General features: G+C 32.9%; 59 protein-coding genes, 4 pseudogenes and 1 riboswitch (1 of these 64 running past the window's edge). Of the genes and pseudogenes, 36 read left to right on the top strand and 27 right to left on the bottom strand.

Going from position 1 to position 57,671, the window contains the following annotated elements; genetic code table 11:
• The 3 genes from ACMX9J_RS22710 to ACMX9J_RS22700 all read right to left on the bottom strand — a co-directional run.
• A protein-coding gene (locus ACMX9J_RS22710; protein ID WP_325076010.1) for a malate synthase crosses the window boundary here: on the bottom strand, positions 1-610 show its 5' portion. Its footprint begins 245 nt before the window's first position; 610 of the gene's 855 nt are visible here — the first part of the coding sequence; the start codon lies at positions 608-610; the stop codon falls past the left edge of the window.
• Between the two features lie 432 nt (positions 611-1,042).
• Positions 1,043-1,888, bottom strand: a complete 846-nt coding sequence (locus ACMX9J_RS22705) for an isocitrate lyase/PEP mutase family protein (protein ID WP_416226212.1) — start codon at positions 1,886-1,888, stop codon at positions 1,043-1,045.
• Positions 1,889-1,984: 96 nt separating this feature from the next.
• On the bottom strand, positions 1,985-2,461 hold the full coding sequence (locus tag ACMX9J_RS22700; RefSeq protein ID WP_033578639.1) for a DinB family protein: 477 nt from the start codon (positions 2,459-2,461) through the stop codon (positions 1,985-1,987).
• A gap of 159 nt (positions 2,462-2,620) precedes the next feature.
• On the opposite strand from ACMX9J_RS22700, the gene ACMX9J_RS22695 reads away from it, so the two are divergent.
• The 3 genes from ACMX9J_RS22695 (at position 2,621) to ACMX9J_RS22685 (ending at position 6,227) form a co-directional block, all read left to right on the top strand.
• Positions 2,621-3,532, top strand: a complete 912-nt coding sequence (locus ACMX9J_RS22695; protein ID WP_028413800.1) for a DNA-3-methyladenine glycosylase family protein — start codon at positions 2,621-2,623, stop codon at positions 3,530-3,532.
• Positions 3,533-3,864: 332 nt separating this feature from the next.
• Complete coding sequence (locus ACMX9J_RS22690; RefSeq protein ID WP_416226211.1) at positions 3,865-4,971, top strand: HesA/MoeB/ThiF family protein; 1,107 nt, start codon at positions 3,865-3,867, stop codon at positions 4,969-4,971.
• 20 nt (positions 4,972-4,991) lie between these two features.
• Complete coding sequence (locus tag ACMX9J_RS22685) at positions 4,992-6,227, top strand: MFS transporter (protein WP_416226210.1); 1,236 nt, start codon at positions 4,992-4,994, stop codon at positions 6,225-6,227.
• A 267-nt stretch (positions 6,228-6,494) separates the two neighbouring features.
• Here the strand turns inward: ACMX9J_RS22685 and ACMX9J_RS22680 are convergent, their stop codons facing one another.
• Positions 6,495-6,929 carry a DUF2269 family protein gene (locus ACMX9J_RS22680; RefSeq protein WP_028413797.1) on the bottom strand — a complete coding sequence of 145 codons (435 nt, stop codon included), beginning with the start codon at positions 6,927-6,929 and terminating at the stop codon, positions 6,495-6,497.
• Positions 6,930-6,947: 18 nt separating this feature from the next.
• Entirely contained in the window at positions 6,948-7,298 is a 351-nt protein-coding gene (locus ACMX9J_RS22675) for an ASCH domain-containing protein (protein WP_033579502.1), read from the bottom strand.
• Positions 7,299-7,810: 512 nt separating this feature from the next.
• On the opposite strand from ACMX9J_RS22675, the gene recA reads away from it, so the two are divergent.
• Positions 7,811-8,842, top strand: coding sequence for a recombinase RecA (recA, locus tag ACMX9J_RS22670; protein ID WP_416226209.1), 1,032 nt, complete (start codon positions 7,811-7,813; stop codon positions 8,840-8,842).
• Positions 8,843-8,970: 128 nt separating this feature from the next.
• On the opposite strand, the gene ACMX9J_RS22665 is transcribed toward recA, so the two are convergent.
• A complete protein-coding gene (locus tag ACMX9J_RS22665; RefSeq protein WP_328141958.1) occupies positions 8,971-9,381 on the bottom strand; it encodes a hypothetical protein in 411 nt (136 codons plus the stop codon).
• Between the two features lie 106 nt (positions 9,382-9,487).
• Here ACMX9J_RS22665 and ACMX9J_RS22660 point away from each other — a divergent pair, with 106 nt between their 5' ends.
• The 3 genes from ACMX9J_RS22660 (at position 9,488) to ACMX9J_RS22650 (ending at position 11,654) form a co-directional block, all read left to right on the top strand.
• Positions 9,488-9,757 (top strand): hypothetical protein, encoded by a 270-nt coding sequence (locus ACMX9J_RS22660; protein WP_033578645.1) that lies wholly within the window; start codon positions 9,488-9,490, stop codon positions 9,755-9,757.
• A 565-nt stretch (positions 9,758-10,322) separates the two neighbouring features.
• Positions 10,323-10,985 carry a DUF2711 family protein gene (locus ACMX9J_RS22655; protein ID WP_416226208.1) on the top strand — a complete coding sequence of 221 codons (663 nt, stop codon included), beginning with the start codon at positions 10,323-10,325 and terminating at the stop codon, positions 10,983-10,985.
• Positions 10,986-11,204: 219 nt separating this feature from the next.
• Positions 11,205-11,654, top strand: coding sequence for a DUF6843 domain-containing protein (locus ACMX9J_RS22650; protein ID WP_176344251.1), 450 nt, complete (start codon positions 11,205-11,207; stop codon positions 11,652-11,654).
• A 164-nt stretch (positions 11,655-11,818) separates the two neighbouring features.
• On the opposite strand, the gene ACMX9J_RS22645 is transcribed toward ACMX9J_RS22650, so the two are convergent.
• A complete protein-coding gene (locus ACMX9J_RS22645) occupies positions 11,819-12,013 on the bottom strand; it encodes a VanZ family protein (protein ID WP_416226260.1) in 195 nt (64 codons plus the stop codon).
• A 316-nt stretch (positions 12,014-12,329) separates the two neighbouring features.
• Between ACMX9J_RS22645 and ACMX9J_RS22640 the strand changes: the two genes are divergently transcribed.
• On the top strand, positions 12,330-12,479 hold the full coding sequence (locus ACMX9J_RS22640) for a hypothetical protein (protein WP_155017187.1): 150 nt from the start codon (positions 12,330-12,332) through the stop codon (positions 12,477-12,479).
• A gap of 341 nt (positions 12,480-12,820) precedes the next feature.
• Here ACMX9J_RS22640 and ACMX9J_RS22635 read toward each other — a convergent pair.
• Together ACMX9J_RS22635 and ACMX9J_RS22630 are read right to left on the bottom strand one after the other, a co-directional pair.
• Positions 12,821-13,692 (bottom strand): annotated as a pseudogene (locus tag ACMX9J_RS22635) (cation diffusion facilitator family transporter).
• 529 nt (positions 13,693-14,221) lie between these two features.
• A complete protein-coding gene (locus ACMX9J_RS22630) occupies positions 14,222-14,947 on the bottom strand; it encodes a ZIP family metal transporter (RefSeq protein ID WP_416226207.1) in 726 nt (241 codons plus the stop codon).
• A 185-nt stretch (positions 14,948-15,132) separates the two neighbouring features.
• Here ACMX9J_RS22630 and ACMX9J_RS22625 point away from each other — a divergent pair, with 185 nt between their 5' ends.
• Positions 15,133-15,576, top strand: coding sequence for a hypothetical protein (locus ACMX9J_RS22625; protein WP_176344249.1), 444 nt, complete (start codon positions 15,133-15,135; stop codon positions 15,574-15,576).
• A gap of 232 nt (positions 15,577-15,808) precedes the next feature.
• Here ACMX9J_RS22625 and ACMX9J_RS22620 read toward each other — a convergent pair.
• Positions 15,809-16,673: pseudogene (locus ACMX9J_RS22620) on the bottom strand (APC family permease); the annotation flags it as partial.
• A gap of 790 nt (positions 16,674-17,463) precedes the next feature.
• Between ACMX9J_RS22620 and ACMX9J_RS22615 the strand changes: the two are divergent.
• On the top strand, positions 17,464-17,748 hold the full coding sequence (locus tag ACMX9J_RS22615; RefSeq protein WP_047751215.1) for an AbrB/MazE/SpoVT family DNA-binding domain-containing protein: 285 nt from the start codon (positions 17,464-17,466) through the stop codon (positions 17,746-17,748).
• Between the two features lie 421 nt (positions 17,749-18,169).
• Here the strand turns inward: ACMX9J_RS22615 and ACMX9J_RS22610 are convergent, their stop codons facing one another.
• The gene (locus ACMX9J_RS22610; protein WP_047751214.1) at positions 18,170-18,760 is read right to left on the bottom strand and encodes a TetR/AcrR family transcriptional regulator; all 591 of its coding nucleotides are present in this window, start codon (positions 18,758-18,760) and stop codon (positions 18,170-18,172) included.
• 193 nt (positions 18,761-18,953) lie between these two features.
• On the opposite strand from ACMX9J_RS22610, the gene ACMX9J_RS22605 reads away from it, so the two are divergent.
• The 6 genes from ACMX9J_RS22605 to ACMX9J_RS22580 all read left to right on the top strand — a co-directional run bounded on the left by ACMX9J_RS22605 (position 18,954) and on the right by ACMX9J_RS22580 (position 22,722).
• Positions 18,954-19,778 carry an alpha/beta fold hydrolase gene (locus tag ACMX9J_RS22605; RefSeq protein WP_047751213.1) on the top strand — a complete coding sequence of 275 codons (825 nt, stop codon included), beginning with the start codon at positions 18,954-18,956 and terminating at the stop codon, positions 19,776-19,778.
• A 46-nt stretch (positions 19,779-19,824) separates the two neighbouring features.
• Positions 19,825-20,610: a tyrosine-protein phosphatase gene (locus tag ACMX9J_RS22600; RefSeq protein ID WP_416226206.1), complete on the top strand. Its 786-nt coding sequence runs from the start codon at positions 19,825-19,827 to the stop codon at positions 20,608-20,610.
• 429 nt (positions 20,611-21,039) lie between these two features.
• Positions 21,040-21,300, top strand: coding sequence for a hypothetical protein (locus ACMX9J_RS22595; protein ID WP_416226205.1), 261 nt, complete (start codon positions 21,040-21,042; stop codon positions 21,298-21,300).
• Between the two features lie 148 nt (positions 21,301-21,448).
• The gene (locus tag ACMX9J_RS22590; protein WP_416226204.1) at positions 21,449-21,847 is read left to right on the top strand and encodes a cyclase family protein; all 399 of its coding nucleotides are present in this window, start codon (positions 21,449-21,451) and stop codon (positions 21,845-21,847) included.
• Complete coding sequence (locus ACMX9J_RS22585; protein WP_416226203.1) at positions 21,768-22,019, top strand: cyclase family protein; 252 nt, start codon at positions 21,768-21,770, stop codon at positions 22,017-22,019. The genes ACMX9J_RS22590 and ACMX9J_RS22585 overlap by 80 nt, the downstream gene beginning before the upstream one ends.
• A 352-nt stretch (positions 22,020-22,371) precedes the next feature.
• Entirely contained in the window at positions 22,372-22,722 is a 351-nt protein-coding gene (locus ACMX9J_RS22580) for a DoxX family protein (protein ID WP_047751209.1), read from the top strand.
• Positions 22,723-23,090: 368 nt separating this feature from the next.
• On the opposite strand, the gene ACMX9J_RS22575 is transcribed toward ACMX9J_RS22580, so the two are convergent.
• Positions 23,091-23,726 (bottom strand): class I SAM-dependent methyltransferase, encoded by a 636-nt coding sequence (locus tag ACMX9J_RS22575; RefSeq protein ID WP_416226202.1) that lies wholly within the window; start codon positions 23,724-23,726, stop codon positions 23,091-23,093.
• Positions 23,727-23,835: 109 nt separating this feature from the next.
• On the opposite strand from ACMX9J_RS22575, the gene yeiL reads away from it, so the two are divergent.
• Entirely contained in the window at positions 23,836-24,498 is a 663-nt protein-coding gene (gene yeiL, locus ACMX9J_RS22570) for a transcriptional regulator YeiL (RefSeq protein ID WP_416226201.1), read from the top strand.
• A 155-nt stretch (positions 24,499-24,653) separates the two neighbouring features.
• Here yeiL and ACMX9J_RS22565 read toward each other — a convergent pair whose 3' ends face one another.
• The 4 genes from ACMX9J_RS22565 to ACMX9J_RS22550 all read right to left on the bottom strand — a co-directional run bounded on the left by ACMX9J_RS22565 (position 24,654) and on the right by ACMX9J_RS22550 (position 28,801).
• Positions 24,654-25,820, bottom strand: coding sequence for a phosphoribosylaminoimidazolecarboxamide formyltransferase (locus ACMX9J_RS22565; protein ID WP_416226200.1), 1,167 nt, complete (start codon positions 25,818-25,820; stop codon positions 24,654-24,656).
• Positions 25,821-25,869: 49 nt separating this feature from the next.
• Positions 25,870-25,948, bottom strand: a riboswitch (ZMP/ZTP riboswitch).
• A gap of 235 nt (positions 25,949-26,183) precedes the next feature.
• On the bottom strand, positions 26,184-26,768 hold the full coding sequence (locus ACMX9J_RS22560) for a YitT family protein (protein ID WP_047751206.1): 585 nt from the start codon (positions 26,766-26,768) through the stop codon (positions 26,184-26,186).
• 701 nt (positions 26,769-27,469) lie between these two features.
• A complete protein-coding gene (locus ACMX9J_RS22555) occupies positions 27,470-28,381 on the bottom strand; it encodes an HD domain-containing protein (protein ID WP_416226259.1) in 912 nt (303 codons plus the stop codon).
• A gap of 99 nt (positions 28,382-28,480) precedes the next feature.
• Positions 28,481-28,801 carry a MazG nucleotide pyrophosphohydrolase domain-containing protein gene (locus ACMX9J_RS22550; protein WP_047751205.1) on the bottom strand — a complete coding sequence of 107 codons (321 nt, stop codon included), beginning with the start codon at positions 28,799-28,801 and terminating at the stop codon, positions 28,481-28,483.
• A gap of 99 nt (positions 28,802-28,900) precedes the next feature.
• On the opposite strand from ACMX9J_RS22550, the gene ACMX9J_RS22545 reads away from it, so the two are divergent.
• Entirely contained in the window at positions 28,901-29,482 is a 582-nt protein-coding gene (locus ACMX9J_RS22545) for a TIGR00730 family Rossman fold protein (RefSeq protein ID WP_047751204.1), read from the top strand.
• Positions 29,483-29,663: 181 nt separating this feature from the next.
• Positions 29,664-30,269, top strand: a complete 606-nt coding sequence (locus ACMX9J_RS22540; RefSeq protein WP_416226199.1) for a GNAT family N-acetyltransferase — start codon at positions 29,664-29,666, stop codon at positions 30,267-30,269.
• 177 nt (positions 30,270-30,446) lie between these two features.
• Here the strand turns inward: ACMX9J_RS22540 and ACMX9J_RS22535 are convergent, their stop codons facing one another.
• The 4 genes from ACMX9J_RS22535 to ACMX9J_RS22520 all read right to left on the bottom strand — a co-directional run bounded on the left by ACMX9J_RS22535 (position 30,447) and on the right by ACMX9J_RS22520 (position 34,619).
• Positions 30,447-31,298, bottom strand: a complete 852-nt coding sequence (locus tag ACMX9J_RS22535; protein ID WP_047751202.1) for a TIGR03943 family putative permease subunit — start codon at positions 31,296-31,298, stop codon at positions 30,447-30,449.
• A gap of 15 nt (positions 31,299-31,313) precedes the next feature.
• Positions 31,314-32,183, bottom strand: coding sequence for a permease (locus tag ACMX9J_RS22530; RefSeq protein ID WP_249887284.1), 870 nt, complete (start codon positions 32,181-32,183; stop codon positions 31,314-31,316).
• 473 nt (positions 32,184-32,656) lie between these two features.
• The gene (locus tag ACMX9J_RS22525; protein WP_047751200.1) at positions 32,657-33,622 is read right to left on the bottom strand and encodes a TIGR03943 family putative permease subunit; all 966 of its coding nucleotides are present in this window, start codon (positions 33,620-33,622) and stop codon (positions 32,657-32,659) included.
• Between the two features lie 10 nt (positions 33,623-33,632).
• Positions 33,633-34,619 (bottom strand): permease, encoded by a 987-nt coding sequence (locus ACMX9J_RS22520; protein WP_047751199.1) that lies wholly within the window; start codon positions 34,617-34,619, stop codon positions 33,633-33,635.
• A gap of 277 nt (positions 34,620-34,896) precedes the next feature.
• On the opposite strand from ACMX9J_RS22520, the gene ACMX9J_RS22515 reads away from it, so the two are divergent.
• The 6 genes from ACMX9J_RS22515 to ACMX9J_RS22490 all read left to right on the top strand — a co-directional run bounded on the left by ACMX9J_RS22515 (position 34,897) and on the right by ACMX9J_RS22490 (position 39,268).
• Entirely contained in the window at positions 34,897-35,184 is a 288-nt protein-coding gene (locus ACMX9J_RS22515) for a hypothetical protein (RefSeq protein WP_047751198.1), read from the top strand.
• A gap of 257 nt (positions 35,185-35,441) precedes the next feature.
• A complete protein-coding gene (locus ACMX9J_RS22510) occupies positions 35,442-35,750 on the top strand; it encodes an HMA2 domain-containing protein (protein ID WP_237758357.1) in 309 nt (102 codons plus the stop codon).
• An 18-nt stretch (positions 35,751-35,768) separates the two neighbouring features.
• Complete coding sequence (locus ACMX9J_RS22505) at positions 35,769-36,302, top strand: HMA2 domain-containing protein (RefSeq protein WP_047751197.1); 534 nt, start codon at positions 35,769-35,771, stop codon at positions 36,300-36,302.
• On the top strand, positions 36,302-38,416 hold the full coding sequence (locus ACMX9J_RS22500) for a heavy metal translocating P-type ATPase (protein ID WP_416226258.1): 2,115 nt from the start codon (positions 36,302-36,304) through the stop codon (positions 38,414-38,416). The genes ACMX9J_RS22505 and ACMX9J_RS22500 overlap by 1 nt, the downstream gene beginning before the upstream one ends.
• Complete coding sequence (locus ACMX9J_RS22495; protein WP_011106164.1) at positions 38,388-38,978, top strand: HMA2 domain-containing protein; 591 nt, start codon at positions 38,388-38,390, stop codon at positions 38,976-38,978. Before ACMX9J_RS22500 ends, ACMX9J_RS22495 begins: the two co-directional genes overlap by 29 nt.
• 65 nt (positions 38,979-39,043) lie before the next feature.
• A complete protein-coding gene (locus ACMX9J_RS22490; RefSeq protein ID WP_047751195.1) occupies positions 39,044-39,268 on the top strand; it encodes a hypothetical protein in 225 nt (74 codons plus the stop codon).
• Between the two features lie 338 nt (positions 39,269-39,606).
• Here the strand turns inward: ACMX9J_RS22490 and ACMX9J_RS22485 are convergent, their stop codons facing one another.
• On the bottom strand, positions 39,607-40,059 hold the full coding sequence (locus tag ACMX9J_RS22485) for a CBO0543 family protein (RefSeq protein WP_047751194.1): 453 nt from the start codon (positions 40,057-40,059) through the stop codon (positions 39,607-39,609).
• A 747-nt stretch (positions 40,060-40,806) separates the two neighbouring features.
• On the opposite strand from ACMX9J_RS22485, the pseudogene ACMX9J_RS22480 reads away from it, so the two are divergent.
• Positions 40,807-41,918, top strand: a pseudogene (locus ACMX9J_RS22480) (type II asparaginase).
• 228 nt (positions 41,919-42,146) lie between these two features.
• Here ACMX9J_RS22480 and ACMX9J_RS22475 read toward each other — a convergent pair.
• The 3 genes from ACMX9J_RS22475 to ACMX9J_RS22465 are packed head-to-tail and all read right to left on the bottom strand — an operon-like array spanning position 42,147 to position 45,842.
• Positions 42,147-43,247: a Ger(x)C family spore germination protein gene (locus ACMX9J_RS22475; RefSeq protein WP_416226256.1), complete on the bottom strand. Its 1,101-nt coding sequence runs from the start codon at positions 43,245-43,247 to the stop codon at positions 42,147-42,149.
• A gap of 23 nt (positions 43,248-43,270) precedes the next feature.
• Positions 43,271-44,371, bottom strand: a complete 1,101-nt coding sequence (locus tag ACMX9J_RS22470; protein WP_416226198.1) for a GerAB/ArcD/ProY family transporter — start codon at positions 44,369-44,371, stop codon at positions 43,271-43,273.
• A gap of 4 nt (positions 44,372-44,375) precedes the next feature.
• Positions 44,376-45,842, bottom strand: coding sequence for a spore germination protein (locus ACMX9J_RS22465; protein ID WP_416226197.1), 1,467 nt, complete (start codon positions 45,840-45,842; stop codon positions 44,376-44,378).
• A 147-nt stretch (positions 45,843-45,989) separates the two neighbouring features.
• Here ACMX9J_RS22465 and ACMX9J_RS22460 point away from each other — a divergent pair.
• Positions 45,990-46,408: pseudogene (locus ACMX9J_RS22460) on the top strand (IS6 family transposase); the annotation flags it as partial.
• A 353-nt stretch (positions 46,409-46,761) separates the two neighbouring features.
• Here ACMX9J_RS22460 and ACMX9J_RS22455 read toward each other — a convergent pair.
• On the bottom strand, positions 46,762-47,547 hold the full coding sequence (locus ACMX9J_RS22455) for a YibE/F family protein (protein WP_047751190.1): 786 nt from the start codon (positions 47,545-47,547) through the stop codon (positions 46,762-46,764).
• Positions 47,544-48,680, bottom strand: coding sequence for a YibE/F family protein (locus tag ACMX9J_RS22450; protein ID WP_416226255.1), 1,137 nt, complete (start codon positions 48,678-48,680; stop codon positions 47,544-47,546). Before ACMX9J_RS22450 ends, ACMX9J_RS22455 begins: the two co-directional genes overlap by 4 nt.
• Positions 48,681-48,842: 162 nt before the next feature.
• On the opposite strand from ACMX9J_RS22450, the gene ACMX9J_RS22445 reads away from it, so the two are divergent.
• The 9 genes from ACMX9J_RS22445 (at position 48,843) to ACMX9J_RS22405 (ending at position 57,275) form a co-directional block, all read left to right on the top strand.
• The gene (locus ACMX9J_RS22445; RefSeq protein ID WP_416226196.1) at positions 48,843-49,040 is read left to right on the top strand and encodes a hypothetical protein; all 198 of its coding nucleotides are present in this window, start codon (positions 48,843-48,845) and stop codon (positions 49,038-49,040) included.
• 1,017 nt (positions 49,041-50,057) lie between these two features.
• Positions 50,058-51,329 (top strand): cation:dicarboxylate symporter family transporter, encoded by a 1,272-nt coding sequence (locus ACMX9J_RS22440; protein WP_047751186.1) that lies wholly within the window; start codon positions 50,058-50,060, stop codon positions 51,327-51,329.
• A gap of 37 nt (positions 51,330-51,366) precedes the next feature.
• Positions 51,367-52,809, top strand: a complete 1,443-nt coding sequence (aspA, locus tag ACMX9J_RS22435) for an aspartate ammonia-lyase (RefSeq protein ID WP_063247028.1) — start codon at positions 51,367-51,369, stop codon at positions 52,807-52,809.
• 62 nt (positions 52,810-52,871) lie between these two features.
• Positions 52,872-53,204, top strand: coding sequence for a hypothetical protein (locus ACMX9J_RS22430; RefSeq protein WP_255256910.1), 333 nt, complete (start codon positions 52,872-52,874; stop codon positions 53,202-53,204).
• A 111-nt stretch (positions 53,205-53,315) separates the two neighbouring features.
• Complete coding sequence (locus ACMX9J_RS22425) at positions 53,316-53,639, top strand: L,D-transpeptidase (RefSeq protein ID WP_416226254.1); 324 nt, start codon at positions 53,316-53,318, stop codon at positions 53,637-53,639.
• Positions 53,640-53,908: 269 nt separating this feature from the next.
• Positions 53,909-54,244, top strand: coding sequence for a darcynin family protein (locus ACMX9J_RS22420; protein ID WP_047751184.1), 336 nt, complete (start codon positions 53,909-53,911; stop codon positions 54,242-54,244).
• A gap of 646 nt (positions 54,245-54,890) precedes the next feature.
• A complete protein-coding gene (locus tag ACMX9J_RS22415; protein WP_053001491.1) occupies positions 54,891-55,628 on the top strand; it encodes a hypothetical protein in 738 nt (245 codons plus the stop codon).
• A gap of 585 nt (positions 55,629-56,213) precedes the next feature.
• Positions 56,214-56,606 carry a UPF0715 family protein gene (locus tag ACMX9J_RS22410; RefSeq protein WP_064504592.1) on the top strand — a complete coding sequence of 131 codons (393 nt, stop codon included), beginning with the start codon at positions 56,214-56,216 and terminating at the stop codon, positions 56,604-56,606.
• A gap of 111 nt (positions 56,607-56,717) precedes the next feature.
• Entirely contained in the window at positions 56,718-57,275 is a 558-nt protein-coding gene (locus ACMX9J_RS22405) for a hypothetical protein (RefSeq protein ID WP_416226195.1), read from the top strand.
• Positions 57,276-57,350: 75 nt separating this feature from the next.
• On the opposite strand, the gene ACMX9J_RS22400 is transcribed toward ACMX9J_RS22405, so the two are convergent.
• Positions 57,351-57,671 (bottom strand): VanZ family protein (locus ACMX9J_RS22400; protein WP_416226193.1); only part of this gene is annotated, 321 nt, incomplete at its 5' end.

Raw genomic sequence — 57,671 nt, 5'->3', positions numbered from 1 at the left:
TGGATTCTTGTTCTGTAAGTTGGAGTCTGTACGTTGAATGAGCAGGAATATATCCATCTTCGCAAAGCTTACCGATAAAATTTTCATTGACCATATAGACACCTAAGATGCGTCTATCTTTTTCAGGCATACTGGAATCTATTGCTGTTAACAAGACAGCGCTATTTTGATGTAGGCGGGTGGGTTTGGTTGGCTTCCCCTTGTAATTACCACTTTTTATTACGCCTGAAAAAACCGTCCACTCTGAAAAAGAACTATTCTGTTCTTCTGTGTCGCACCAAAAAACCATTTGTGATTCGGGATGAAGTTTATGGTTTTTCATAAGTTTTTCATGTCCCCAGCGAAGTTCCTGATTTTTTCGCTGTAATTTTTTTTCTTCTTCCTTCTTCCATTCTTCCTCTTTTCGTTCCGTTTCCTTTTCTTCTAAAATTTTTTCCAGGGAATGAGCAACACTTTTATCATGCAGTTTTAGGTGCTTTCCAAATACATCGGGGAAAACAAATTTTTTGTTTTCTGATGCGAAATTTATTTCAATGCTAGAATCATTATATTTAACTATAGTACCTGTTCCAAAATGCTTGTGTGTAACTTTCTTATCGATTAGATTCATCATTCTAGGCCTCCTTGTAGAATAAAAACGCGGTTACTACTTAGATAGTAAATTAATAATTTTATTCAACTAACTTACCTTTTGAGTTAACACAATTATTTTAATTTTATTTAAAAAAGAAAAAGCAACCTCAATCTTTAATGGCATTCGAGTGAGGTTGCTTTTTGAGATAACTCTATAACTTTAGATAAATGATAACATATTTATACGATAACGACTATCTTTTCCATGACGAGCACATGTATAAAAGGGGAGCTTTTTATACATCATATCTTCAATCACCTGAAAGAAAATAGTTGTTATATCAACAATCTATAAAACGTTTTATGGTAACTGTTTAAATAAATATAGTTCAAACAGCAAAAGAACTACTGTATATTTCAGTAGTCCTATCAGTTCTATAAAGGAAAGCTAAATATAATTTGATAAATTCTATTCAGGAGTCCCAATTAGTTCTGTTATCGCATCATAACTCATATTATCATTCATTAATCGTTGAAAATTATTATCACAAAGGATATCTTCAGTAATTCTTTGTAATAATGTAGCAGTTGCTCTAAAAGGGGCGGATCCAGTACTTAATCTTTCAATACCAACTTGCGATAATGTATTAATAGAAGGCAAGTTTGGCCCAGACAAAAGATTAATGGGACACGATAGTTCTTGTCGAACTTTTTTAATGGATTCCATGTCATATAGCCCAGGAATAAAAATACAATCTGCTCCAGCCTTTTGATATGCTTTTCCCCTATTGATGGCTTCTTGAAGTCTTAGATCCGAATCTCCTGTATTTAACCAATACAAATCAGTACGCGCATTAATAAATAATGGGGCTTTTAGCGATTTGGATAGTAATCTAATTTCAGATATTTTTTCTACTTGCAACGAAACATCTAAAATAGGACTATCTAAATCTCCCGTCCCATCTTCTAGGTTTATACCAATTCCTCCTGCTAAAATAATTTGTCTTGTATTATCTACCACTTCATTAGTAGACCTTCCATAGCCAGACTCTAGGTCTACACTGACAGGAATATTGACGGAATTAATAATTCTCTTAACAGCTCCTAACATTTGTTCAAAAGGGATTTTTTCACCATCATTATATCCTAAAGACATTGCTATGCCAGCACTGGTTGTTGCAATAGCTGGAAACCCATTTTTCTCAAAAATTTTAGCACTGATAACATCCCAAGCATTAGGCAATACAAAAGTATAGGGTCTTTTGTGAAGTTGTTGAAACGTCTGAAATTTAAGTAACTGCTTTTCATTATTCACAATGGTTCTTCCCCCTTTAAGTAAACAACTTTATGGCTTTGTATGAGCGTTCTTTAGAGCAGAGAAAAATAAAACAACGGGAGATTAATCAGAAACTTAATCCCATATTATAGGACGTTTAACTTTTGCAGTTCTTAAATAATCTAAAAGTTGTCCTGTATGTACTGATTCATGGTAAGCCACTCGTAACAACATATCTCCTAACTCTCGAATATATCCCATCTCCGATCGGTCTATCTTTATCTCTGTTAGCTGCTTTTCATTAAGGAGGCCTAAAAACTCTATAAATTTTTCCCTATATGGTTGAGCAAACTTTAATGCTTCTTCAACAGAACTAAATGTTACTGCCTTATAAGGATTATGCTCCTCTGTTAGAGAAAGGTTAAGGGGTTTTTCTAACATTTGATGATAGAGGTATTCTCCTTCAAGAACATGATGTATCATTTCCCTACATGACATTGCTTCTGGATCAGGGCGCCAGTCTAACCTATCTTGAGGTATTGACATCCATACTTTTATACTTCGACGTCTCACTTCTTCAAAGTTTAGTAAAATAAAACTCATCGCATCCATTTTCGCTCACTCCTTTAATTTTACTATAAATATAACATATCCAAAGTCTTACAATGAAAAATATGGATGGTTTTATAAATATTATCTGTTATTTAGATTAATCATTAATTTTTCAAGAAAGCCTGTTAATATAGATTTATTAAAAATTAGGAGGAAGTTATGAGACAAAAAATAATTAGAATTAATAAACCAAGCATATATAATTTTGATTTAATTTTAAGGTACATAAAAAACTCGCCCTCTTTTGTAATCGAGAAGGTTATTGAAAACACATATTGTAGAGCTTTTATAATAGGGGGAAGAACGTACCTAGTACTAGTTAGGGACGAAGGAATCGATAGTAAGTACTTGGAAGTTAAAGTTATTGGTGAAGAAGTTAAGAATAATCAGGTTCAACTAGTAAAGGAGAAAATTATCACAATATTTTGTCTGGAACAAGATATAAACAAAGCTCAAAAGTCTATAGCTAATGAATCTAAGATAGGAAAATTAATAAAAATGTACGAAGGGTTTAGACCTGTTTTATTAGGAAGTGTCTACGAATCCATCATATGGGCAATCATCGGTCAACAAATTAGTGCAAAAGTTGCTCATAGGATTAAAAAGAGTTTGTTAGAAAAAACAGGAGCTAAAATAATAATTAATAACTGTGAATATTATACAGATTTATGCCCCCACAAGGTGATGAAGTTAAATATAAACCAACTTCGTGACTTAAAGCTAAGTCAAAGGAAAGCTGAATATATTCATGAAATAACTAAAGCCATTATAGATGAGGAGCTAGACTTAAGTTGCTTATATTTATTAGATCGTGAAGGGGGTTGTAGCTATTTAATGAAACATAGAGGTATAGGAAAATGGACGGCAGAGTCAATACTAATGAGAGGTATAGGACGTCAAGACATTCTACCCGCAGGAGATTTAATTATACGTAAAGTAGTAGGAGAGATTTATGAGTATAACGAATTATTAACAGAATCACAAGTTAGAAAAATATCTACTCAATGGAAAACTGCGGAAACCTGGATTACTCATCTATGCTGGTTTTACATGCAAGAAAAAATATTATAAATGGAATATTTGTCGGTTTAAAATAAACGAAAAAAAGTATAATTTACCTGTTTTTGTTTGAATATTATAAAAATTGGATTTAATTGTTGAAAATGCCTTTTTAATGCAATATTATAAATATATCTTTTAAGAAATGGAGGTGTTAGTTATGAAGGTAAAAGTTAAGAAAACAACTAATAAAGCTGCGGTATTAAACGGTATTCCAGGCTAAAACGTTATCATTATGTGAACTACTTACTTATTGTTTAAACTTCAAGTCTGTAAATATAGGGAACTATCATATGATAGTTCCCTATTTCAATAATTAAGAGAAATGGAGTGAAATGTAGAAAATGAAACCTAAGTTCAAAGAGACAATTCCTGTATTTTTTATAAATGATGAAATCCATATTGGTGAAGAAGATGGAGTAGCAGGAGTTATTGAAGATCCCAGTGGAAGTATTAAGTATTTAATTTCTCTTATTAACGGAAAAAATTCTATAGAAGAAATAATACATTTAGTCCAAGAAAAGTATCCAAACATAAAAGAAAATGAGGTATTGGAAGGGATAAAGGCATTAGATACAGAGAAATATTTAGAAGATAATTCTTTAAATCCTCAATCTATAGGAGATTATGAACTCGAAAGATACAAAGCAAACCTTAATTATTTTTCGCTTTTTACGTCTTTAGAGGACAATAAGTACAATGTGCAAGAAACTATCATAAATACAAAGGTTGCTTTGCTCGGAATCGGAGGTTTAGGTAGTCAAATACTATATCATCTATCTGCATTAGGTTTTCATAACATTAATGCATTGGATTTTGATACTTTGGAATTAAGCAATTTTAATAGACAGTTGTTATATTCTGAAAAAGATATTAATAAGTTAAAAACGGAATTAGCAAAGAAAAGAATATCGCGTTTTAATCCTAATGTTAAGTTAAACGTTACTAATAAGCGTATAGAATGTGCTGAAGATGTAATGGCACATATTGAAGGTAGTGATTATGTAATTTGTGTAGCCGATAAACCAACCCTTCATATACAGGACTGGGTAAATGAAGCAGTAGTGAAGTTAGGAAAGCCGTTAGTTTCAGGTGGAGTCCTAAACACAAGGGGCAGATTTTATTCTATGTTACCAGGAAAAACTGGGTGTGTAGAGTGTCATAAACAAACAATAATTGAAAGTGATATTATAGTTAATAAGCAACTTGACAGTATGCATCAGATAAATTTTCAACGAAATAATGCTGCGATTAGTCCTAATGTAGCTATGTTGGCTGGTGCTATTGTAAATGAATTTTTAGGGTTGGTAACAGGTATTCAAACTCCAACATCATTAGGGAAAATGATGGAATTAAATTTCCTTACATATCAAACTTACCCTATTTCAGAGTGGAATAAGAAAGAGGATTGTCCAGTTTGCCATTCCGCACCTGTAACAGCAGGTAAATAATTATGATGGGGGGGTAAATGTTGAAATCTTATGAAGTACTAAAGAACAGAGATTTTTTATGCTTATTTTTAAGTGCCACAACAAGTAAGTTGGGCACGTCTTTTTTTCAAATCGCACTGCCTTTATTAGTATATGATTTGACTAAATCACCAAGTTTAATGGCATTAACATTTGTTTTAGAAATTACGCCTCAAGTATTGTTTAGTTTGTTAGGCGGAGCCTTAGCTGATCGTATAAGTAAGAAATACATTTTATTAATAGGTGATATTTTATCAGCCATTTTAATTATTATCATACCTCTTGCAGCTTTAATAAACGTGTTAGATATATGGATTGTATATGTGGTAGCTTTTTTAATATCAGCTGTGAGTGCATTTTATCATCCAAGTTTTGAATCAGTCATACCAGAAATTTTAGAAGGTGAAAATTTAATACAGGGTAACTCTTTATTCAAGTTATCAGAGACAATTACAACCTTTGCAGGCCCTTCAATAGCAGGCATTTTAATTGCTTTGGTTGGAACTCATAACTTATTATATTTTAATTTTTTTACGTATTTTCTTTCTGGAATATTCATTGGCTTAATAACTAAGAAATATAAAAGCCAGAATCCAGTTAATAGTTCTATAATGAATTCAATAGCTGAAGGAGTTAAATACGTTATAAATACTAAAAAGATTTTGATAGGGACTATTCTCATATTCTTAATCAATGTGGGTTATGGTGCTATGGAAGCTTTATTTATGTTTCATCTAAAGGATAATTTACATTTATCGGCACAGTATATTGGTTTAATATTTTCCCTACAAACCTTAGGGTCATTTGTAGCAATTTATGCTGCAAATAAACTAAATAAATTACCACGGGGAAATATAATTATCTATTGTGGTGTAATAATAGGTTTAGGTCAAACTATCCTTACTTTTTCAAACACTGCAGTTATTTTGTTAATAGTCTGTAGAATTGTAATTGTCGGTTCGGTAACATTATTAGCAATTAATTGGTTTACCCTTAGGCAAGAGATTGTGCCATCAGCCTTATTGGGAAGAGTAATTAGCTCAACTCGTATGTTAGCTTTTTTGGCTTTACCGATTAGTGGAATGCTAGCAGGTGTTGCAGCTGAATATATTAGCGTCTCTTTAATTTTTATTTCAGCAGGCATCCTAACGATTGTGGCGTCTTTAATCAGCATTAAGACCTCTCTATTTGAGACCCAACAGTCTATAGATCAACCTATTAATAGTAGCAACAAGTAGATAATTACTTGGGTTGACTTGAAACATATTGATATTTAGTGTATTGTTCTATAAGAACTTCATACTTGGAGTTTAAACAATAAGTAAGAACCCCTTTAACATATGGTTAATAGGGGTTTTTTATTTTTAATCCAAATGTGCATCTGATATACAAGCAAAAATCTTTTTTCATACCTAAAATACGAGTTATGTTAAGTAAAACGTAAAGTATTTGATGAAAATAATCAGTTTAACTATTTACTCTTAGTGATGACAAATGGATGGGTGTCACCAAAAAGTTGGCTTACCGACCATAAACCAAAGCATAGTCATTAATAGAATGATATAAATCCAAATAGATCGCTCTAGTTTAGTTGCCAGTTCTTTTTTATTTTGTCCTTCCTCCTTGTACTTTCGAAGTGTTGGTGAAAAAGCACGGGCCAGAAAGAACAAGGAGCAAAAAAGGAAAATCAGTGTCATTATAATCCACGGCGTAGTCCACGTCCATGGGCCACACATAACGAGGAGTATCCCTGTGATAACAAGAACATGGCCCGTATGTTTTGCGAGCCTAACAACAGATTGAAATGTGATCAAATAGGCATTCATTTCTTGTTCTCTTGAACTATGTAGTTTTTTAACAATTGGCAAGAGAATAAAAAAAGGACCAATCGATAAAATGACACTAGAAACATGAATATATACTAATATACGGTACAACAAATCCATTTCTTTTACCTATCAATCGTTAACTAATCTGAACTCATGCACCCATACCCTCATTTGCGGAAGCCAAGGCATCCCAGGATGATAAGACAAAATAGATTGTTTATATTCCTCTACTGTAGCATAGCCTTCCTGGCGAGCATTTTCATCTGTTAATTCACCTAGTGATTGAGAATAAACTCGTTCCACTACAAATTTTTGATCTTCTAAAACCATTATCTCTCCTACATCAGCATATCTTCCATTTCGGCGAGTTGCTGTTTTGCTGCCTTTGATTACTTTATTTACATCATCCGGCATTGTTACAAGTCGATCGATTGTACATGTTTTTGGTGGCAATTCATTTTGTGCTTCATGGTTACTCATTAAAAAAACTCCTTTCATTTCTTGTCTCTTATTTAATGTATCACATTTTTAATAACGAATTTCATTTGAATTTATTAGGTTGAAAATTTCTCTAATAAATCTATTATAATTTATCCCTTTTGTTAGTCGATAGTCTAAGCACATGACATAATGTATATAAGAGGATGAATTATTTTTTGAGCGTATAATAAGGGTTATTTTATAGATTGAAGTTTCAATAACTGTAAGTATTAAAGGTATAAACCTACTTTTTACAAAAAAGATATTTCTTTGGCTGGTTTGTACAAAACTTTCTCCTTTACAACTAGATGCGTTTATTGTATGATTACACAATAGGAACATTTGTTCGATATTAAGGGTTTAGAGATAAATAAAGGAACAACAGAATAAACCAAGACAGTTAAACACAAAATTTTCTCGCACGGAGCAAAAACATTTGAGCCAATCCTTATTATTTATCCATATACATTGTCGTTTACTGTAAACGTACTAACAATCGGAGGTTTTAAATTATGAATGATAAACAAGCAGCACTAGATATGGCTCTAAAACAAATTGAAAAACAATTCGGTACAGGATCAATTATTAAGATGGGGGAAGGCACACATACAAAAGTTGAGGCATCTAGCTCAGGCTCATTAGCTTTAGATATCGCTCTTGGAATTAATGGTTATCCAAAAGGAAGAATCATGGAAGTGTACGGACCCGAAAGCTCAGGTAAAACAACAGTTTCCTTACATGCGATTGCAGAAGTACAAAAAAATGGAGGTCGAGCTGCCTTTATTGATGCTGAACACGCACTTGATCCAGTTTACGCAAGAAAACTAGGTGTAGATATTGATGAGTTACTGTTATCTCAACCAGATACTGGTGAGCAGGCACTTGAAATTGCTGAAGCATTAGTTAGAAGTGGTGCTGTAGATATTATTGTTGTTGACTCGGTAGCAGCATTAGTTCCGCAAAAAGAAATTGAGGGAGAAATGGGAGATTCTCATGTAGGTCTACAAGCTCGTTTGATGTCTCAAGCCCTTCGTAAACTATCTGGAGCAATTAATAAGTCTAAAACCATTGCTATCTTCATCAACCAAATCCGGGAGAAGGTAGGCGTTATGTTTGGAAATCCTGAAACAACGCCAGGTGGAAGAGCGCTAAAATTCTATTCTTCCGTTCGCCTTGAGGTTCGCCGCGCTGAACAACTTAAACTGGGAAATGACATAGTTGGTAACAAAACAAGAATTAAAGTAGTCAAAAATAAGATGGCACCTCCTTTCCGCATTGCTGAAGTAGATATTATGTATGGAGAAGGTATCTCAAGAGAAGGAGAAATCTTAGATATTGGTTCTGAAGTAGATATTGTTCAAAAGTCTGGATCTTGGTTTTCATATAATGGAGAACGTTTAGGACAGGGAAGAGAAAACGCTAAGGTTTTCTTAAAAGAAAACCCTGAAATTAGAGAAGAAATTAGAAAAAACATTATTGATTTTAAATATGGTAATACTGACAATGATAATGATATTGATAACGATAGTGAAAACGAAAGCTAATAAAAGCTTAAAATGCCTTTCCCGGCAGCTTCAAGTCCATTCATTTCATTGGAAGCATAAAAAGTTAACGCTAATAAAAACAAATGGATAAATACAGCGCGTATAAAAGCCCTTTAGAAGGGCTTTTTTTATCGCTTTAAAATGTAACGTGGTGGAGGACCATAAACTTGTTCAGCTTCAAAATAGGCAAGTTTGTTTGGAATACATACAATAAGAGAAGGGAAGCCATAGCCTACTGCATGCTCTAAAGCAGTAAGTAAAGGTAGTTCTTTTCCATCGATATCTTCATTAAAAGAAAGGGCATAGCACTGCTTCCCTGCACCATGTTTTTTAAGTAGATTAGCTAATTCACTAACACATGAATTAGGCGTCGGAATTTCAATCATATATTGTTCACATAGATTTCTTTTATAATCGTGGTTAAGGCGATGCAGTGCTTTATCCCGTTTTTTAGGAGAAAAAAGCTCAAACATGACTCTTTCTTGAATTCTCTTCGCAAAAAAGGATTTCACAACAATTTCTTCTATATCTTTATTCATTTAATTCCCTCCTTCATACATCCTTATTATACAAATTTTCCATTCGTGACTGAAATCATGCCAACCTTTTGATAAAATGTAACAATAAGGAAGGAGAAAGAAGTAAATGGACACTAATCAACTACCGACAAGAAGTGAAAGACATAAAACGGAAGAGAACTCATCTCAGCTTAGTGCTGCATTTGTATTAGGGACGTGCTGGATACTCTTTACACTGACTCCTGAATTATGGAGGTCTCCAGGAACTTACATTGTTATCGGCATAATTGCTATTTATCTATCAAGTAAATTAGATAAATTTAAATGCTCCCGAACAGTAAAATGGACGATTGCTCTTTTAGTTTATGTTATTGGATTCATTTTGTATGTTCTATAAAGGAAACGAGTACTATATATATAGCGTTTCTTTATTTTCACGAAGCTTGTTTAGAGTAAAAGCATTTCTTCGTAAATAGACGATGAGTTTAAAAGCTGGAAGAGGGGAGAAATTGAGACAAAATACCGTAACATCTATCATATGTACACTATGTGTACTAAGTACAATTATTATATCTTTTATTGTTTATATGGATATTGATAATTCATTTTCGTTTGGATTTATATTAAGTTATGTATTCTTCATTATTCAAGCATCTTTATATTTGATCATTACGTTTATCATTAACATCAAAAGCATAAAATGGTGTGAACTAAGAAAGAAACTATTTAAATTTATTGGATTGTTCATTTGCTTTAGCGCTGCTATATATTTTTTCAACTATATTTTTCGGCCATCTGAAATAGATAGTTATGATTTTAGCACGCCTTTAGCGATGGCTATTAGTTTAACTTTTTTTGATCTAATGTTCTTTAAAGATAAAGAACGCTAAGGAAATAGAAGTGAGTATTCTACACATATAAAATATACGTAACTACCTACATTGAAGGGAGATGTTCATGTATTGTTGGATTATATAAGGTTAGACCGGGATTTACCTATTTTACCTCAATTACCTCACGGCTTTAAATCTGCTGCTATCCTACTTCATCCTTTCGTTCAGATGCCATTTGGTTGGGAAAAATCAAAGAGAGAAAACCCTTATCAGCATATATATCCTAGTGATGAGGAAATAATTAACCTTGGCGAACCGATATCATGGAAAGAAGTAATGTCCAAGAGTAATCTAGGATCCTACAAAGAATTATCCATAGCGTTGCAAACCCTTACTGATACTAGCGATGAATATAAAAAGTTAGCTTCCTATGCTAAGTTTAATTCTGATTTCTATTACCCTGAAGAAGATCGTACATCATTATTTATACTAAATAGTTTATTAAGAATCCTCTGTTCAAAAGGGGAAAATACTTTATATTTTTCTGAACCTATTCATGACACAAATGGTTCATTTAAAGTCAATGATATGTCATTTTTAGAAATAGCTAACTTATCTCCTAATGAGTCAATTATTACAGATGAAAATATGGATTTTGCATTTATGGGAATCTATGATTCTTTTATAACATTGCTTGTAGCTAAAGATAAAAATATCGAGGATATAATTAAACCCCTTAATCTTGAAGCTTTAATATGTGACAAAGAAATATCTCTTAATTGGTTCTTTTAGTAAGTGCTTAAAATCATGATTATATTAACTAATAATGAACGGAGTATACAATTAAATGTAATTTATGTCGGGTTATAACTAAGTCATCAATTATATAAAAGTGAGGACTTATAATGATAAATGAACCTTTTTTATTAGCGATAACGTTTGTCATATGAACGAACGTTGTATTTTTCATAAATTTATCAAATATTTGTACTGAAGTTGAAGGAGTAAAGAATGAAAAAAATAGGATACATATTTGTGGGACTATTGTTGTTGGTTGGTACAATCTATTTTTTGTTTTTTCACGAACGAAGAGGAATAGATACCGTATATTTAATACCAAATGGCTATAAAGGCTGTGTTGGTGTCTTTTATAACGTAAAAGGAAAGCCGCCTTTAAAAGCCCAAAATGATAAAGTTATTCATAAAATTTCTAAAGATGGAAAGTTAGAAACATCTTCGCCAGAATCTTTTGGTTGGTATTCTACGGAAGATTCAGGTTGGCACAACTCAGAATATTATTATGTAAATGATCAGGGAAAAAGAGTGAAGGAATTGAATTGGGAGAGGGACATTAATTGGGAAATGACGGCTAAAGATGACTACAACGGAAACTATTTTACCTTTTTTGTAGGTGGGAAAGACGATGCTAGCACACCTCAACCCGAATGTTTTAGTCAGTGAGTATATTTTTAAAAACAGAGTCATCACAATGTTTATTTTTAAAGTTATATGTATATGAATCTACAAATCTGGTCAGACTAATAACGTATTCCCAACAGAACAACCTACTGTACAGGAGCAGTAGGTTGTTCTGTTTTATAAATTATATACCTAGTTACCATCAACTAGATTATTGGAACAAAAAGGCAGATATCTATATAGTCACCCTTTTTTATTTTACCGGCTTGCTTATTTATTAAAAGAACCACATAACCTATAACTGTTCCAAACATATTAAGTAGAACATCGTCTATATCTAAGCTACGGCCCATGAAATATTGAATAAATTTAATTAAACATGTAACAGATAAATCTAAGATTGTTACTTTTTTTACTTAACGAAACTTTCTTGATAGGGGTTTATTTTTATAGAATCCTTCAAAAAGGTTGCTATAGACCCACTTGAACTTGCTTTGTTAGGATAAAAGGGAGGAAACATTATGGAGTCCTGTAGTAGATATCTCCATTCTCGCAAATTCCATCTTGGGAGTAGACGCTGCTCATGATATAACAGCTAAAGTAGAGAATACATTAGCATAAGAACACAGTATAGAGGGTGCTAACTTACATGTGGAAACAAGCCAAATAGTAAACATGCCAATTAAAACGAATACATAAAAGGAAGGAATTAATCATATGGAATTAGGATATAAGAAAAACATACAGCTTAAAGATAGAGATTTAAAGTATAAAATAAAAGATAGTGAGGAAACAATTGAATTGATTGTTTTTATTGCACTTTTAAGTGTGATTTTTATTATTAATACTTTCTTTAAATTCTTATAGTCTTATAGTCTTTTTCACATGTGATTGTATGAAAAGATATAGTATGTATGTCTGGACGTGCATATTATAGTAAAAAGCCACCTTTCCTGCAAATACTAGATGGCTTTTTATTTTATTAACGATAATAATTTCTTTAACACTCTGCAATAGATTTGAATATTTTGTTCGTGAAAATATATCTTTTTAGAAACACAAAAACTCATTCATAATGTAAGAAAGAGCTGGGAAATAATAATTCGTAAAAGTGAGTCATGATTTTTTTGTCTGTTGACCTATACATTTAGTTTATTATCGACAGCAATATTCTTCAGGGTTTACACATATAAAAACACCAAGTTGTATTAGTGATGACCTTCACGTTTGGTGGTGGAGCAAATAGCTGACTCATCATGAGAGTGCTCTTCGTTTTCTAACTGGATAGTTGCATGCTCAATTTCTTGATGTTGAAGTTTGGATTCAATTTCTCTTAATATGACCTGACTTTCCAGGAAACTTATTTGATTATTTAACACCACATGACAGGATAATGCATTTTTCCCACTAGTTATACTCCAAACATGTAAATCGTGGACATTTAGTACACCTTTAACTGCATGAATTGTTTCCATTACTTTTTCTAAAGAGATTCCTTTCGGTGTACCTTCCATTAAAATTCCTATTGTCTGCTTTACAATTTTCCATGCGCCCAAAGCAATTAAGAATGCAATAAGAACGCTTAGGATTGGATCTACGATATTCCAGCCAGTGAATAGGATAATAAGTCCTCCGATAATAACTCCTGCCGAAGCCGTTGCGTCCCCAATCATATGAAGTACGGCGCTTTTTACATTGATGTTATCTTCCTTCCTTAAGCCAAGACCTAAGTAAAGGTTCATGACTAAACCAACAGATGCACTAATAAACATCCATGTACTTCCCACTGGTTGGGGACCCTTAAAGCGATCAATGGCTTCGTATAGTATGACAACAGCAATAACAATTAACGTCATGGCATTAATAAAAGCAGCTAGTATCCTGAACGGTGATACCCGTAAGTGAAATTTTCCGAAGCTGGCTTTTGGGCTTGGTGTATAGCAAACCACGATAGCCCTATGGCTGCAATATCTGTAAGTACATGTCCAGCATCAGAAAGTAGGGCTAAGCTGTGTAAAATGAATCCTCCAATTAACTCGACTACCAGGATAATTAAAGTAAGAAAAAATGCTAATTTCATTTTCCCAATTGGAGCATGGGAATGAAATACATCTCCGTGGTCGTGATTGTGGTTGTTTCCCATAAAAATCTCTCCTTTCTGCAAAAACCTGATCATTGTTTGAAAAAACGTTATTTCTCTTGTTCTGGATTTCACTAAAAGTAGTTTATTCAAAAAACTCAATGGGTGGATCTTTAAATCCCCGAAAGTCTTATATACTAAAGATTCCTTTTAAGACAGTAGATATAGAATGTTAATTCTTTTATGATGGGATGGTGCTTTTAAGTTCTGGGAAACCTTAACAGAAGCTTCATCATTTAAAGATTTAATTTGACTATTTGTTTTAGTATTTTCAACTTCATCAAAAATCATTTATGAACCTTCATTTGTGTCACTCAAAAGCTGTTTTCAAATCAATCTCATACTTCTTCTTAACAAATCAGAAAAATTTCGGATCACGATTTTTGAATTTCTTATGTAATATGCTTAATCTTATAAGGATAAAAAAGAGACCTTATAAATTAAGATCTCTAAAATTTTCTATATAAATTTAATGACTATGAAATAGTGAAAGGGAATATTGATAAATATAAATAATTAGTACTCCTAGCAATATTAATAGCCATACATGTAGGTTTCTGAACTGACTAATAGCCTTTCCTATTATTTCATGAAAAATAACAAAAGATAGGGTACCAATTGCTCCTCCAGTCGATAAGGCTTGTATTTTAAGGGAGGAAGCTTGTACACTTTCTCCAATTAATAAACTCCCGCCCAAAGATAGTGATAGAAGGACTATAATGAATAAAAAGAAGACGTTAGGTATTTTTGCTATGGAGAGAACGGTCATTAGGGCCATACCCTCTGGAATTTGGTGTAAGAGGGTAGCTACGAATACGGAAGTTGACTGATGTAGATCTGTTATCCCAAAGGTAATTCCTGTAATAATATTATGAAAAAAGATTGCAGCCGTTAATAAAATAAGTGACTGAAAAGGTGAAATTGCACTATTTGTTTTATGCAAAAAGAGGTCAATGCATAGCATAACGATATATCCTGCTACGATGCCTAATAGAACGCCTTTTAAATCATACAGATGCGATGTGGAAGGAAGGATATCAAAAAATAACAACCCTAATAAGATTCCTCCACATATCGCATACATAAACTGAATTCTACCTCGTGACAGGTGACTAACTAATTTAAGAAGTCTTCCACCTACTAATAAACCCATTAAAGAACCTAAAGTAAATAAGGTATTTATTTCTATATGCATAATTGCTACTTCCTTTCGGCTATATGTTTTTTTACAACTAACCTATTCAAAGGAAGGGCAATCATACCTATGTTTTATAAATGGTTAAAAAAATAAAAGTACATGATATTAACTTTGGAGTGATTTTTAGGTGAATCACTAATAAAAACGGACATACTAACGTTATCTAAAGAAGAGGTGTTACTATGGAATCTCCTTTTGAAATGATAACAGATGTGGATAAGGTGGAAAATGCTTATTATATAGAAGTGAAGCCAGGTGAGTACAATGCAAAGTATTGGAATAAAGAATCGGTCTATTTTGCTGATGAAGCTTTTGCTTATTTCTACACCACGATTTGCAAGTATGTGCCACAGTATGAACCTACCCAAGTGACAGAAATCAAAGCAGAAACATGGCTGAGGATCAGTAATCAGCTGCAAGAACTCGCGTACTTTTTGAGCACCAACCCGCCTATGATTAAACTAAAGAAATGGATTGATTTTAGTAAAGTAGAGGAAACGTACAAACAGTTTGATCATCACAAAAACAAGTACATTCGTGAGTTGATTAACATGATCAAAGAATTTACAGTGTGGATAACAAAGGTATGTCAAACACAATCGTACATCACTATTTTGGGCACTTAATGGGAATCGATGTTGCTTATTGTAATCTATAAGCTATGCAGAAAGTGAAAGAATTGCTCAAAACGAATATGGCATATTGGATGGAAACCTGAAAAAGAAAACGTGTTAGGTTTCTAGGGACTGGATATTGTCAAATTAATTGGAACTTTTTTATCGACAGCAAGACACTTTATAATATCTCCAAGTGGTGTATAGTGAAAATTTCACTATATGTCTCAGAGTTGAGATTCTATAGAAATAAGAAAATAAATGATACGGCTAAATTGAAAAACATTGCTTGACGTGGCACACCATAAATAGGGTGCAATTTCCCTAAAACACCAGGTAAATATTTATTCTTTTCCATACCGTATATCATACGAGATGTGGTAGTAGTATAGGTTATTCCCGTTCCAGAAGGAGAAACAAATGCATCAGTGTACAATACAATAACAAGCCAGTTAATACTTAAAGCAATAGCCAAATCAGCAAATGGAGATTTGAAAACCATTAAATGCAAACACAATGCCGGACGTTGCTACCGCCGTCAGTACACTTGCCCACCCATTTGGTGCGATGCCTTCTCAAGATGTAAAATTTTCACTATGAAAACCGGAAAATAAAAGTGTTCCAATTGTTAAGCCAGGAATCACTATTTTAAAGATTGTGATGAGTGAATTTGCTTTGGAAAAGAGACTTACTGTCCAATAATTTAGTAAGAAATAAATAAGTAATAAAACAGAAGCAATGCCTAATCCAGGTAAAGTAAGCGTGCCATTTTTCACTAAACTACTTGTCCACTTTGCCCACTCCCAGGGCCAAAAACTCATGTATTGTACAGAGGCAACAGCTTCAACTGGGATAACAGATACAATAGCAATCCAGTTTGCCCAAGCAGTAATAAATCCAAGAAACGATCCATGAGAATATTGTGTATATTTAACCATACCTCCTGCTTCCGGAAACATAGATCCAAGCTCGGTGTAAGAAAGCCCAATAAATAAAATAACAATCATACCGATAATCCAAGAAATAATAGCAGCAGGTCCAGCAATTTGAGCTGCTCTCCATGCCCCGAATAACCAACCTGAACCAATGATTGAACCTAGTCCAACCATTGTTAAAGAAAAAGTTCACATCCTACGATGTAAATGATTCATTTTTTTAACCTCTCTCATATAAGTTGTAGTAATTATAGAAAGACTATTACATCCTCGAAAGTCCCTTTCTTTGTAAGGGAAGGATTATAGTAGATATCGTAGTCTGCTTAGCTTCAAAAGGAGTTGATACATCAGCGTAACTTGAAGAGATAGTGATACTCTTTTAAGTCATTAATAAGGATACAATTAGAACAACTTTTTTTCTGTAGTTAGTTTATAAATATCTTCACTCCATTGAAGTGGAATTAAGAAAAGATAAACTATTATTAAACGCTTTCATTTTTCTTCAGCGAAATCGTATCTTTAATTTATAATAGGAACTATATAATCATACAGAAAACGACAAAAATTATAAATTTTCTAAATTATTTTTTTGTGAATGATTCGATAAGAAAGAAGTGCGTATTCTCCATTATTTAGATATAGAAGCATTTAATGTTATCATATATGGATTTAAATACTTTTTTACATATAAATAATTTAATGGATATTATTGGATGATTTTATGTAGAATTTTGTTTAATTGTGTAGTTTGTATCATAAAATGAGGTTTAATAAATCTTTGTTATTAGTTTAAATTCATATATTACTTTTATTAAAAGAAAAAGATAATAAGGTAATATAATACATTTTTGTGATAGGAATTACTCCAGTAAAAAATTCTCTTATGGAGATAATTTGTCACCAAAATACAATTAATTAATAACAATTATTAAATGGAAAGATAATTTAAATTGGGAGTGAGAAAATGAAAAAAATAGGGCTGATTAAGGGTTTAGGCAAATTTGGACGTGTCACATTCCCTAGTGAACTACGACGAACCTTAGGGATAAAAGGCAGTGAGAGTTATGTGGAGATGTCTATAGAAAATGACTTAATAATTATCGAAAAATGTGGTGAAAGTAAACCCTGTGCTATCACTGGTAAGGTAAGTGATAAAAATAAAGTGTATATAGGTAATATCGTGCTAAGCCCAGAAGGAGAAAAGATTTTATTACAACAATTAATTGATATAGAAAAACAGATTGAATGACCATTCTTTCATTTTCACCTTCTAGGAGCTACATTCCTTTCAAAATATATTGGATTGGCTCTTACGTTGCAATGCCACTTGCTGCTGTGATGCGTCCCGTATCTTGCTCGGAGTGAAGAACCTACCTAACCTTGTCGTATCTATTTGGAGCGTCGGCATACGTTTTACTTACCGATATGGTGTGTGATGAAGGTACGATATCAAACGGATCTGCAATGGGAGGCTTGAGCTGTACGAGTCGAAATGCCCACGTAAGGTTCTTAGGAGAGTTAGGGGCAGTGATGCCCCTCGCTTCCCCGACATAATTAAGAACAAATACTCTAGACAGTCTAAAAATAAAAGTAAAAATTTCCCTCTTAGTCTGAAGTAAATTCAAATGATTTCCTTTTTGACGAGTTTCCTTTCTATATGATTGAAATTCTTATTTAGTCAAGCCTATAGCTACATAATCAATTAGTTTATCCATTACTTTTGGAAAAAGGTCGGTGCCAATTTCCTCTTTGTGTAATCGTAGCATCATAATGGCCTGGATGACTCCCACAATTACTTCTGGATTCTCTTGAGGTAAGACACCACGCTCCATCAAAATTTGGATTGCATCGATACCTCTTTGAGTTTGCCATTTGTTAAATTTCATCATCTGTTGTGGAAGCTTTCGTGTGAGTCTTTCGTGTTCGTCGTTTTGAAAAACACGCTGAAGAAAGGGGTTGTCTTCAACAAATTTAAAAGACGTATGAAAAAAGGAAGTTAGTAACTCTTTAGGGGGAAGATTTTCACGAAAGAGTTCATTGAGTACAGTTTCTCTTACTTCTTCTTCGTTTTTTAAGATTTCAAAATAGAGCTCTTCCTTAGATTGAAAAAATTTATAGAAAGAACCTTTTGCAATTCCACATACTTGTATAATATCATCAATACTTGTTTTAGCTAGCCCATATTGGATGAATAGTTCTCTTCCTTTTTCCATAAGGGATTGGTGAATATGTTCTTTTTCTTGTTCTGTAAATTTAGGCATAGAAAAACTCCTTTTGAGATTTTTGTGACTTTTTATGGACATTTAGTCATATACTGTTTATACTTATCTTAACCGTTATGTAAATAAAAGTAAACATTCTTAAATAATCATAATATTTTTTTAGGTTTTATATGACTATATATACTTTTTTGGTCATATAATTAAAAATAATTCTTTATAAGAGGGTGAAAAAATGTTAGAAAAAGTTTTTGATTCAGGAAAGATTCGTTTAAATTATATTGAAACAAATCCTAATTCGTCTGATATATCTCTCTTGCTACTTCATGGCGGGACTGCTAGGTGGCAAACTTTTAGTACTATTCTGCCTAATTTAGAAAAGCTAACCCATGTATATGCAGTAGATTTAAGAGGACATGGTAAATCTGGTAGAGGAGATAAAAATTACAGATTAAAAGATTATGTGGAAGATATCTTTCTTTTTCTTAAAAAACATGTTAACAAACCGACACTTATATTTGGTCATTCACTTGGTGGAATGATTAGTCTTATGATGGCAGTTAACCACCCTACACTTGTTACAGGGGTAATTATTGGTGATTCCCCCTTGTCTATGACAGTTTTAAAAGAAGGGTCCATGGAGTTAATGAAATGGAGAGATATATTACACTCCAATCAAATAGCATTGACAAATCCTAAAGCATTAATTAAAAATACTTCTAAACTCCCACATACAAGGACTCACTTGGTTGATGAAATGATAACAAACTTAACATACATGGATCCAGCTGTATTAACAGCTATGATAGATCGGTTTGAGGAAACATACGCTGGATATCAAGTAGATAAGTTACTTCGTAGAATTCGATGTCCCGTGTTGCTCTTACAAGGCAATCCTGAATTAGGGGGGGTAGTAAGGGATAAAGATGTGCAAAAAGCATTAGAGATTTCCCCTAATTTACAACATAAAAAGATAAAGAATGTAGGTCATACTCTGCATTTAGAAAATAAAGAAGAAGTATTAGCCGTAATTGAACCTTTTATAAAAGCTTTCAAGTAAAACAAGATAAAAGGTAATCTGACTAAATAAAAATGGAGAAACGAAAATGAAAATTGCAGAAAACATATACCAATTTGAAAATTTATATAATTTCCGTGACATTGGAGGCTTTAAAACCAAAGATGGTTGTCACGTGAAGACCGGTATCCTATTCCGTTCAGATGAACTGTCTCGATTGTCTCAAAAAGATGTAGAAAATTTTCATCAAATAAATATAAAGTCAATTTGTGATTTAAGGACGCTTCAGGAACAACAATCAAAAGTCAGTCGTATCCAAACTGGAAAGGAAATTCAACTACTAAACGTATCAATTCATGATAAGAGCAGAGAGTTTACACATCTGGAATTCTTTAAGTTTCTAGTTAGTAAATCCAATACCATTGATTTTGAAAAAATAATGAAAGAAATGTATGACCATATGGCATTTGGTTGTTATAAGGAAATCAATGAAGTTATCACGTTTCTTTCAAATCAAAAAAATTTACCTGCTCTCATTCACTGTACCGGAGGGAAGGATCGTACTGGGTTTATATCAGCCCTTATCCAATTACTTGTGGGGGTGCCATATGAAACAGTGATAAATGAATACCTTTTATCTAATCAATTAATTGCGAAACGTATGAAAAAGGTAGAAATGTTTATTCGATGGATGAGTTTGTTCCAAATGTCTTCAGAGCGTATAAAACCAATCTTAGAAGTTAGACGTGATTACTTAGAAGATGTTTATAACAAAATTATAGAGCAATACGGTGACATTGAAAATTACCTTCGTCTGGCTTGTGAAGTTCCCCAAATCAATTTAGAGATGCTTAAGCAATTATTGATTGAATAATAGAATCAACTATATCTTATGAATATAGAACGTACGGAGGCGTTATGATGGATATGAGTAATTATCAGATTAGTGAAGAAGAAATAAAGAAGGCACAAGATATTGGGTAGTAGACCCCTAAATAAAAAATGTATCCATACAAAGGTAACTATAGATACGTAACAAATAACCAAAATTCACTATGCTAAAACCTGTTTAACTTGAAATAAAGTAAGATAGCATGTTAATCAACGGTTTTCATGTTCCTTTTAAATCAATGAGAAAATCCTTTATTGAGGAGCTTTCTAGATAAAATAATTATTTAATAATAAATAACATGTCAACTAATTATATAGATGAAATACTATTAAAAACCTTAAAAATGAGGTGAATCATTTGATTCTTAAGAAAAATGCAACGTCCACATTATGTTTTTTCGGATTGCTTTTTGTGTTAATTTCAAATTACTTATTATATCATTCCTTTTTTCAAATCAATTCATCATCTCCTAATTTAAATGGAGTGGTAGTAGGTTCTATTTTAAATTTAGGTCTTGTTGTTCCTTTATTATTTTTAGGCTGGCAACGTAAATTCAGCTTGAAGTATTTTATTATGTTAATGCCAGCAGGTCTCATTCTCGCACGTTTTATCATCCCAATAGAATATTTTTCCTCTTTTGAGGCAGTTATATATGCTTGGTTGTTAAAGTAGAGGACATATTATTTGTACTTGAAATTTTATTTGATTGACAATATGTTAATTAGGATTGTAGGAAGTATACACCTTTAGAAAAAGAAAAAATAATGAAATCCCCATATACAAGTTGTTTTTATTAATGTGAACAGAGGGGGGATTTGGTATGAAGAGTCAAAAATATATTGATTTGAGTCATAATACCATTCGAGATGGCATTATAACTTTTAAAGGGCTTCCTGCCCCAATCATTTGTGATGATTTAAGTCGGGAAGAATCTCGAAAACATTACGAAGAAGGTATAGAATTTCAAATTGAAAAAATAGAAATGGTGTCTAATACAGGAACTTATATTGATGTTCCTTTTCATAGGTATGTTAATGGAAAAGATCTATCGGAAACATTAATTGATAAGATGGCTGGTCTAGAAGGAATCATTGTTCATATTGATGAAAACAAAAAAGAGATTGATGAGGATGTCTTTTATGACCTTGCTATGGAAGGAAAAGCTGTTCTTATTCAACACAGGTTGGGATCAATATTGGAATACGAATCAATACTTTGAAAATCACCCGTATTTAATTGAGAAAGCAGCACAATATTTAGGGGATCAAAGAGCTTTTTTAGTTGGAATTGATTCTGTAAATATAGATAATACGTCAGGTAAAGATTGTCCTGTACATACAACTTTATTGGCGCGAGAAATTCTAATCATTAAACATTTATGCAACTTATAAGAAATTTCAACTGAAAACTTTTTATTTATGCTGTTGCTCCAACAATCAAAGGCTTTGGAACTTTTCCAGTTAGAACCTTTGAAGAAGTCTCAAACTAACTATAGTTATTCGACATAGTGGCATTTATATTATTGTTATATTCACAGGGAAGATTCATAAAATCCTTAATCGGTGCGTCTTGTTTTTGTTTTTTATAATTCCTGTTATGGTAACTAACTTTGTATACAACATATATAATCTTCACTTCATGGCTTTTTATTAAATTAATGATAGAACACCATGCGGGATATATACCCAACTTATTATCCATGAGGATGTTACCCAAAAGGATTTTTAAAAGGAGTAAGTTTAGATGATGATTATTATGCAAGCGATTTTAGCCGTTTTTATTTTAGTAGGAGGTTTTATAAAACTTTTTCGTATACCATTTCAGGTTGAACATTGGCAGTACTATCAATATCCATTATGGTTAATGTCTGTAATTGGAATTGTGGAACTTATTGGAGCAATAGGAATGATTGGCGGTATTTGGAATCCATACTTGGTTTTTGTATCTGGCGTATTGTTTGTAATTCTCATGATAGGTGCCATACATGCCCATATTTTTCGAGCTCATCAACCTATTAAGATGATTATTCCTGCAACAATCTGCTTGATATTATCTATGATGGTGATTATGTGGAATTTCAAGGTGTTTTTCTAAGCTAATAACTTTAGTCTGGTTAGGAATTTTAGGGACACCTTTATCGACTTTTGCTAGGTATATTCCTAACAAAGTTGTGTCCTTGGGAATCCTTGCCGTTGCAATTATAATTACATTTGGAGCAGCCCTTATAGGACTCTCTTCACTTAGAAAAAACAGAAAATAAAAGAATTTATAGAAGAAACTCGTCAAAAAGAGGCCTTCACTCAATAAGAGTGAAGGTCTCTTCTGAAAAGTTTTTTCTATCCTCTAGATAAACATCTCCAATTCAGAATGCACTTTCTCCTTTTTATGGCGTAAATTGATTAAGACGCTGTAAGACATCTATCCAATACAATTTCTCCTTTATACTTTTATCTCTAATAAATTCAATTTAATTTTCCCATATACACTAAACCATTTGAACGATTTCCATTCATAGTTGTATATTCTAATTTCTTGTATTCTAAGGTTTCAAATTGATCTACCCATTCTTTCACACGTTCTTCGCTATGATGACGTAAAATGGCCCCATCTGGTAATTCAAAAACCCCATATGTATGATACTTAGTGACTCCCTTTTCATAACGTAATTTATTTCTTTCATCACTATTCAGTAAAAAGTCATTGATGTAGATAATACCTCCTGGTTTTAGTACTCGTTTAATCTCATTTAAAATAGCATTCTGTTCCTCATCTTTATACACACATGTTAAAACTGCAAAAAGTAAAACAGCATCCAAAGAATTCTTAGAAAAAGGAAGGTTCCCACTTTGAATTACTTGAAAATCGATTTCTGAGTCATGAGACTTAGCTCTTTTAATCATTTCTTCCGAAAAGTCTACACCATGTAAATGGTTATAATCGTAACTTCTTAATTCCAATAAAGTCCGTCCATACCCACAACCATAATCCAATATGGCAGCATTGTTACTAACATGTGTTAGGAATAATTCAGGTTGAAAAGGCGTAGTAAATTCTTTTTTATTAGCTACTTCATTCCAATATCCATCTTGTTTGATCATCTTTATGAAACAACTCCCTATTGATCTATCAACTTTTATTGCATCATAGCATGTAAAAACATAAAATAATGTGAGATATCTCATATTTTTTATAATAGTAGGAGAAAAAATGAAATTCTTAAACAACCCTATGCAAAATCACTATATCGAGAAATACTCTATTCAATCACTTTTTTCCTTTCCAATTGCTCCATTTATTCAGGTCTGCGAATTTGAACGTGGTGAATTTATTTATAAGGAAGGCTCTTATCCTCAATATATTTATTATCTTGTTGAAGGTAAGGCAAAACTCTATGTTACACACGAGAATGGGAAAGTGTCCTTAATTAATTTTTTACAAGCTCCAACATTTATGGGGGAAGTGGAACTATTAAATTCACAACGATATTCTAAAGCCATACAAACTGTCACAAAAACCATCTGTTTGGCTATTCCTATTGATACCTGTAAAAATAAGCTCTTAACAGATGTTATATTTCTCAGATATTTATGCAGTTTTTTAAGCGAGAAAGCAACTAGAATTTCAGCAAAGTATACACAAAATCAGGCCTATCCACTTGAGAATCGCCTTGCTGCCTTTATAATATTGTCGGCTGATGATAACTTTTATAAAGAAAAACATACTGAAGTATGCGAATACTTGGGTGTATCATATCGCCATCTACTCCATGTACTAGCCCAACTATGTAAATCAAATATTATTGAAAAGCAATCGCGAGGCTACATTATTAGAGACAAAGAACGTTTGAGAAAATTAGCTGAATTAAATTAAAGACACCCATAATAACCTCGTTTCATAAGAAAGATAATTATATGTATATGATATAAAAGGTAGTTACCATAATCACATGTATCGAAAACAGTTCAAAAGAGCCAGTCCCTTTATAAGTCTTGGCTCTTTTGGGCTAATTATATTTAATTCATAGCTCAATGATGGAATACACGTATACCTGAATGTGCCATGATCATTCCATATTCATTTGCTGCCTGTGTAACTTGTTCATCTCGTAAAGAATTTCCTGTTTGAATCACATATTTAACGCCACTTTGAGCTGCACGATCTATATTATCACGGAAAGGTAGAAAAGCATCGGATGCATAGGAAACGCCTTTTAATCCTTTTAGCCATTCTTGTTTTTCACTCTTACTTAGCCTAGCAGGGACCTCTTCAAAACACCGTTTCCATTGTTCATTTTCTACCTCAGTAATATCATCATTCAGCCATCCATCAATGGCATTATTCACTTCTACACGAGAAATGCCTTCTTTGAACTTCATGTTAAGGGCCCTTGGATGCTGTCTTAACCACCAGTTATCAGCTTTTTCAGCTGCCAACCTTGTACAATGAATACGAGACTGTTGTCCAGCACCAATTCCAATTGTTTGGCCATCTAATGTGAAGCAAACAGAGTTTGATTGTGTATATTTTAATGTAATAAGAGCAACAAGAAGGTCTCTCTTTGCATGATCAGGGATATCACATTGAGTCGTAACAATATGATTAAAAACTTCTTTCTCAATCTGTACATCATTTCTTTGTTGTTCTAGAGTAATGCCAAATACCGTTCTTTTTTCAATTGGATCAGGCACATAGTTTGGATCAATTTCTAAAATTAGATATTTTCCTTTCTTTTTCTGTTTCAAAATCTCTAATGCTTCTTGAGTGTAGCGTGGTGCAACAATCATATCAGAAACCTCTTTTTTGAGGAGAGTAGCTACAGTTATATCCACTTCATCACTAAAAGCAGCACAATCTCCAAATGAAGACATCCTATCTGTCCCACGCGCTCTTGCATAAGCAGTCGCTAAAGGAGACAGGTCTAAGCCTTTAACAAAATAGGATTCAGTAAGTGTCTCATTTAGTGGAGAGTACACAGCTGCACCTGCTGGACTCACATGTTTAAAAGAAGCTGCTGCAGGTTGACCAGTCGCCTGTCGAAGCTCCCGGACCAGTTGAAAAGCGTTTAATACATCTAGAAAGTTAATATAACTCGCTTCTCCATTTAAGATTTTAATAGGCTTGTTCTTAGCATTCTGAACTTTAGCTTCACTTTGATTTGGATTCATCCCATATCGTAAACAAATTTCTTTCACTTAAAAATCTCCTTTCTAAATAAAAAAAAGTATTTGAACTCATGTTCAAATACTTTGCCCAGGCGTACGGCCGTTATCTATGTGCTTCCTCATGGTCCTCCATGTTTACGCCAGTAACACATAGTCTGTTTTATAAGAAAATTTTACATAATAAAAGTAATTTTAACAATACCTTTATCAAAATTTTTCTTTTTAAATTATATATCATATACAAATCTAATTTACATAACAGGTACTCTAGGAACCAACCATAAAAGAGAACCCTTTAGTCAATCTCAGAGTTGTTATAAGAGACCTTTAAATTTATAAAAATCAAGAAGAGGAAAAAATAGAGGATAGAAGATGCTCATTTTATAATCTAAATTATTCTTTTTTAGTAATTAACGAAGTTGTCATTCCACCTATAAAAATTGTGGAACATGAAAAAAGAAACGTTTTAGGTCCTAATAAAGGAAGACCGGCTGTTATGATAAAACCATCGATAATTAAAATAACCATTCCTATGTTTAGAGAAAAGGCCTTTGATATAAGTTGGGCTAGTAAATCTGTTCCTCCAGTGCTTGTCTCATATCGAAGCATAAGACCAACTCCCGTTCCAATACATATTCCTCCAAAAATCACACTAGGAAAAACAGAAAGCTGAAACTGGTCTTTAATAGGTTCTAACCAATCAATTAATAAAGAAGAAATAACTAACCCATAAAAACTATTATAAAAATAAGTTCTTTCATAAACCCAAGCAAACCAGCATAATGGAAAACCCAAAATAATAATCATCACACCTGTAGGAAATTCAAAATAATAGTGAAGGATGAGAGCAATCCCAATTGTTCCTCCATCTAACAAATAATGAGGAACTAAAAATCCATTAATTCCTATACTTAACAATAAGCTTCCGACTAGAACAACCGGTATTTTCCGAATAATAATAATCACCTTTTTAGTCAATTTGTCTTTTACTATATGTATAAGCTTTAGCTAGCTGTCATGAATGTTTTTTATCGGAAAAGAGCTTAGAATAATTTATTCTAAGCTCTTTTTAATTTTATAGATCAGGGAGTCTTTAAAAAATATGGATTCAGAGCCGGAAGCATTCTAACTACACTATATGTTTTCATTCTTTATCAGGCAACTTGCCTAAATTGAATACTTTTTTATCATTTGAGCAAACTACTCAAGACGCCGTGAGGCATCTGCGAAAATCCTTACTACAATAGAGCAGAAAAACCTACTGTCGAGTAGGTTTTTCACTTTTTAAGTTGTATAAGATATACACCCGTAGTTAACATAGAGCCTCTTTAAGGAACCAAGCAAACGAAAAAACCTTTATAAATAAGGGTTTTTTTATTAGGTATGCGGTTTCTTATACATATGCAATACCCCATTATATATGGCTTTTTTTAGAAATAAATGTTAATATATAAAAGATAAATTCCATAATGATGATGTTCAAAAAGCCACCTCTATCGACGACCAGAGGTGGCTTTTTATTTTGCTTACCTTTTGACTGGACAAATTATCACCTAATACTATATTTTAGATATGTACATGTATATATTTCACTTTTATCAACTATTAAAAGCAGCTATGATCAACCACACATGTAAGAAAAGCACCTTATTTAACTAAATAAGGTGCTTTTCTCTTTACTAAGTATTAAGAACTCTAACGAATGTTCCTTTTAAGGACTTTTCTAGAGCATACTCATTTAATTCTCTTACTTTGGTGGAGAGCTCTGTAGCTTTCTTTATTCGGCCATTCCCTACCAACACAAAAGGATCAATAATCCGAACTTTTTTCTTTTGGTGTATGTCATAATCTCCCTCATCATTTGTCATCTTTTTACCTATGCCTTTCATTTTTTGTAGCAATTCATGGTCTTTACTGTCAATTACCTTTTTCCAAACTGTTTCATCATCCGATAATAAGTCATCCATATGAATAATCTGCTTGGCCATTGCTATCTTTAATATATCCGTTAGTATGGCATACCCATATACATTTAATGGATGAAGAAAGAAGTCAATTACCTCTGTATAATAAGCTTTAACACACCATTCTGCTGCCTTTACTGTTTTTAAACAAATCTTACTATCAATCACTTTTAGTTCATCTACAAATTTACAAGCTTCGTCTAAAGAAATCATATTATAGGTAGATAAATCACGAAGCGTGTAATCAATCCGGTCTGCACACAGAGAAGGAAGAGGTTGCTCTAATAAGGACCATTTCTCAATAGGCAATATAGACAAGAGATTAAATCCATGCTTTTGTAAAACAGAAGGTATTTCTGACGATTGAATTACTTTTTCAAATATTTGGTCGTGAAAGTCCTGTTCTGGATTATCTAAAACGAAATCTATCACATGAGAAAAAGCTGTATGGGAAATATCATGCAGCAAGCCAGCTATTTGTTCTTCTATAGAACCACCTAATTTTTTAATCAATAGCATGACACCTACAGAATGTTCAAATCGTGTTACATTCCACTTTGGATTCACTAAATAACTTGCGCCACCTTGATGGATCTTTTTCAGCCTCTGAAGGGGCCGAGTATGTATTAATTCTGCTAGGACTGGTTATAAGTGAAAAGGTCCATAAATGAAATCATGAATTTTCATAAAACGACTTCACTTTCCCTTCTTTTATCACATTTATATTCATCTAGTAGAATAACGCTCTGCAAGCTTTTCTTTATGCGAACTGAATATTTCTTCTAAAGAAATATCATATTTGTTAGCAATAACAATCAAGTTACCTAACACATCTCCTAGTTCTTCTGTTAGTTCTTTCTTATTCTCTTCTAAAGTTCCAGTTACTTCATCTGGTCGATCCCTTCCGATTTCTAAAGCTCTAATAGCTCTTGCTACTTCACCTGTTTCCTCGGCAAGAAAACCAATTCGAATAAAGATATCTAAATCTGACCAACCTCTCATTTTGTAGTAGTCCTTTACCCATTGTTGAAATTCTGTTACGTTCATTAAATGGTTCCACCTTCCTTTTTTAATTTCAACTAAGTTTACCAAATCATCCATTATTATGTATAATCAATAACGGTGATTACATAGGAGGGGATCTTTATGAAAAGAATAGCTGTATTTTGTGGATCAAGTAATGGAGCATCTGACCTTTATATTCAAGGTGCAAAGGATCTGGGAAAAGAACTTGCTAAACGTAATATTTCGCTTGTATATGGTGGAGCAAGTGTTGGAGTAATGGGTGCTGTGGCTGATGCTGTGTTAGAAGCTGGCGGACATGTCCTTGGCGTCATGCCTACTTTCCTTGAAGAAAGAGAAATTTCTCATAAAAACTTGTCAGAGCTTATTGTTGTTGGATCTATGCATGAGAGAAAAGCCAAGATGGCTGAACTTGTAGATGGATTCATTACGTTACCAGGCGGTCCAGGGACATTTGAGGAATTCTTTGAGATTTTTACATGGGCTCAGTTAGGGTTACATCAGAAGCCTTGCGGATTATTGAATATTAATGATTATTACACACCACTTATTTCTTTATTTAATCACATGACAGAAGAGCAATTTCTACAGGAAAAATATCGTTCTATGGCTCTTGTAGATACAGAACCACAAGGTTTATTAGATCAATTCAATACATATCAACCTCCTTCAGTTAAAACATATATCACAAAAGCTCAAAGCTAATAAAAGAACAGGATTAGTTACTATCTAATCCTGTTCTTTTTTGTTTATTTGCAATGTAACTTACCATAATCAACATTATAGGAAATGAAAAGTATCATTCTACTAAAATTTAATGATACTTTTTATTTTATACAAATTACATATATAATGTTAATAAATAACAATTGTGGAGGCGTTTTTTATGAAGATTGAAGAAATATTTGGCGATTTACCCGAACTTGAAACAGAACGTCTGATACTAAGAAAAATAACGTTAGACGATGTTGAAGATATGTATTCTTATTGCTCTAATGAAGAAGTATCTAAATACGTTACGTGGGAAACTCATCAGGCACTTAACAATACGATTAACTTCGTTAAATTCGTGTTAAATCAATATGAGAATAAAAAAATTGCTCCCTGGGCGATAGAGTATAAAGAAAATGGCAAACTTATAGGTACTATTGATTTTATCTCTTGGCATACAGAACACAATATAGCTGAAATCGGATATATCATTTCTAAAGATTATTGGGGAAACGGTATAGCAACAGAAGCCGCAAACGAAGTGATTAAATTTGGTTTTAACCATATGGACCTTATTCGTGTCCAAGCAAGATGCTTTGTAGAAAACGAAGGATCAGCATGTGTAATGAAAAAATTGGGCATGTCCTTTGAAGGAACCCTTAGAAACGCCATGTTTATAAAGGAAAAACATCAAAATTTAAAAATGTATTCAATATTAAAAGAAGAGTTCTCATACAGTCATGAGTCATCACCAGAAAATGTATACCATATACAGAGCTAGTTTACATAAACACTCTTAAAGGAACCAAGAAAGTGAAAGAACCCTTATTTGAGTAAGGTTCGTTGTTAGATCTACATTAATAAATAAGATATTTCTCTAATAGAAGAAACTCGTCAAAGAGGGGAAGTTAAATACCATAAAAAAATCAGGTTAACAAATGTTAACCTGATTTTTCACCTATTGATTATTACGATAAACATAAGGATCGGATGGTTTTTCTTCACGTTTTACTTCTGTTACTTTTACAATAGGAATTGTCTTTTTAAATGGTTGATAATACATCGTACTTACTTCACCAGTTACCGTTACCCAATCATCATTTTTAAATGATACATCATCCGGAAATTGAACTAACATACCAAACACGCCTGAATCAGCTATACAATGAATGATTCCAAAACGAAATAAAAAGTACTGATTGTCTTTTAATTCTTTGGTGTGGTACATAAATCCCATAAACTTAATTTGTTTTCCAGTAAACTCACCAGGATATCGATAAATGGTTTCCATCGCATTTAAAAACTCTTCATCTTCTAAATTAATGGTTTTCCCTTTTGAAAACTTTTTTAAATCTTTATGAATCATTTTGTCGTATGCATCTTCTCCATAAAAAGAACTCGTATCTGGTTGTAGAAACTGATGGGAGGAGTAAGGATCTTTTTTATCATAAATAGGAAAATGAAACCCTTTTGCTTCAACAATATTTGAATCAAGTGTAGCTACAGGCAGAAAGAAGACGGTTAAAACAGGTAAGAAGTAAAGAGGGTACCATGCCCGTCTTTTCCACTTGTTCGGTGACTCATGACTATGACCGCATCCGCAGTCACAATTATGGTCATGACCTTGCTCTTTCTCATCAGATCCTGTCATATAAAAAACTAGTTCTGCAATAGTTAAAAACCACAGTAAAAAAATCGTTCCATATGAAATCCATGAATATTTCATGTTAATATATTTCGAAATATCTCCAGTTGCATGAAGGTGCATAAAGATCATAGTAAAGCCTAACAAAATCAAAACTCTAAACATTAATATCCCTCCTTTTTAGTGAACGATTAGTAGAGATAGGACTAACACTAGAATAAACACGTATACAAATAGTGAGAAAACAAATTTTGTCTTAAATTGGCTCAACATCATTAATGTATTTTTTATATCGAACATAGGGCCAAATACTAGAAAGGCTATAATTGCACTATCATTAAATGTACTTCGAAACGATGAAGCAATAAAAGCATCAGCTGAAGAACATAGCGATAAAATATAAGATAGGCCCATCATTACTACATTTGAAGATACTACTCCGTGCCCGAGAGCCATGAGGGTAGAGGTCTTCACATAAGTTTGCATGGCAGCCGCGATTAACCCACCGATAATGACGAATTTTCCAACGGAAAAGAATTCATCAATAGTATGTTTAAGAGCATCTCCTATTTTTTCACTCATCTTCTTGGAAGCAGTGTGTACATGTATTTCATTTTTAACTTGTGGGGTTTTAAATTGAAAGGCTAAAATGAAACCTACTATTAAAGATACAAGAAAGGCAACCACACCACGTTCAATCATGATTTTCCAATCGTTACCGAAAGCCACAAATGTCGCGAATAGGACGACAGGATTAATAATAGGACCTGTTAACATGAATGGAATAGCAGCATATAAGGGAACGCCTTTTGCCATTAAACGTCTTGTAATTGGGACAATCCCACATTCACAGGCTGGAAATAAAGCCCCAATTACACTTGCTAGAACAATTGCGCCAAATTTATTTTTAGGAATAGCTTTTGCCATCATTTCGTCCGTTACAAAAATTTGAATAATACCGGAAATAATTACACCTAATAATATAAAAGGTAGAGCTTCAATTAGGATACTAATAAAAATGGTGTTCATTTGTAAAAGAGATGAACTCATTATACTCACTCCAACTACGAAATAATCATGTTGCTTTGTATTCGAATTTTCTGTTTGTTTTTAAACATAGAAAAAGCCCCTTTAGATAAATAGTGTAATATCACTTACAAACAGTGATATTACACTATTTATCTAAAGGGGACAATCTCAAAAAAAAATAAATACATACAATAGCCGTAATAAAAAAATATCTTTATAACATAAACAACTAGCAGTCTCTAGGAAAGTGAGCTTAATCAAACCCCTAAAGACCATATTATTTAAAAATATCTTTTAATATTTACATCAACATTTCTTTTTACATTTGTACTTTACCATAGAAAAATGAAAGAATGGTGAAAAATAATTTAACAATTTTTTGCTTTTGGTTCTAATCATAAATTTTGCAGCACTTTAACACTATAATCTGAGTATATAACTGGTTTAATGGTGTATAGCTTATCCTTAACAGTAAATCTATTATAGAATGCTTTCTATTCACCAGGACCTATCAGCTGTTCATCTTGATAAAGTTCATATACGTAGGGGTTATCAGGTTGACGTATGGACTCAATCTGTTGAATTTGAATATATGGAACATCCTCTTGATTGTACGTAGCTTTTTTAACTATTCCTTTTATATGAACCCAATTGTCTGTTTTAAATGTAGAAGCATTCTCTATATTTGATAGCATTCCATAAACAGATGCATCTGCCACACAACATGATATGCCAAAACGAGCTACCACAAATTGATTATCTTTAAATCCATTTTCACGGTATACAAATCCATCGACCTCAATTTCTTTGCCTATAAACTGATCTACATTATTTTCGATGATACTCATTACAGGAATATAATCTGTATTATTTACATTAATGCTCTTTTGTTTTAGTAGCTTTTTTTCAAGTAATTTATAAAATCCTTTGGGTGGGATTTTAGGCGGAGAAATATTACTTTGATGCTCTAAGGGAACATTTTTTGGTACTTCTTCTGAATCACCAGCTAATACCTTATTCGTGTATTCTTCTACTTTGGAATTAATAGATTTAACTTTATTGCTTCCTTGTTGAGCTGGTTGCTCGCCAGGGACATTAGCTGAAAACTTTACTCCTCTTTTTACTGCAACTGAGCTATCAAGTGTATGATTTGAAAATAAAAAGCCCGTCATAATAGGTAATAGAAATAAAGAGTAAATAAACGTTGTTCGAATTTTTCCTTTTTCCGTATGATCATGACCACATTCACAAGATACATCCTTATTTACACTACTTCGCCAAATTTGTATAATTCCCAACAAAAAAAAGGTACCAGAAGAAAACAATATAAAAGGCATCATTTTAGGTGCAATAAATTGAATGATTTTACCTGTTAATATGAGTTTAAACATAAGGAGGGAAAAACCAATTAGTAATATTCCTCTTATATAAATGATAAATTGCTGATCAATTTTTTTCATACCATTTCTCCTATCTACTAACTATTCCATAAGTCATGACGATAAGATACACAATCACAGTAATGATAAGAATAAGGCTAAATGCAAAACGTTTTTTAAAAAAGGACAATAGCATAATGGTGTTTTTAAAATCCATCATTGGTCCATATAGTAGAAAGGCAAGAAGAGCTGTAGGTGAAAATGTATGAGAAAAAGATGAAGCAACAAAAGCATCTGCTTCTGAACAAAGTGAAAGTACATAAGCAAATCCCATCATAACGGCAGAAGACATATAGTCATTGCTTGCAAGGTTCGTTAATAGTTGTCTATCTAAAAAGGTTTGAAATAGGCTTGCTACGAGTGCACCAAATAATAAGTATTTGCCCATGTCGAAAAATTCATCACCGGCATGATATAACGTTTGTTTTAATTTGTTGCCTACGTTTGCTTCTTCGTGTTCATGAATGTGTACATGTCGTAGCTGGTTTGAATTTTTAAAAAAGAAATAAACGGATAAACCAATTAACAGACAAGCCACAGCAGCCAGGCTCATACGACTGTAGACGATGGACGTATTTGACTGGAATGCATAAAAAGTAGCAGCAAAGACAACAGGATTTAAAATGGGTGCCCCAACTAAAATGACAATGCCGATATGAAGAGGCATTCCTTTTTTTAACAAACGCCTTATAACTGGAATAATGGCACATTCACAAACCGGTAAAAGAGCACTTACTAGAACAGCTGGTAAAAGGGCTATATACGGATTTTTTGGAATCAGACGTTGAATGAATTCTTCTGAGACAAATACGTGAATAAGGGCAGATGCAAATACTCCCAGCAAGATAAAGGGGATAGCTTCAAGTACAATGCTTAAAAAAATGGAGTTTACATTTAATAAAGATGCTGGAATGGCTAAATCATTTGTATTTATATCAACAAAGAAAAAACAGTAACCAAAAAGCATTAGTAACAGCACACCAATTAGGTCTTTACTTAACTGTGATAGAGTTGTCATAATCTATCGTTTCACCTCCAATTACTAGAACTATATGATAGAGTTTGAACAAGTTATACACCTAATAAAAAAGAGTTAATATAAAAAATTTATTTAAAAGATAAAAACCTCGAAAATAGTGATTATGTCCCCTCGTCAAAACGTAATGATTACGATTTTTTATATATTATGTGAAAATTATAAGATATATAACTGAGAAAAATTAATACATTTAGTTTTTCCATTTCTTATCTTAGCATCATTGAATTTAGCACTAGAATATAGTGAGAGTGGATATATGAATTATTTGTATGGTGGAATCTTCTTGTTTGTTGGCCTATTTCTAAGCAATGTTTTGTTTTCGTATCAAAACAAGCATATTGATTCAGATTTTGGGAATGCATTGAAATACCAAATTTATACTTTCTCGTTATTTTTAATCGCTAATATGTTAATTGAATATGGAATCAAATTTGGGTTTAAAGCTGTTCATAACTTAACATTTGTTTTACTGACGTCGAAAGAGATAGAAGTAATAATTGCCGTATTAATGGGTTACCTTTTCTTTAAAGAAGTTCCTACGTGAAAAACCTTACTAGGAATTTTTATTATGGTTATAGGGGTAGTTATTTCTAAAATGAAGTAGAAAGGGGGACAATTCAGTATAAAGTAATTAAAAAGAAAGAGATATTATAAAAAATATATCTATCATTATCCTAAAACAGAGATAATTTTATTGCTTACTTTCGCGTAATAAAATTTACACTATTTTAATACTTGTATTGTTATAAAATATATAAGTTGGTAAAATAAAGAAAAATGATTGGTGGTATCTAGATATTAATGAGTATTAAAGAAAAGATACTAATGAAACATGCAGAAAGAAAACTACATAAATTACAAATTGAGCTTGTGCATTTTATTCCAGGAAGAATTAGACTTCGATCAACCGTTTGGAAAGAGAATAAAAAACTAGTTGAATTAATTATTTTAAATTTGAAGTCTCAAGTTCTTGTCTATGATGCAGTCTTTACATTAGATACCGGAAGTTTACTTATTACATATAAAGCTTCCCATATGACAAACAACAAAGAACTTGAAGAGTGGTTTCAACTTATTGAACAAATATATCAAGAAGAATATAGAGCTTAAGGAAAGGGAGGGATGAGCATGCTTCCTACTGTAATTGGTTTAGGTGCCTCTTTTATTGCTCCAAAAATTATGTCTCAATTCCGTGATCAAAAAATAAAAGTAGTGCATGCGATGCCGGGGCGACTGCGTATACAATGTGACAGTTGGAAGCACCGTATCATTGCACATGCTCTAACGGAAGAAGTAAAAAAACATCCTCTTATTTTAACATCGGAAGCTTCAGAACTAACCGGAAGTTTGCTGCTTCAGTTTGTTGTACCTCATATTAACCAGGAAGAGCTAGATGAACTGATGAGTTATATCGTACAAATAGCAGCTAACGCCATTTTAAACAAAGATGCTACATTGATGAATGGCATGACTAACACACTCGGATTTATAGATAAAGGGATTAAAAAGCAAACTAATGGCTTTGCTGACTTTGATAGTTTATTTGTTCTATTTTTATTAGGAAAAGGAATTCAGACGTTTGGAAGTGCGCCTGCTTTCTCTGCAAGCTTACTTTATTGGTCATACAACATCATTAAGGATAAGGGGGGCAAGAATAGGTGATGATGTTCGGGGTAAAGATAGCTCATTCTCTCCCTGGAAGAACCCGATTTTATATACCTAAACAGCTAGAGACAAACCATATTGAAACTTGGTTACGCTCTTTTCCAGGGGTATATTCTGCAAGCTATAATCAAGTAACTGGAAGTCTACTCATTTATCATCATATTACTCTCTCTTTATACAGTCTAAAATCGTTCATCCATAAATATAAACATACACTCAAGCAAGCAGCGTGTTCATGGAAAAAGGCTATACCTATTATAGCTTGTGGAACTATTTTTTTAGTTAACTGGTACCTTCAACGTTCTTCGTATCCTGCTATAGTAAAAGCACTTTCCTATTGGGTCAGCACCTTTACTGCTATTGGTACTTCCTATGAGGTAATTAAAGATGGTGTTATTCATGTCCTAAAAGAACGAAAAGGTAATGCTAATACATTAACAGCTGCTTCTATATTCGCTTCTTTGTATATGAAGAATCCAGGATCGGCTTTAATTATCACTTTGATGTCTACTATTAGTGAGCTGCTAACAGACTATACGTCTGAACAAACCAAGCATTATATTCACTCCGTCCTAAAATTAGATGTCTCATATGCTTGGAGAGTAAAGGAAAAGGGCGTTGAAGAAAAGGTTTTAGTCGAGGATATTGAAGTTGGTGATAAGGTTGTAGTTTTCACTGGAGAAAAAATTCCCGTGGATGGAATCATAATAGAGGGGAATGGTACAGCAGATGAAGCTTCAATTACTGGGGAGTATATGCCACGAGAGGTAAGTGGTGGAGATAATGTGTACGCTGGAAGTGTTTTGCAGAGTGGACACGTTACTGTAACGGTTGAAAAAGTAGGAGAAGATACATCCCTCTCTAAAATTGTGAAACTATTGGATGAAGCACAAGATAAGCGCGCTCCTATTCAAAATATAGCCGATACAGTAGCTGAAAAAATGGTTCCTGTTTCTTTTGGTTTGACACTGCTTACATTTTTCTTCACTCGAAACCTTAACAGAGCGATGAGTATGTTAGTTATTGATTTTATTTGCGGAATTAAATTATCAACGGCCACAGCTTTATACGCATCCATTGGACGTGCTGCAAAAGAAGGGGCTATTGTTAAAGGCAGTGATCATATTGAAAAGATGTCTAAACTAAATACAGTTATTCTTGATAAGACTGGAACTATTACAGAAGGAACGCCTGTGGTTCAGCAAGTAATTGCTGCTGAAGGCTTTAATCAAGAAGATGTCATTCGTTTAGCTGCAGCAGCTGAGAAAAATTCTACCCATCCTATTGCTGATGCAATTATGAAGCAAGCGAAAGATTGGAACATTTTAATTCCTATTAGAGACAATAATGCTCAGGTAGAAACAACGGTAGGAAAAGGAATTTCCACTTGGTTAAATGGTAAAAGAGTTATTGTTGGAAGTTTACGTTTTATGAATGAATTAAAAGTTAAAACAACCAACTTACTTCAACACATGCAAAACGACGAAAATGTGATTTATGTAGCTTATGATCAAACACTTGTAGGAGTAGTTAGCATTTTTGACAAAATACGTTCTGGTATGCACCGCGCAGTGAACAATCTTCGACATCAAGGTATTAACGACATCATTATGCTTACTGGAGACAAGAGAACGGTTGCAAGAGAGATGGCGCGTCGCTTAAAACTGAACTGGTATCATGCAGAGGCTTTGCCAGATGATAAAGCCTTTTATGTGAAGAAGTATGGAAGAACGGGAGCTGTCATGATGGTAGGTGATGGCATTAACGATGCACCAGCTTTAGCTCATGCTCATGTAGGTGTAACGATGGGTGCTAAACGAACAGACATTGCTTCAGAAGCCAGTGACGTTATTATTACGTCTGATAACCCAGAAATGCTTTCTGAGTTAGTTGGACTATCTAAAAAGACCATGAACATTATTAAACAAAACTTTATTGCCACGTTTGCTATTAATGGTATTGCAATTTTATTCGGTGCTTTAGGTATCTTCTCTCCAATTGTGGGAGCAGCTATTCATAATGCGGCCACTGTTGGTGTAGTAATAAATAGTGCAAGAATTTTATGGTTAGGGAGGGAAACCAATGAATCCCAAATTCTACGTTCTGCATGATATACCAGGTCGTATTCGATTTCATATCCCAGCATTGAGAGATAAGAAAAATCATGTGGAGATTGAGCATATGTTTTCTGCTTTAAAAGGTATAACAAGTGTGAGAATAGAACCCACCATTCAAACCATGCTTATTCACTATGATGTTTCACAACTTTCTCGCAATACCATTTTTCGTTATATATCTATCTTTTTTCAGCAAACGCGTTTAGATCCACTAGATGATATTATGATTCAAATGGATCCTGCCACACGAAATGATTGGCTGCGTACATTGTTTTCTGGGGGCTTACTTCTACTAGCAGGTATTCGAAAATCATCTTTTTATAAACCAGATGCACTCGTATATGGAGCAGTAGTGGCAACAGGCTATACGGTTTTATCCCATGGTACGAGCAATAAAATGAGGCACCCAGATATTTTAACTGGAATTGTTACGATGTTATCTCTAGGGCCATCAAATATGCTATATGTAGCGATGATTACATGGATTGTAAATGTGCTGGAATTGTTACATGAAAAGCAGAAAGTGCAATCACAAAAGTTATCTACAATTACGTAAGATATTCATTCATACCTTTTGTATGAATTGATATAAAAAACTTAAGATTATGGGGGAGTTTTATAATGATTAATCGCGATTTTCTAATGGGATTTGTATCAGGAACAGTGGTAGGCGCAGTAGGCTATCGTTTATATGAACAGAGTGGTGGGCAATTACAACGTTTGGTTCAACCTAAACAGGCATATGGTGGACAACAAACTATTTCATCTTATCAACCTTCTATGGAAGAGCTTCAAGCACAGAAAGAGCGTTTAGAAGATATGATTGCTGAATTACAAGTAAAATAATGATAAAAAGAGTGAGAGATAGTTCCAGGCTATCTCTCACTCTTTTTATTCATAATGAGGGAATCATTTTTAAATGATGAAACGCTTATTTACCGTATGCTAAAAAGTTTCCTGTGGTAAACTATTTCTTTTATTATATTCTGGGATTTTAAAATTATCAATACTTATACAGAAAAATATTCCAATTTTAAAAGTGATCAGAGTGAGGTATAGCTGTATACCTTATAAGCATTTAGTTACCATAAAACACGTTATAAGAACAAAAACAGGCTTCAGATTCTCTTAAAGCCTGTTTACTTACCTTTTTCCCTTATGGAGGTTTTCAAGGAGGACAATTATCATTTACTAGCCATTATCTTTCTCACCAATTTCAAATTACCTACAAGAATAAGAAAAATGATTGGATATACTAGAGCCGAATATAGTAATTTCCAGCCATTATAATAAAAAAAGTCCGTATTAACTACAAACCATTCAAAAATAACAGAGAAAAGTGTCCAACCTAAAATGTAAAGTACTTTTCTTCCGAAACCTTTATTAAATGGGTAAGAATTTAAAAATAAAAAACTAATAGAGGGAAAATACATAATAACTGCTAAAAGCGATAACCACTGAAATCCTTTTTGAAAATAACCATACAAATTGTAATGCATATCTAACACTAAATCTGTTGTTACCCCATAGGCGTAGGCAAAAACACATGTAGCATATATTTCAATAGGAACTAATCTTTTAGGTACGAAAAATGCTAGTAAATTAAAAACTAAAAAGAACAGAAAGACATAGATCATTATTAGACTTCCACCTTTGATTACTAAATAAATTGGATGAAATTAGTATGTCTATTTATAAAGTTTAAATGTAAATTAGCCAACAACGAATAAGTTTTCACATCTAGATCAAACTACCCAAGACACCGTGAGGCATCTATCCTTAAAATGAGAGCGTACACCTCAAAACAGAAAAACTCCCTTACTTGCATAAGAGAGTTTTTCTGTTTTCGGGCTGTATACCATATACAAAATTAGCTTACATAATGTAGTTATCAGAAGTAACAACCTTAGCTTAAAGCAAAATTGATCCTATTTTTTAATAAACAATGTTTCAACAATGCTACAAGATGTTTCATTTTCTATACATAAATGTATCAATCCTTATAGAACCTAATTGTCATGGTATACTATCGAACAATGACAAAACATTGTATATGCAATATGTTTTGTTCATTTTCTGCATTGAACGAACAAAAAACCACTGTTTAGGTCCAGTGGTTTTTTTGCTTTCAAAATTGAATATGTTTTTATCAATAGAGAATTCAATTGGATGCAGAGTATCTTGAGGAATTTGCTCAATTAAGATATAAATCATTCAGGTAAATGTTTCACTAGCTATGAAACATTTATATAGCAAAAGCAGGTTTAAACCAGCTACTACTTTGGCGAGTTGCTTTATTTATCACAAAAAATTTTAGGATATTTTACACGTAACTTGTCAAAAATACCAGAGAATATCTTTTGCATAAAAGGAGATAGATACATATGAAACTAAAGAAGGAATTAGGAATAATCTTTTTATCAGGCGTTATATTATTTTTCGGGAATTTATTTTCTGATAATAAATAGGTAATAGTTCCACTATGACAATGAACCATTCAGTAAAAAAAGATTTACCAAATATAAAGATTTTGGCTACTGGCGGTACCATTGCAGGTTCTTCTGAGATTAGCACGGATACAACTGGATACGAATCAGGAGCTCTTGATATTGAAACCATAATTAAGGCTGTTCCTCAGCTGAAAAAAGTAGCGAATGTGAGTGGAGAACAAACCGTAAATATCGATAGTCAAAATATGAGTAACTCAATTTTGCTAAAGTTAGCCAAACGAATTAATACTTTATTAGTATCTAAAGAAGTTGACGGGATTGTAGTGACACACGGGTCAGATACTTTGGAGGAGACAGCTTATTTTCTAGATTTAGTAGTAAAGAGTGAAAAACCTGTGGTTGTGGTGGGATCAATGAGACCAGCTACAGCTATAAGTGCAGATGGACCACTAAACTTATACAATGCAGTGAAAGTTGCATTTACCAAAGAAGCAAGAAATAAAGGAGTTTTAGTAACGCTTAACGATCGAATTGGTACAGCTCGTTATATTACGAAAACCCATACAACGGCAGCAGATACGTTTAAATCTCTGGAACAAGGATACGTAGGAGAAATTGCCGGGGGTAAGGTCTTGTTTTATAATGAACCAACTCGTAAGCATACAACACAGTCAATATTTGAAGTGTCAAAATTTGATAAACTTCCTCAAGTAGACATAATTTATGGTTATCAAAATGATTCTAGATACTTTTATGATACAGCTGTAAAAGCAGGAGCAAAAGGAATAGTAGTTGCAGGAGCTGGAAATGGATTACTATCTGACGCTGCTTTGGCAGGTGCTAGAGATGCAGTTAAAAAAGGAGTAGTTATTACTAGATCTAGCCGCGTAGGAAGTGGAGTTATAACACATGAAGAATCAGATGATAAGGATAAGTTTGTTACGTCCGATTCGTTAAATCCGCAAAAAGCACGGATTCTCTTAATGCTTACTTTAACTAAAACAAAGGATCCTAAAAAAATCCAAGAATATTTTAATGAATATTAATAAAACCGAAGTAAATCCTTTGCTATGAGTAGCAAAGGATTTACTTCAGTTAGTTTATATAAATTAACTATTAACATGAGGAAATTAATTATAAAGTGAGCGATTTAAGCCATAATGATTAAAACTATCCGGCATAAAATCATTTTTTATGTGAAAAACTTATTCATATCTACTGCATTTGAGAGTTTGCGTACTCTAATGCTCAATAAAGGCTGTTGAATGTAACAATTATTGATACCCTTTTGTACCAAAATTGGTTACTTTCACTTGTACAAAATAATTTATAGAAGTTTGCGAGAAAATCTCATCCCAATTTTTTTTATGAGTTCTCCAATAATTGGGATATTTATTATGCACATAAGAGCCTAGTTGTATGGGATCTATTTTATATTTTTTTTGGAGAGTATTCATGGCATGTCTCATATCCTTCTCCATTTTCTTCTCAATAACTTCTTGTACTTGATGTGAGTACGGTTTCCCAAATGAATTCTCATGTGGATCCCAATCTTCCGATATCTTTCCTTTAGCTTTAACGAATATATTAAAGGATAATCGTCCATCTTTTATCTCAGGATTAACTTTACTATTTAGTGATAGAATTTCATATGTTAAGGGTTTTTTATCTATTTTGGAGGGTATGACCCCGCCTTTAGTTTCACCTTTTAACCATTGTATACTTTGAACATCCTTAGGAGAGATAAACCCCTTTAATCTTTGTTTTTTCGCATCGATAATGCCTGCACCATCGTATATGATTTCTCCTTTATTAGTACGAAGAGCTTGGATAAGGAAGCTTGTCTTTGCTTGCAGATATTCGGAAGCTTTTCCTAAGCGCATAGGAGTCAAAATTTTCCCATTATAAATTTCATTTTGGGAAATATCAAAGATTTTTTCGGAGGCTATTTTCTTTTTCACAGGCATTTTAATAGCCATACTGGCTTTACCTTTAGTAAGTATAACGTATGAGCTTCTTCTTACTTCATCATCGCGTATAAAATGATTAATTAAACCTTTAATATTTCGATGCTTTGCTAAGGTTTCACCAATTAAGAATACTTTTAAATGTTCGCTGTAAATTCGATCTTCTTTTAAAGCCACATTACTTACAGCTTCTAATAAATTTTTCCCTACAGATTGTACGATAATTGTTTGAGGTACACCTGTACCGTTAGAATCCATAGAACTTTGGGGTAATAGAATCTGGTAAATTAATTCAATCTTTTTATCCTCGCGTTCATCAAGTGCTAGTCCACTAACAAATGAAAGTCGTTTCAAATCTTTTACATCCCAACATCCAGTAAGAAATATACATATAATAAAAATGAAGATTCTTTTTTTTACATTAAATTTTTTTATAGGGAAATCCTCCTTTTTCTACTCAAAAAAAATTGAACAGTATAGGTAAAAGCCATACTTATAAAGGAAAATAAAAAACCATAATTCAGCACATGGCCAAATTTAAAAAAAGCAATGATACTATTAGGAATAAGGCAACTTATAAAAGGTACAAGGAATAGAGTCAATAAAATGTAATTCTTTCTAGATGAACGAATGATGGTTTTAATACCAATATTTGTAGTACTAAGCACGCTAGTGGCTGTTGAAAAAAATTGAAATATCCAAATGGTGAGTAAAAACATATCAAATCTTTGAAAAAAAACACCTTGAATTTCGAATGATTGAATTAATGAAATGGTAGGCCAAGTAAGAGTAATTGTCTCTGAAACCCCCATTGCCCCTATAACACATATAAGGGAAGTTATGTAGAATAATGTGGGTAGAGTTAAGCCAATAATAAGTGCTTTTTTGGCACTTTCTATTTTTTGCATAAAAGGAATTAAGATAAAAATCACTTCAAAACCAGAAAAGTATACAAAGCCATCTATATATGGGGTCCATGAAGAAAATAAATTTTTTTCTAAGATAGGTTGAAGGTTAGAACTCTCAAAAATCTTTAAGCTAGATCCCATTAAAAAGAAGTATACAAAAAAAGTAATTGGAAATAAGAAGGAAAAAACTTTACTTATGGAATACATACCTCCCCTTACATGATAAATAGCAACCAACAGAAAAACACCTATAGTAACAAAGATAGGAGTGTTAGATAATAAGAAAAACTGAATAATCTCTGCTAATCCTCTTACTTGATATATAACTAATGTTAAGAAATAAATAATTAATAATATATTTAAGAACCTTCCAAAAATTTTCCCAAAAATCATCTGATTTAATTCAAAAATTGTTTTAGTAGGAGTTTTACATGCTACATGTAACATTAGTAAGCTAACAATGATAAAGGCAATACCAAGAATAAGCACGATAATCCAGCCATCAGGAGAATGCAATTGTGTTGTAATTGTTCTTGGTAAAACAAGTGTTCCATTACCAATAGTTGTACATGTTATAAAGATAGCCGTTTGAATCATGGTAAGTTTTTTAGCCGTTTTAATCATAATTTCACCTTTGCTTTTTGGATGAAAATCGCTTTGATTTTTGAGTATGAGTTGGTAGGAGTTTTAAAGGTAAACGAAGAAGTGCATCTCTTAGGTCTTTTCGGTCTTTTGCTAGAATAGGCTCATAAAATTCATATTTAAAACTTTCTAATTGGCATAAGTGACCTATTAAAAGTAGAAAACCCATAATGACGCCAAATAAGCCAAAAATACTAGCACTAATCATATTAATAAACCTAAGAACTCGTAAGGATAAGCTAAATTCATACTGTGGTATCGTAAATGATGCTGTAGCTGTCACTGCAACAATAACAACCATTAGAGCACTCACAATATTGGCCTGGACAGCAGCTTGTCCAATTACTACTCCTCCTACCAATCCCAAAGTTTGACCAATGGGTTTAGGAAGTCTTAAACCAGCTTCTCGTAATAATTCAATTGTAATTTCCATAAGTAAAGCTTCGACTAAAGGCGGAAAAGGTACATTTTGACGACTTCCAGCTATAGCAAGGGCCATAGTAGTTGGTAATAACCCAGGATGAAAAGCAACAAACGCAATATAAAGACCTGGTAAAAAAATGGTAATAAATATAGATAAATAACGAAGAATCCTTAATAATGAACTTGGAATCCAGCGTTGATAATAGTCATCTGGGGTTTGTAAAATTTCATTAAATGTAATTGGGGCTATCGTTGCAAAAGGTGTTCCGTCTAATAAAATTCCTATTTTACCTTCTAATAAAGCAGAAACAACTCGATCAGGTCGTTCTGTTGATTGGACTTGTGGAAAAATGGAGTAAGGATAATCTTCAATAAGCTGTTCAATATATCCTGATTCCATAGGATCATCAATTTTAATATTACGAATACGCTTTATCATATCTTCAACTAACTCTCGGTCTGTTAAACCTTTAATAAATAACAATGCAATTTTCTTTTCATTTCGTTCTCCAACAAGCATTTCTTTAATAGTCAAATTAGGATCATTGGCTCTTTGGCGAATAAGTGCTGTATTTGTACGAAGCTCTTCAATAAAGCCTACTTTTGGTCCACGAAGCATCGATTCGTTTTCAGGATCTTCTAGGGAGCGTTGTTGTACCTTTTTCATTTCAATAGATAATCCAGTTGAATAACCTTCTACTAATAGCACACCATTACCTTGAAGTACAGCCTTTCCAATCTCTGAAAAAGTTCTTAGTTGATCAGTCTTAATTCCTAAAATAGAAGAGGAGATACATTTTATTAAATTTTCTTTCGGGCAAAATTCTTGATGCTGAAGAGGACGAATAACTTGGTCTGAAATTAGCAAAGTTTCTGTTAACCCTTCTGTAAGAATTAACATAGCAGGAGTCTTATCTTGGCCAATAGAGAAATCTTGAAATAAAATGTCACTACTTTGCCCAATACCATTTTTTAAATAGGCAATATTAGAAGCTAGATTTTCTTTTAGAGATGTTTCTTCTTTCGTCATAATATACTCCTTATTAATAAGTAACTTATGCCATATTTTGTGTATTTTTTTTATACTTATACTTTTAAATTATAATTTAACAAAAAAAGGAGCATGATGAGTATGGGAAATCACCCTTTACTCCAATAGAAACATTACTAGCCTGACATCATTTTATTAACGGTAAGATGCTACTCACAGTACAACCTCGGTTTTTCTGATTTTGATTTAGTGGAAATGATGGCAGAACGTGGATCATTATTGCTCATACAACTACTATGCGTCTAGTACATCAATATGAACCTGAACTAGATGAACAAGTACGATGTCATCTTAAGACAAGCAATAATTCCTGCAGAGTTGATGAAACGTATGTGAAAGTAAAAGGCGAATGGATGTATCTGCATCGGGCCGTTGATTCAGAAAGAAATACGATTGATTTTTATTTAAGTGAAGAGATAAACGAGCAGCCAAGCGCTTTTTTAAGAAAGCCTTGGCTTTTTCGCGCGTTTCTATGCGTCGTGTGATAACAGTAAATAAGAAGCTGGCTTTATCCTATTGCCCTCCAAGAGTTAAAAGAAGAAAAGCTATTGTGAATTTATTTTAAAGCCGCAGCAATTTACATATTTATTTTTGATGAGATCAAAGGGAATATTGAATTACCTATAAAAGATGGACTAGTGAAAAATATTAGATTCCGTAAAAGTATATCTTTACGAACAAAAATGAAATTCAATTAGCGAACGCTTTTCAGTGTTCGAAAAAGTATAAAAACACTGTACGAACGACTTTATATTGACACACCACTTTTACGAACGTTTTTAAATAATATCATCTCATATATAGGTGGTTTTAAGTTTAAGATGGAAGGTTCAATCGGTTAATAATCTGAGTAAAACCCTCTTCGTATCATTCGAAGAGGGTTTTTTGTTTCTTCTATTTAGTTCTCATTGCTTTCTTTCAATGCTTTTTTTCTCGCTTTCACAGAAAAATAGGTATTGATCCAAGCTGTAACCGGAATAATGAGAGCTACTCCAATCCCCGCAAAGAAAATGGTCATCATTTCCGCACCAAAGATTTTGGAGTTCACGATCGCACCGATGGAATAATGTAAATCCTTAAACCAGATGAGAAGTGCGAGATAGCCTCCAAAAAAGGCAAAGAACAGCGTGTTCGTATCAGTTCCAAGAATATCCTTTCCGATCCTCATTCCGGACAAGAATAAGTCTTTTCTGCTGATTGAAGGGTGATGCTTCATTGTTTCGCCCATTGATGAAGTGATTGAAATGGCAACCTCTGTAATCGCACCGATTGTACTGATGATCATGACAGAAGCTCCTATTTTAACAAAATCAATGCCTACAAAAAGGGAGAAGACAGCAAGCTCTTCAGTCTCTTCTTCACCGTACCCTTGAATCATAGATACGTTCACGATCACCTCAATTAATACAATCAAAAGAACAATCGTGACAATTGTAGAAAGAAAAGCAGTTCCTGTTTTTCGATCTACGTTATTAATGAAAAAGAGATTAATACAACTAATGATTGCACACGAAATTAAAGTGATGATGACTGGATTCATTTGCGGGCCGAGCATAAGAAAAATGGTAAACATAAGCACACCAAAGTTCAAAAACAAGGATATAAAAGAGCGTATTCCTCTATATCCGCCAATTAAAATCATTAAAACAAGTAGGATCAGTGACAGGATGACTAATGCATTCATATTCTTTTCCTCTTTTGGTTAATAAAATAGATAGATGTGTACACGGCGATTGGGATGGTTAGCATAATGCCAATTCCTCCTGCCAGTGCACGTGCAATCTCTAAAGAAAGGTTCATGGAAAGGGTAAACCCTAATGGTGAAGCATTCTTTAAATACAGAATCATGGACGGAATGGATCCCGCCGCATAAACAAAAAACAAGATGTTGGTTAATGCGCCCATGACGTCTCTCCCAATGTCCATTCCTGATTTTCGAAGCACCGTTAAGCTTATCTTTTCATTCTTTTCATAAAGCCCAAAGAGGGAAGAGGAAATGGTGATTGAAACATCCATGACCGCCCCTAACGATCCAATCAACAAGCCAGCCATAAAGACAATTTCATACGGTCGAGTCAAAAATTGCATTCCTTCATATCTTAATCCGTTTCCATTTGTAAAATGGACCACGGCATACATAACTCCTAACGTTAGGAAGATGCCCAGCAGTGTGGATGTGATCGAAGCGTACGTCATTTCATTTACACCATTGAGGAGCAGCAACGAAATGACTGTAAACAAGATGACCAATATACTGCAGATGAAAACTAAGCTTTTGTATGAACTGTTCACGTAAATATCCAATGCGAAGGACATCAGAGCAGCATTAACCACCAAGCTGATCAAGGCAAGGAATCCCCGTTCCTTACCGACAAAAAGGAGCGTGAAGATGAAAAGCCATCCGACAAGCAGAACGTACTTGTCTCGCTTGGCATTCTTAATGGATCCGGTTAAGTGCTTTTCTTTTGAATGCTTATCAATTATAACGAAGATTTCATTACCGGGTTTATACTTTTGATCGTAAGCGCCAGATGAGGAGTATTCATTTTCTAAATGAATAACTTTCCCTTTGTCTTTGCCGTTTTTTATTTCGGCTTTAATACTTTGTTTATAGGTTTGGTCCTGATTATTATGCTGATCGGTCACTTTCTCTTTACTTTGCAAATGGGTACTCAACACTTCAGCTATCGGCTGCTTGTAGAATGAGCTATTATGATTCACAAAAATGATGGAGAGGACAAAACAAAACACAATAAGGGAATAAACCACCCGTTGTTTTCTAGACATCTTTTTCAATTTATTAATCATCATTTTAATCTCGAATTCCTCCGTTCGGAAGGGGTCTGTTCTATACTCATCAGAATTGTTATAGCTTATATTTACTTAGTGAAAAAAGAGAGAACAATGCATTGTATCATGGATAAAGGATTGAAACAAAATTTTCTAAGGTTGATAGCTTAAAAAAAGGAGAAAATACATATGAAAAAAGGTAAGGCACTTGCCCTAGTATCTGCTTTTGGATTATTAATTACGGGAGGAGTAGCTGAGGCATCTACTACATATGAATCATATTCTAAAAAGGTTCCTGCATTTAATGGTAGTGCGTATACAGGGTGCCAAGGGATGACTGGTTACGACACCACATTGGAAACTATTGATAAAACACAGTTAAACTAAAAAAGAGAAGGTTTTTAACCTTCTCTTTTTCTATATCATCTATGTTTAAATACTCTTTCTCATCCCGCATTCTCGACATTCACGTAAGAATATGCCACCCTTTACAGAACTATCTCATTTTATTCTTTAACTCAAATACGTCATCAATGAAAATAAATAAATCCCCAAGAGAATCGACAAACTGAATGAATCCTGTCTCTGTTATGAAATGACCTTACCTATATAAAGGCATAGACTCTTTCACGCTACGAAAGGTTAATATTTAAATAACAGTTCGTCGTTATTTAAATATTCTTCACTTCTATGAGGCTTGTCTAAATAAAATGTACGCGAAATGAATAATAATCTTCTTGATTTATCTGTTGTATATAAATATAATGTAACTGAAGTACGCAAAAAGAGAACACGAAATTTAAAATATAATTTTCGTTATTATCATTTTTTGATTTCATTCAATACCTATGTACAGGAAGCTCATGTTTATTATTATGTAGTTGCTACGATCGAGACTTTTGAAAGCGATATCATTTCGTTCGAAGAAAAAATTTAAAGGGTTTAATTATTTTAACAAGTTATAGAGATATCTAATGTTATGATTTCCTTATCTCTAAATAAAAGAAGAAGATATTTCTTTATCTGAAATGAAGGGATAATAGATTAAGGTACTCTTGTCTAACATTCATATAAATCTAGTAACAGTCACTTCTAGGTTTATATGAATGTTAGACAATAAACAGGATTTCAAAAGGTTAAAAGGATAATAGAAAATCTCTTTATAAATGATACTATATGCTCAGGTATATAAGGTGAGCCGAAAAAGTGTATTTTACATTAAAGATTTTGAAAACGCTTTACTGAAGGGGGGAGTTAATTTCAAATTATATGATTACCATTTATTTTAAAGATTATTCACACATTGGACTTATTTTTAATCATTGTCTTTTTTATAGACGCTAGCCTAAGCATAGGCTCTCTTTAAGTGTTTTAATGAACCATAAATTGAAAGGGGTTACAACTATGAAGAAATTGGGATTAGCTACACAAATATTTATTGGACTTGCGTTCGGGATTGCTATAGGCGCTATTTTTTATGGAAATAATACAGCGATGGCCATTCTTCAACCTTTAGGAGATATTTTTCTTCACCTAATCAAAATGATTGTTATTCCTATCGTTGTATCTGCACTAATCGTATCTATAGCTGGTGTAGGTGATATTAAAAAGCTAGGGAGACTAGGTGGAAAAACCATTCTTTATTTTGAAATTGTTACTACGATTGCATTAGCAGTGGGATTATTAGCCGCAAATTTATTCCATCCAGGTAGTGGTATAGATATGGGGAACCTTGAGAAAGGTGATATATCCAAATATGAAGAAACATCTAAAACAACTGAGAGTACAGGTGTAGCAGCTCAAATCGTTCATATTATCCCAACTAATATATTCCAATCATTGACTGAAGGAAATTTATTAGCGATTATCTTTTTCTCAGTCTTATTTGGTCTAGGAGTTGCAGCAATTGGAGAAAAAGGCAAACCAGTTTTAAACTTTTTTGAAGGCGTACTGGAATCCATGTTTTGGATGACAAACTTAGTTATGAAATTTGCTCCATTCGGAGTATTTGCTTTAATTGGTTTGAATGTCGCGAAGTTTGGAATCGGTTCATTAATTCCTTTAGGAAAGTTAGTACTCGTTATATATCTGACCATGATTTTCTTTGTTTTTGTAGTATTAGGTATTATTGCAAAAATGGCTGGAACTAATGTTTTAGTCCTTATAAAAATCTTAAAAGATGAGTTAATTTTAGCGTTTACAACCGCAAGCTCTGAAGCAGTATTGCCAAGGTTAATGACTAAAATGGAGAACTTTGGTTGTCCGAAAGCTGTCACATCATTTGTTATTCCGACAGGATACACCTTTAACCTTGATGGGTCATCCATTTACCAAGCCATTGCTGCCCTTTTCATTGCACAAATGTATGGGATTCATTTATCTTTCATAGAACAAATTACACTTTTACTTGTATTGATGTTGACTTCTAAGGGAATGGCAGGAGTTGCAGGAGCATCATTTGTTGTTGTATTAACAACACTAGGATCAATGGGATTACCTCTAGAAGGTATGGCATTCATTGCTGGTATTGATCGTATTTTAGATATGCTTCGTACATCTGTCAACGTAGTAGGTAACGCATTAGCTGCTATTGTGATGTCTAAGTGGGAAGGCGGATTCGACAAAGAAAAAGCAAAGCATTATACAGATTCTATTAGAAAATCGGACGTAGCATAAAAAAATTTCTTTTTATGTAAAGAAGGAGATCAATGTTATGACAAATATAGAAATACCAGAAAAACAAAATGTAAGAATTGAAAAAGATTTCCTAGGAACAAAAGAAGTTCCTACTTATGCTTATTATGGGATTCAAACTTTACGTGCAGTTGAAAACTTCCCAATAACAGGATATCAGATTCACCCAGAGCTTATTAAAGCATTAGGAATCGTTAAAAAGGCTGCTGCTCTTGCTAACATGGAAACAAAAAGGTTATATGATGGATTGGGTAACGCAATTATTGAAGCAGCAGACGAGGTTATCGAAGGGAAAAGAAACAATCAATTTATTGTTGATCCAATACAGGGTGGTGCGGGGACCTCAATGAATATGAATGCAAATGAGGTTATTGCAAATAGAGCTTTAGAGTTACTTGGTCACAAGAAAGGTTCTTATTCCGATTTAAGCCCTAATAGTCATGTAAACATGTCACAATCAACAAACGACGTATTCCCAACTGCTATCCATATTGCAACGCTTAATCTGTTAAATAAGTTACTAAAAACAATGAATTATATGCACAGTGTATTTCAGAAAAAGGCAGAACAATTTGATTCTATTATAAAGATGGGACGTACTCACCTACAGGATGCGGTTCCAATCCGTCTTGGTCAAGAATTTGAATCATATAGTCGTGTTCTTGAGCGAGATATGAAACGTATTAAGCAATCTTATGGACATTTATATGAGGTTAATATGGGAGCAACTGCAGTTGGAACGGGTTTAAATGCAGATCCACGTTATATCGAAAATGTTGTAAGATATCTAGCAAATATTAGTGGTTTACCACTTAAGAAGGCCAATCATCTTGTAGACGCGACTCAAAATACAGACGCTTATACAGAAGTCTCTGCTAGCTTAAAAGTTTGCATGATTAATATGTCTAAAATTGCGAATGATATCCGATTAATGGCATCTGGTCCTCGTGCAGGATTAGCTGAACTTATATTACCAGCTCGTCAACCTGGTTCATCTATTATGCCTGGAAAGGTCAATCCTGTCATGCCTGAAATGATTAATCAAGTAGCTTTTCAAGTTATAGGTAATGATCATACAATTTGCCTGGCATCGGAAGCAGGTCAACTTGAACTAAATGTGATGGAGCCTGTTCTTGTGTTTAACTTGCTTCAGTCAATCAGTATTATGAATAACGCATTCCACGTCTTCACAGACCATTGTCTAAGAGGCATTGAAGCAAATGAGGGACGTTTAAAAGAGTATGTAGAAAAAAGTGTAGGGATTATTACAGCCGTAAATCCACATATAGGATATGAAGTAGCAGCACGAATTGCTAGAGAGGCTATTTTAAATGGAAAGTCGGTACGAGAACTATGTTTGCAATATGACGTATTGACTGAGGAGGAGCTTGAGTTAATTTTAAATCCCTATGAAATGACGAATCCAGGTATATCTGGCAGCTCTCTTTTTGACAGAAATTAATTTTTAAAAGCTTGCTCCATATTAAGTTTATCGTATAAGCCACCTACTTGGGATATCCCTAGGTGGCTTATTTTCTGTATAAACGTCTAAAAATACCACCTGCTATTCAAACCAGGCTATTTTTTATAGTCCAATTACCACCTAAATGTTTTTATACATCTATGGCGGAACAGGAACGAGCAATCATTTTACAGCGCCAACGAGAAGGAATAGCCGTTGCTAAGGCAAAAGGAAAACATCTAGGGCGTCCCATCATTGCTTTTCCTAAAGAATGGGATAGGTTATATAAAGAATGGAAGTCTGGAACAATTACGGCTGTCGCATTTATGAAGGAAATAGGCATGAAGAAAGCGACGTTTTACAATAAGGTAAGGGCTTATGAAGCAAATAAGTAACTATAACAAGAAATAAAAAGAAGCCTAAGCTGAATTTATAAGATATCAGATTATGCTCTTATTTACATTGTTTTCTTTATATGATCGTTTTTATCTTTTTCACTTACAAATATAATTAAAACAACTGTTTCAAGTTATACACGACATATTCCTGGGGGCGATCCCCGAAATCTTTTAAGAAAACGTTGGTTAGGGTTAAATGCTAACGGTACGTATGGTGATACATACAACATTCACGGCAATAACAATGAAAGTAGCATTGGAAAATATGTGAGTCAAGGTTGCGTGAGAATGCATAATGCAGACATCGAAAAGCTTTATGATAAAGTCCAAGTAGGTACACCGGTTGCCATTACGTATTCTTATAAAAGCTTCGTTGATCCTACAAACGTATACGGTTATAAATTCAAAGGCTATAAGATGAAAAATAATTAATATCTGAGCAGCATTCCATGTTTTTTTATCATGGAATGCTGCTCTTTTTTATTTTTAAATAAACCTGTATTTTCTTGATATTTATAAGCCACAAAATACTTTAGTTATCATCTTATAAATCTAGCTTTAGAACAGCTTCATCTTTTTTTGCTATATAAAACCGAGTAGTTAAACTTTAGGAAATTTACAATATTATAAAAATTAAAATTATAATATATGTTTTGCTATAATCTAAAAGTAAATAAAATTAGTTACCGAGGGGAATAAGTATGAATCATATCTTTATTGTTTTAGTGGAGTTTTATCCGTCTTGGCTTGCCATGACTCGTGAAGAGAGAGGAAAAAGGGCTAATGAACTTAAAGAAATTACTTTAAAATATCCGGAAGTACAGGTGCGTTTCTTTGATGCAGAAGCTTTACCTGGAAAAGATTATACAGATATTATCATTTGTGAAACTAATAACATTCAAAAGTATCATTATATGTGGGAAGAAATAAGAGATCACTCTGTATATACTGAGGGGCATATGAAGATTAAAAATGTTATAATGGGAATGGAAGAAGCTTATAAAAAGTTTGAAGAAGATTCTTTGAATAGCAATTAAATAAATATAAAAAGAATAATGTAAAATAATCAATCCTTTTTATAAAAAATCAACTTAAATTTAAACCGTATAATAAAAAAACCTTAGCAGAACTAAGGTTTTTTTATTTGAGTAAATTTATCAATTTCTTTTATTCCTTTAAGTGATCTTTAAAGTACTTTATTTAAAATAGTTATATCATTTACACACCTTGTAGAAAAACTTCATATTTGTCGTCACTAAGTGTAAATAGTAAAATGTTAATAATATATAAAATAATTTATCGTTTACCTAACTAACAACAAAACTTAAACAAAGTTACTTTTTAATAAAATATTTAATCACAACATTTATTTTTGAAGATAGATGTATATGAATCTACAAATCTGGCCAGACTAATAACGTATTCCTCCTATTCCAATAAATTTGAAAATCCTTTGCCTACATAGGTAAAGGATTATTTTTGGTTCTATATCGTAAAAATGGACAATTTAACTATTAAAAAAACCTCAACACAACACGTATGTAGACTTTATAGATTATACTTATTCAATAAAATGTATTCCTTTAGATAATAAGAACTATATTATTTTCACAAAAAGACCAAATATGGAAGAAAATAAAATATAATGTAGTTACGACAAATGCGTAAGAGGGAGTAAAAACGATGAATAAAAAGAGAATATTTATTGCTTTGCTGGTTTTTCTTGTATTTGGGGTCACTATACAAGCACAAGCTGATGTAAGTGTACGTGGATACTACAGAAAAGATGGCACGTATGTTAGACCTCATATGAGGAGTGATCCAGATGGCAATTTTAACAACAACTGGTCCACTAAGGGAAACATTAATCCTTATACGGGAGAAGAAGGAACAAAGACTTCACCGAGTGATAGTAGTTATTATGACTCGGACTATGATTCATCTGACGATAGTTATAACGATTCAGATAGCTCCTATTCTGATGATACTTATTACGAGGACGATACAGATTATAGCGAAGATAGTTATTCAGATGAAGGATATGACGAGAATGGAGATATATACGACACAGATTCCTTAGATAATGAAGATGCAACAGCTGCAATGAATGCAATGGATACTGTCTATAAATACTTTGATAAGTTAAATGAAAAAGAATATAAAGATGCATATAACTTATGGAGTTCTAAATGGAAAAAGAAACACTCTTATAAAAAATTTAAAAAGGGCTATAAAGGTTTTACACATGAGATAACTACAATATCTATTGATTCAAGCGATGATAATAAAGTGATTGTAGAGGGAGAGGTAGCAACAAAGGAAAAAGGTGAACAGCATAGCTACTCTTTTATTTACAAGGTAAAAGTCAGTGAAAGTGGCAAAGGAAAAATAACAAAAGGAACATTGGTAAAGTCATATTAATATAAGCTCGACAATATGGCTTACAGCGTGTTCATTTAGATTAATCTACGTTCAAAAATAATTGTATTATTTAGCCTTAAAGGCTATAGGGGCAGGCTAAAGCCTGCTTTTTCTTTTACTCGTGCAATAGTATATTGCAAATTTGCTATGTAAAGGTTACATAGCTGATGCAACCTTTATTAAAAACGTCATGTTCAATAGAATGAACATGACGTTCTCCAGACCTGAACATATATGTGCACTTTTAGTTAATATAAAACCAGTTTCAGGAAAAAATATCCTTATCAGAAAATATATCTGTTATGATAAAAATATAATCTTCTCTAAAGGATGAAGTCTATGAAGGAGTTTTTATCTAGTTTTTTACTTATAACAAGTTGGCTTATATTTGCTATAAGTGCCTATTTGTTTGTTAGTGTTTTAATCGCACCTTCCTATGCATTTATTCCTTTTTGTAAGGTGGTAGGTGCTGGATTAGTTTGTTTTTATTTATCAAAAAAGCTAAACAAAAAAACTAAAGTTAACTAGGTTTAATCTTTATATAATATACATCCGTAGACTAGACAAGAAGGGTGTGTTTATTCAGTGACATTTAAAGAGCTTTTGCCATATCATGCGTTAACAGTTATTAGCTCTAGCGTTTCTTATTCCATATTTCTTATCATCATTGAGCCTAGTTATAGAGCTGTTATTGCATTTTTTATGATCTCACTTATTACAATCATTCCTTATTCTGTTGCAGCCGTACCACTGCAGCTAGTTCTAAATAAATGGCCTAAAAAGTTTAGTATTCTCTACTTATGTACCTATTCTGTCGTAGCAATCCTATTCCTTTATATCTCTTATAAGCTTCAAGGAAATTGGTCTGATCCGATAGGGGATTATCATAAAATGTTTGTATTTGCAGTCGGTGCAGCCATCATATACTGGTTTTGGGATTCCATTATCATGAATAAGAAAGAATATCCGTATTATTAAAGTACAAACCTAAACTATATAAGCTACATAAAATGCATTAAATAAATTTTTCGTTCTTCTAATGTTAAAATATGGTTAAATTTCAACAACATAGCAAATAGGAAAACAAATATGGCTTTATCCCGTAATCTCACATTGGTTTTACTAAGTTTATTAATCATACTAGGTTTTAGTAGTTACTTTTTATATAGCAGTAACCACCATAAGATGCTATCTAAAAGAGAAATTAATGATTTTATAGAAGATAAAAGAAAAGCTAACTTATCTATTCTTAAAGAGGAGAATATTAAATCTAAGCCAAATCCTCATGCTCTTATTTTATATAAAGATAATACTAAATTGGGCACTTACATCCTTACAAAAAGCAGACAAGGAATTGAAGAGCACAAGGGAATGGAAGTACCAATAGATAAAACCTTGCCAATACATGTTACAGGAGCCTTATCAGGGGTTCCATATCTCGGCATATATATTACAAATAATAAATTAATTCAAGAAGGAAAATATATAGAAATGGAATTTGAAGACGGAACAAAAGTAAGAAAGAACATATCTTTAGATCAAAAAGGATATACTCTTTCAGAAAAAACCACTCCTGAAGTACCCAGAGAATCTGTCCAGGTCTCAGTCAAAAAAGATAGTCAAGTTTTATATACAAATGAGTACTAAATAACTGTTAATCTCTATATTACATACAATTTTAGTTAACATAAAACGTGTTCTTGGAACAAAAAAGGCAACTAATTATATAGTCGCCTTTTTTTGTTTTGCTGGTTTGCTTATCAAATATTGAATCATTAAAAGAAGCACATAACCTATAACTGTGCCAAACGTGTTGAGTAGAACATCATCAATATCTGAACTACGACCTATGAAATATTGAATAAATTCAACTAAACATGTAACAGATAAACCTAAGATGATTATTTTTTTAATTGAATGATATTTTCTCCAAATAAAGGCTACAAAAAAGCCTAAAGGTAAAAACAACATAACATTTGCAGTTAAATTTAAAAGCGATACGCTGTTCCATTCATCGACATTTGTATTTGTTTGAAAGAAGTA

The organism is Priestia sp. RMT2NF4 (assembly GCF_047872835.1).
GTDB classification, from domain to species: Bacteria; Bacillota; Bacilli; order Bacillales; family Bacillaceae_H; genus Priestia; species Priestia zanthoxyli.
This window is presented reverse-complemented; position numbering and strand designations above follow the sequence as displayed.

Excerpts from the sequence above, each read along its gene's own strand:
- ACMX9J_RS22700 (WP_033578639.1), bottom strand. The coding sequence starts at position 2,461 with ATGGATGCGATGAGTTTTATTTTACTAAACTTTGAAGAAGTGAGACGT.
- ACMX9J_RS22695 (WP_028413800.1), top strand. The coding sequence starts at position 2,621 with ATGAGACAAAAAATAATTAGAATTAATAAACCAAGCATATATAATTTT.
- ACMX9J_RS22690 (WP_416226211.1), top strand. The coding sequence starts at position 3,865 with ATGAAACCTAAGTTCAAAGAGACAATTCCTGTATTTTTTATAAATGAT.
- ACMX9J_RS22675 (WP_033579502.1), bottom strand. The coding sequence starts at position 7,298 with ATGAGTAACCATGAAGCACAAAATGAATTGCCACCAAAAACATGTACA.
- recA (WP_416226209.1), top strand. The coding sequence starts at position 7,811 with ATGAATGATAAACAAGCAGCACTAGATATGGCTCTAAAACAAATTGAA.
- ACMX9J_RS22665 (WP_328141958.1), bottom strand. The coding sequence starts at position 9,381 with ATGAATAAAGATATAGAAGAAATTGTTGTGAAATCCTTTTTTGCGAAG.
- ACMX9J_RS22660 (WP_033578645.1), top strand. The coding sequence starts at position 9,488 with ATGGACACTAATCAACTACCGACAAGAAGTGAAAGACATAAAACGGAA.
- ACMX9J_RS22650 (WP_176344251.1), top strand. The coding sequence starts at position 11,205 with ATGAAAAAAATAGGATACATATTTGTGGGACTATTGTTGTTGGTTGGT.
- ACMX9J_RS22640 (WP_155017187.1), top strand. The coding sequence starts at position 12,330 with ATGGAATTAGGATATAAGAAAAACATACAGCTTAAAGATAGAGATTTA.
- ACMX9J_RS22630 (WP_416226207.1), bottom strand. The coding sequence starts at position 14,947 with ATGCATATAGAAATAAATACCTTATTTACTTTAGGTTCTTTAATGGGT.
- ACMX9J_RS22625 (WP_176344249.1), top strand. The coding sequence starts at position 15,133 with ATGGAATCTCCTTTTGAAATGATAACAGATGTGGATAAGGTGGAAAAT.
- ACMX9J_RS22615 (WP_047751215.1), top strand. The coding sequence starts at position 17,464 with ATGAAAAAAATAGGGCTGATTAAGGGTTTAGGCAAATTTGGACGTGTC.
- ACMX9J_RS22610 (WP_047751214.1), bottom strand. The coding sequence starts at position 18,760 with ATGCCTAAATTTACAGAACAAGAAAAAGAACATATTCACCAATCCCTT.
- ACMX9J_RS22605 (WP_047751213.1), top strand. The coding sequence starts at position 18,954 with ATGTTAGAAAAAGTTTTTGATTCAGGAAAGATTCGTTTAAATTATATT.
- ACMX9J_RS22600 (WP_416226206.1), top strand. The coding sequence starts at position 19,825 with ATGAAAATTGCAGAAAACATATACCAATTTGAAAATTTATATAATTTC.
- ACMX9J_RS22590 (WP_416226204.1), top strand. The coding sequence starts at position 21,449 with ATGAAGAGTCAAAAATATATTGATTTGAGTCATAATACCATTCGAGAT.
- ACMX9J_RS22585 (WP_416226203.1), top strand. The coding sequence starts at position 21,768 with ATGACCTTGCTATGGAAGGAAAAGCTGTTCTTATTCAACACAGGTTGG.
- ACMX9J_RS22580 (WP_047751209.1), top strand. The coding sequence starts at position 22,372 with ATGATGATTATTATGCAAGCGATTTTAGCCGTTTTTATTTTAGTAGGA.
- ACMX9J_RS22575 (WP_416226202.1), bottom strand. The coding sequence starts at position 23,726 with ATGATCAAACAAGATGGATATTGGAATGAAGTAGCTAATAAAAAAGAA.
- yeiL (WP_416226201.1), top strand. The coding sequence starts at position 23,836 with ATGAAATTCTTAAACAACCCTATGCAAAATCACTATATCGAGAAATAC.
- ACMX9J_RS22550 (WP_047751205.1), bottom strand. The coding sequence starts at position 28,801 with ATGAACGTAACAGAATTTCAACAATGGGTAAAGGACTACTACAAAATG.
- ACMX9J_RS22545 (WP_047751204.1), top strand. The coding sequence starts at position 28,901 with ATGAAAAGAATAGCTGTATTTTGTGGATCAAGTAATGGAGCATCTGAC.
- ACMX9J_RS22540 (WP_416226199.1), top strand. The coding sequence starts at position 29,664 with ATGAAGATTGAAGAAATATTTGGCGATTTACCCGAACTTGAAACAGAA.
- ACMX9J_RS22535 (WP_047751202.1), bottom strand. The coding sequence starts at position 31,298 with ATGTTTAGAGTTTTGATTTTGTTAGGCTTTACTATGATCTTTATGCAC.
- ACMX9J_RS22530 (WP_249887284.1), bottom strand. The coding sequence starts at position 32,183 with ATGAGTTCATCTCTTTTACAAATGAACACCATTTTTATTAGTATCCTA.
- ACMX9J_RS22525 (WP_047751200.1), bottom strand. The coding sequence starts at position 33,622 with ATGAAAAAAATTGATCAGCAATTTATCATTTATATAAGAGGAATATTA.
- ACMX9J_RS22520 (WP_047751199.1), bottom strand. The coding sequence starts at position 34,619 with ATGACAACTCTATCACAGTTAAGTAAAGACCTAATTGGTGTGCTGTTA.
- ACMX9J_RS22515 (WP_047751198.1), top strand. The coding sequence starts at position 34,897 with ATGAATTATTTGTATGGTGGAATCTTCTTGTTTGTTGGCCTATTTCTA.
- ACMX9J_RS22510 (WP_237758357.1), top strand. The coding sequence starts at position 35,442 with ATGAGTATTAAAGAAAAGATACTAATGAAACATGCAGAAAGAAAACTA.
- ACMX9J_RS22505 (WP_047751197.1), top strand. The coding sequence starts at position 35,769 with ATGCTTCCTACTGTAATTGGTTTAGGTGCCTCTTTTATTGCTCCAAAA.
- ACMX9J_RS22500 (WP_416226258.1), top strand. The coding sequence starts at position 36,302 with ATGATGTTCGGGGTAAAGATAGCTCATTCTCTCCCTGGAAGAACCCGA.
- ACMX9J_RS22495 (WP_011106164.1), top strand. The coding sequence starts at position 38,388 with ATGAATCCCAAATTCTACGTTCTGCATGATATACCAGGTCGTATTCGA.
- ACMX9J_RS22490 (WP_047751195.1), top strand. The coding sequence starts at position 39,044 with ATGATTAATCGCGATTTTCTAATGGGATTTGTATCAGGAACAGTGGTA.
- ACMX9J_RS22485 (WP_047751194.1), bottom strand. The coding sequence starts at position 40,059 with ATGATCTATGTCTTTCTGTTCTTTTTAGTTTTTAATTTACTAGCATTT.
- ACMX9J_RS22470 (WP_416226198.1), bottom strand. The coding sequence starts at position 44,371 with ATGATTAAAACGGCTAAAAAACTTACCATGATTCAAACGGCTATCTTT.
- ACMX9J_RS22465 (WP_416226197.1), bottom strand. The coding sequence starts at position 45,842 with ATGACGAAAGAAGAAACATCTCTAAAAGAAAATCTAGCTTCTAATATT.
- ACMX9J_RS22455 (WP_047751190.1), bottom strand. The coding sequence starts at position 47,547 with ATGAATGCATTAGTCATCCTGTCACTGATCCTACTTGTTTTAATGATT.
- ACMX9J_RS22445 (WP_416226196.1), top strand. The coding sequence starts at position 48,843 with ATGAAAAAAGGTAAGGCACTTGCCCTAGTATCTGCTTTTGGATTATTA.
- ACMX9J_RS22440 (WP_047751186.1), top strand. The coding sequence starts at position 50,058 with ATGAAGAAATTGGGATTAGCTACACAAATATTTATTGGACTTGCGTTC.
- aspA (WP_063247028.1), top strand. The coding sequence starts at position 51,367 with ATGACAAATATAGAAATACCAGAAAAACAAAATGTAAGAATTGAAAAA.
- ACMX9J_RS22420 (WP_047751184.1), top strand. The coding sequence starts at position 53,909 with ATGAATCATATCTTTATTGTTTTAGTGGAGTTTTATCCGTCTTGGCTT.
- ACMX9J_RS22415 (WP_053001491.1), top strand. The coding sequence starts at position 54,891 with ATGAATAAAAAGAGAATATTTATTGCTTTGCTGGTTTTTCTTGTATTT.
- ACMX9J_RS22405 (WP_416226195.1), top strand. The coding sequence starts at position 56,718 with ATGGCTTTATCCCGTAATCTCACATTGGTTTTACTAAGTTTATTAATC.